This window comes from Kibdelosporangium aridum (genome assembly GCF_900176515.1).
Taxonomy (GTDB): Bacteria; Actinomycetota; Actinomycetes; order Mycobacteriales; family Pseudonocardiaceae; genus Kibdelosporangium; species Kibdelosporangium aridum.
In genome coordinates this window covers 57672-112573 of sequence record NZ_FWXV01000006.1, presented here as the reverse complement: position 1 = coordinate 112573, position 54902 = coordinate 57672, and the positions used below count along the sequence as shown (strand labels likewise).

Annotated in this window: 65 protein-coding genes (2 of these 65 cut by a window edge); 36 read left to right on the top strand and 29 right to left on the bottom strand. The window is 66.1% G+C overall.

Annotated elements, in window-relative coordinates; all coding sequences use genetic code 11:
* From B9C43_RS31165 to B9C43_RS31135, 7 genes are all read left to right on the top strand, one after another.
* A protein-coding gene (locus B9C43_RS31165; RefSeq protein WP_033380778.1) for an ATP-binding cassette domain-containing protein crosses the window boundary here: on the top strand, positions 1 to 543 show its 3' portion. 219 nt of this gene lie to the left of the window's left edge; only the last 543 of its 762 coding nucleotides appear in the window; its start codon lies beyond the left edge, outside the window; the stop codon is at positions 541 to 543.
* Entirely contained in the window at positions 540 to 1568 is a 1029-nt protein-coding gene (locus B9C43_RS31160) for an ABC transporter permease (RefSeq protein ID WP_084430478.1), read from the top strand. Before B9C43_RS31165 ends, B9C43_RS31160 begins: the two co-directional genes overlap by 4 nt.
* Positions 1569 to 1581: 13 nt before the next feature.
* Positions 1582 to 2577, top strand: a complete 996-nt coding sequence (locus B9C43_RS31155; RefSeq protein WP_084430477.1) for an ABC transporter substrate-binding protein — start codon at positions 1582 to 1584, stop codon at positions 2575 to 2577.
* A gap of 124 nt (positions 2578 to 2701) precedes the next feature.
* Complete coding sequence (locus B9C43_RS31150; protein ID WP_084430476.1) at positions 2702 to 3034, top strand: hypothetical protein; 333 nt, start codon at positions 2702 to 2704, stop codon at positions 3032 to 3034.
* Positions 3031 to 4272: a putative T7SS-secreted protein gene (locus B9C43_RS31145; RefSeq protein WP_084430475.1), complete on the top strand. Its 1242-nt coding sequence runs from the start codon at positions 3031 to 3033 to the stop codon at positions 4270 to 4272. The genes B9C43_RS31150 and B9C43_RS31145 overlap by 4 nt, the downstream gene beginning before the upstream one ends.
* A complete protein-coding gene (locus B9C43_RS31140) occupies positions 4266 to 4895 on the top strand; it encodes a hypothetical protein (RefSeq protein WP_084430474.1) in 630 nt (209 codons plus the stop codon). Before B9C43_RS31145 ends, B9C43_RS31140 begins: the two co-directional genes overlap by 7 nt.
* Positions 4888 to 5460 carry a hypothetical protein gene (locus B9C43_RS31135; protein WP_033380783.1) on the top strand — a complete coding sequence of 191 codons (573 nt, stop codon included), beginning with the start codon at positions 4888 to 4890 and terminating at the stop codon, positions 5458 to 5460. The genes B9C43_RS31140 and B9C43_RS31135 overlap by 8 nt, the downstream gene beginning before the upstream one ends.
* 7 nt (positions 5461 to 5467) lie before the next feature.
* Here B9C43_RS31135 and B9C43_RS31130 read toward each other — a convergent pair whose 3' ends face one another.
* The 6 genes from B9C43_RS31130 to B9C43_RS31105 all read right to left on the bottom strand — a co-directional run bounded on the left by B9C43_RS31130 (position 5468) and on the right by B9C43_RS31105 (position 11233).
* Positions 5468 to 6115 carry a response regulator transcription factor gene (locus B9C43_RS31130; RefSeq protein WP_084430473.1) on the bottom strand — a complete coding sequence of 216 codons (648 nt, stop codon included), beginning with the start codon at positions 6113 to 6115 and terminating at the stop codon, positions 5468 to 5470.
* The gene (locus B9C43_RS31125) at positions 6103 to 7317 is read right to left on the bottom strand and encodes a sensor histidine kinase (protein ID WP_160096792.1); all 1215 of its coding nucleotides are present in this window, start codon (positions 7315 to 7317) and stop codon (positions 6103 to 6105) included. Before B9C43_RS31125 ends, B9C43_RS31130 begins: the two co-directional genes overlap by 13 nt.
* Positions 7318 to 7372: 55 nt before the next feature.
* The gene (locus B9C43_RS31120; protein ID WP_235038949.1) at positions 7373 to 8131 is read right to left on the bottom strand and encodes an ABC transporter ATP-binding protein; all 759 of its coding nucleotides are present in this window, start codon (positions 8129 to 8131) and stop codon (positions 7373 to 7375) included.
* 71 nt (positions 8132 to 8202) lie between these two features.
* Complete coding sequence (locus B9C43_RS31115; RefSeq protein WP_084430471.1) at positions 8203 to 9036, bottom strand: LLM class F420-dependent oxidoreductase; 834 nt, start codon at positions 9034 to 9036, stop codon at positions 8203 to 8205.
* A gap of 38 nt (positions 9037 to 9074) precedes the next feature.
* Complete coding sequence (gene meaB, locus B9C43_RS31110) at positions 9075 to 10034, bottom strand: methylmalonyl Co-A mutase-associated GTPase MeaB (RefSeq protein ID WP_407657133.1); 960 nt, start codon at positions 10032 to 10034, stop codon at positions 9075 to 9077.
* Positions 10035 to 10048: 14 nt separating this feature from the next.
* Complete coding sequence (locus B9C43_RS31105; protein ID WP_033380819.1) at positions 10049 to 11233, bottom strand: acetyl-CoA C-acetyltransferase; 1185 nt, start codon at positions 11231 to 11233, stop codon at positions 10049 to 10051.
* A gap of 146 nt (positions 11234 to 11379) precedes the next feature.
* Between B9C43_RS31105 and mce the strand changes: the two genes are divergently transcribed.
* Both mce and ccrA read left to right on the top strand, forming a co-directional pair.
* Positions 11380 to 11823, top strand: a complete 444-nt coding sequence (gene mce, locus B9C43_RS31100) for a methylmalonyl-CoA epimerase (RefSeq protein WP_033380792.1) — start codon at positions 11380 to 11382, stop codon at positions 11821 to 11823.
* An 89-nt stretch (positions 11824 to 11912) separates the two neighbouring features.
* The gene (gene ccrA, locus B9C43_RS31095; protein ID WP_084430469.1) at positions 11913 to 13244 is read left to right on the top strand and encodes a crotonyl-CoA carboxylase/reductase; all 1332 of its coding nucleotides are present in this window, start codon (positions 11913 to 11915) and stop codon (positions 13242 to 13244) included.
* Positions 13245 to 13247: 3 nt separating this feature from the next.
* On the opposite strand, the gene B9C43_RS31090 is transcribed toward ccrA, so the two are convergent.
* From B9C43_RS31090 to B9C43_RS31080, 3 genes are all read right to left on the bottom strand, one after another.
* A complete protein-coding gene (locus B9C43_RS31090; protein ID WP_084430468.1) occupies positions 13248 to 14693 on the bottom strand; it encodes a carboxylesterase/lipase family protein in 1446 nt (481 codons plus the stop codon).
* A 158-nt stretch (positions 14694 to 14851) separates the two neighbouring features.
* Positions 14852 to 15853 (bottom strand): ankyrin repeat domain-containing protein, encoded by a 1002-nt coding sequence (locus B9C43_RS31085; RefSeq protein ID WP_084430467.1) that lies wholly within the window; start codon positions 15851 to 15853, stop codon positions 14852 to 14854.
* A gap of 152 nt (positions 15854 to 16005) precedes the next feature.
* A complete protein-coding gene (locus B9C43_RS31080) occupies positions 16006 to 17103 on the bottom strand; it encodes a chromosome segregation protein (RefSeq protein ID WP_235038948.1) in 1098 nt (365 codons plus the stop codon).
* Positions 17104 to 17232: 129 nt separating this feature from the next.
* Here B9C43_RS31080 and B9C43_RS31075 point away from each other — a divergent pair, with 129 nt between their 5' ends.
* Together B9C43_RS31075 and B9C43_RS31070 are read left to right on the top strand one after the other, a co-directional pair.
* Positions 17233 to 17610: an SPW repeat protein gene (locus tag B9C43_RS31075; protein WP_033380822.1), complete on the top strand. Its 378-nt coding sequence runs from the start codon at positions 17233 to 17235 to the stop codon at positions 17608 to 17610.
* An 82-nt stretch (positions 17611 to 17692) separates the two neighbouring features.
* Complete coding sequence (locus B9C43_RS31070) at positions 17693 to 18280, top strand: TetR/AcrR family transcriptional regulator (RefSeq protein ID WP_033380823.1); 588 nt, start codon at positions 17693 to 17695, stop codon at positions 18278 to 18280.
* A 59-nt stretch (positions 18281 to 18339) separates the two neighbouring features.
* Here B9C43_RS31070 and B9C43_RS31065 read toward each other — a convergent pair whose 3' ends face one another.
* Positions 18340 to 18567, bottom strand: coding sequence for an FmdB family zinc ribbon protein (locus B9C43_RS31065; RefSeq protein ID WP_033380795.1), 228 nt, complete (start codon positions 18565 to 18567; stop codon positions 18340 to 18342).
* 23 nt (positions 18568 to 18590) lie between these two features.
* Here B9C43_RS31065 and B9C43_RS31060 point away from each other — a divergent pair, with 23 nt between their 5' ends.
* Positions 18591 to 18878 carry a hypothetical protein gene (locus tag B9C43_RS31060; protein ID WP_084430466.1) on the top strand — a complete coding sequence of 96 codons (288 nt, stop codon included), beginning with the start codon at positions 18591 to 18593 and terminating at the stop codon, positions 18876 to 18878.
* Here B9C43_RS31060 and B9C43_RS31055 read toward each other — a convergent pair.
* Complete coding sequence (locus tag B9C43_RS31055; protein WP_033380796.1) at positions 18865 to 19827, bottom strand: adenylate/guanylate cyclase domain-containing protein; 963 nt, start codon at positions 19825 to 19827, stop codon at positions 18865 to 18867. The two genes, B9C43_RS31060 and B9C43_RS31055, sit on opposite strands and share 14 nt — an antisense overlap.
* On the bottom strand, positions 19824 to 20276 hold the full coding sequence (locus B9C43_RS31050; RefSeq protein ID WP_033380797.1) for a universal stress protein: 453 nt from the start codon (positions 20274 to 20276) through the stop codon (positions 19824 to 19826). The genes B9C43_RS31055 and B9C43_RS31050 overlap by 4 nt, the downstream gene beginning before the upstream one ends.
* A gap of 295 nt (positions 20277 to 20571) precedes the next feature.
* Here B9C43_RS31050 and B9C43_RS31045 point away from each other — a divergent pair, with 295 nt between their 5' ends.
* Positions 20572 to 22350 carry a 3-hydroxyacyl-CoA dehydrogenase family protein gene (locus B9C43_RS31045; RefSeq protein WP_033380798.1) on the top strand — a complete coding sequence of 593 codons (1779 nt, stop codon included), beginning with the start codon at positions 20572 to 20574 and terminating at the stop codon, positions 22348 to 22350.
* Here the strand turns inward: B9C43_RS31045 and B9C43_RS31040 are convergent.
* Together B9C43_RS31040 and B9C43_RS31035 are read right to left on the bottom strand one after the other, a co-directional pair.
* Complete coding sequence (locus tag B9C43_RS31040) at positions 22347 to 22904, bottom strand: cadmium resistance transporter (protein WP_200825773.1); 558 nt, start codon at positions 22902 to 22904, stop codon at positions 22347 to 22349. The genes B9C43_RS31045 and B9C43_RS31040 overlap by 4 nt on opposite strands.
* Before the next feature lie 10 nt (positions 22905 to 22914).
* Positions 22915 to 24081 (bottom strand): cytochrome P450, encoded by a 1167-nt coding sequence (locus B9C43_RS31035; RefSeq protein ID WP_084430465.1) that lies wholly within the window; start codon positions 24079 to 24081, stop codon positions 22915 to 22917.
* 128 nt (positions 24082 to 24209) lie between these two features.
* On the opposite strand from B9C43_RS31035, the gene B9C43_RS60195 reads away from it, so the two are divergent.
* From B9C43_RS60195 to B9C43_RS30990, 9 genes are all read left to right on the top strand, one after another.
* On the top strand, positions 24210 to 24881 hold the full coding sequence (locus tag B9C43_RS60195; RefSeq protein ID WP_084430774.1) for a GbsR/MarR family transcriptional regulator: 672 nt from the start codon (positions 24210 to 24212) through the stop codon (positions 24879 to 24881).
* A 65-nt stretch (positions 24882 to 24946) separates the two neighbouring features.
* Positions 24947 to 26647 carry a sodium:solute symporter family protein gene (locus B9C43_RS31025; RefSeq protein ID WP_084430464.1) on the top strand — a complete coding sequence of 567 codons (1701 nt, stop codon included), beginning with the start codon at positions 24947 to 24949 and terminating at the stop codon, positions 26645 to 26647.
* A gap of 12 nt (positions 26648 to 26659) precedes the next feature.
* A complete protein-coding gene (locus B9C43_RS31020) occupies positions 26660 to 26887 on the top strand; it encodes a hypothetical protein (RefSeq protein WP_033380801.1) in 228 nt (75 codons plus the stop codon).
* Positions 26888 to 26946: 59 nt separating this feature from the next.
* Complete coding sequence (locus B9C43_RS31015) at positions 26947 to 27900, top strand: DUF3558 domain-containing protein (RefSeq protein ID WP_160096790.1); 954 nt, start codon at positions 26947 to 26949, stop codon at positions 27898 to 27900.
* Between the two features lie 261 nt (positions 27901 to 28161).
* The gene (gene dhaK, locus B9C43_RS31010) at positions 28162 to 29163 is read left to right on the top strand and encodes a dihydroxyacetone kinase subunit DhaK (RefSeq protein WP_033380803.1); all 1002 of its coding nucleotides are present in this window, start codon (positions 28162 to 28164) and stop codon (positions 29161 to 29163) included.
* Entirely contained in the window at positions 29164 to 29781 is a 618-nt protein-coding gene (gene dhaL, locus B9C43_RS31005) for a dihydroxyacetone kinase subunit DhaL (RefSeq protein ID WP_084430462.1), read from the top strand.
* Positions 29778 to 30431, top strand: a complete 654-nt coding sequence (gene dhaM, locus B9C43_RS31000) for a dihydroxyacetone kinase phosphoryl donor subunit DhaM (RefSeq protein WP_235038947.1) — start codon at positions 29778 to 29780, stop codon at positions 30429 to 30431. Before dhaL ends, dhaM begins: the two co-directional genes overlap by 4 nt.
* A 10-nt stretch (positions 30432 to 30441) precedes the next feature.
* Positions 30442 to 31380 (top strand): DUF3558 family protein, encoded by a 939-nt coding sequence (locus tag B9C43_RS30995; RefSeq protein ID WP_084430461.1) that lies wholly within the window; start codon positions 30442 to 30444, stop codon positions 31378 to 31380.
* A gap of 142 nt (positions 31381 to 31522) precedes the next feature.
* On the top strand, positions 31523 to 32269 hold the full coding sequence (locus B9C43_RS30990; RefSeq protein WP_084430460.1) for a hypothetical protein: 747 nt from the start codon (positions 31523 to 31525) through the stop codon (positions 32267 to 32269).
* A 132-nt stretch (positions 32270 to 32401) separates the two neighbouring features.
* Here the strand turns inward: B9C43_RS30990 and B9C43_RS30985 are convergent, their stop codons facing one another.
* Positions 32402 to 32932 carry an NUDIX domain-containing protein gene (locus B9C43_RS30985; RefSeq protein ID WP_084430459.1) on the bottom strand — a complete coding sequence of 177 codons (531 nt, stop codon included), beginning with the start codon at positions 32930 to 32932 and terminating at the stop codon, positions 32402 to 32404.
* Between the two features lie 49 nt (positions 32933 to 32981).
* On the opposite strand from B9C43_RS30985, the gene nucS reads away from it, so the two are divergent.
* From nucS to B9C43_RS30970, 3 genes are read left to right on the top strand one after another with little or no spacing between them, the layout of a single operon-like run.
* Complete coding sequence (gene nucS / locus B9C43_RS30980; RefSeq protein ID WP_033380809.1) at positions 32982 to 33641, top strand: endonuclease NucS; 660 nt, start codon at positions 32982 to 32984, stop codon at positions 33639 to 33641.
* A 4-nt stretch (positions 33642 to 33645) separates the two neighbouring features.
* A complete protein-coding gene (locus B9C43_RS30975; RefSeq protein ID WP_084430458.1) occupies positions 33646 to 33960 on the top strand; it encodes an alpha/beta fold hydrolase in 315 nt (104 codons plus the stop codon).
* Entirely contained in the window at positions 33903 to 34379 is a 477-nt protein-coding gene (locus tag B9C43_RS30970; protein WP_084430457.1) for a hypothetical protein, read from the top strand. The genes B9C43_RS30975 and B9C43_RS30970 overlap by 58 nt, the downstream gene beginning before the upstream one ends.
* Before the next feature lie 3 nt (positions 34380 to 34382).
* Here B9C43_RS30970 and B9C43_RS30965 read toward each other — a convergent pair whose 3' ends face one another.
* Positions 34383 to 35111, bottom strand: a complete 729-nt coding sequence (locus B9C43_RS30965; protein ID WP_084430456.1) for an AraC family transcriptional regulator — start codon at positions 35109 to 35111, stop codon at positions 34383 to 34385.
* Between the two features lie 56 nt (positions 35112 to 35167).
* Between B9C43_RS30965 and B9C43_RS30960 the strand changes: the two genes are divergently transcribed.
* Positions 35168 to 35731 carry a class I SAM-dependent methyltransferase gene (locus B9C43_RS30960; RefSeq protein WP_084430773.1) on the top strand — a complete coding sequence of 188 codons (564 nt, stop codon included), beginning with the start codon at positions 35168 to 35170 and terminating at the stop codon, positions 35729 to 35731.
* Positions 35732 to 35832: 101 nt separating this feature from the next.
* Here the strand turns inward: B9C43_RS30960 and B9C43_RS30955 are convergent, their stop codons facing one another.
* The 10 genes from B9C43_RS30955 to B9C43_RS30910 form a co-directional block, all read right to left on the bottom strand.
* Complete coding sequence (locus B9C43_RS30955; protein ID WP_084430455.1) at positions 35833 to 36606, bottom strand: enoyl-CoA hydratase-related protein; 774 nt, start codon at positions 36604 to 36606, stop codon at positions 35833 to 35835.
* Entirely contained in the window at positions 36603 to 37469 is an 867-nt protein-coding gene (locus B9C43_RS30950) for a 2-oxoglutarate and iron-dependent oxygenase domain-containing protein (RefSeq protein ID WP_084430454.1), read from the bottom strand. The genes B9C43_RS30955 and B9C43_RS30950 overlap by 4 nt, the downstream gene beginning before the upstream one ends.
* Positions 37470 to 37555: 86 nt before the next feature.
* Complete coding sequence (gene ehuA / locus B9C43_RS30945; RefSeq protein WP_033380814.1) at positions 37556 to 38326, bottom strand: ectoine/hydroxyectoine ABC transporter ATP-binding protein EhuA; 771 nt, start codon at positions 38324 to 38326, stop codon at positions 37556 to 37558.
* Entirely contained in the window at positions 38323 to 38982 is a 660-nt protein-coding gene (gene ehuD / locus B9C43_RS30940) for an ectoine/hydroxyectoine ABC transporter permease subunit EhuD (RefSeq protein ID WP_084430772.1), read from the bottom strand. The genes ehuA and ehuD overlap by 4 nt, the downstream gene beginning before the upstream one ends.
* A complete protein-coding gene (gene ehuC / locus B9C43_RS30935; RefSeq protein ID WP_235038946.1) occupies positions 38979 to 39614 on the bottom strand; it encodes an ectoine/hydroxyectoine ABC transporter permease subunit EhuC in 636 nt (211 codons plus the stop codon). The genes ehuD and ehuC overlap by 4 nt, the downstream gene beginning before the upstream one ends.
* Positions 39614 to 40501: an ectoine/hydroxyectoine ABC transporter substrate-binding protein EhuB gene (gene ehuB / locus B9C43_RS30930; protein WP_200825772.1), complete on the bottom strand. Its 888-nt coding sequence runs from the start codon at positions 40499 to 40501 to the stop codon at positions 39614 to 39616. The genes ehuC and ehuB overlap by 1 nt, the downstream gene beginning before the upstream one ends.
* Positions 40502 to 40563: 62 nt before the next feature.
* Positions 40564 to 42558, bottom strand: a complete 1995-nt coding sequence (locus tag B9C43_RS30925) for a protein meaA (protein ID WP_084430452.1) — start codon at positions 42556 to 42558, stop codon at positions 40564 to 40566.
* 101 nt (positions 42559 to 42659) lie between these two features.
* Complete coding sequence (locus B9C43_RS30920; protein WP_084430771.1) at positions 42660 to 43538, bottom strand: dioxygenase family protein; 879 nt, start codon at positions 43536 to 43538, stop codon at positions 42660 to 42662.
* A 252-nt stretch (positions 43539 to 43790) separates the two neighbouring features.
* Positions 43791 to 45062: a UDP-N-acetylglucosamine 1-carboxyvinyltransferase gene (gene murA / locus B9C43_RS30915; protein WP_033380817.1), complete on the bottom strand. Its 1272-nt coding sequence runs from the start codon at positions 45060 to 45062 to the stop codon at positions 43791 to 43793.
* A 57-nt stretch (positions 45063 to 45119) separates the two neighbouring features.
* The gene (locus tag B9C43_RS30910) at positions 45120 to 45839 is read right to left on the bottom strand and encodes a FadR/GntR family transcriptional regulator (RefSeq protein ID WP_160096788.1); all 720 of its coding nucleotides are present in this window, start codon (positions 45837 to 45839) and stop codon (positions 45120 to 45122) included.
* A gap of 291 nt (positions 45840 to 46130) precedes the next feature.
* Here B9C43_RS30910 and B9C43_RS30905 point away from each other — a divergent pair, with 291 nt between their 5' ends.
* The 6 genes from B9C43_RS30905 to B9C43_RS30880 all read left to right on the top strand — a co-directional run bounded on the left by B9C43_RS30905 (position 46131) and on the right by B9C43_RS30880 (position 50588).
* On the top strand, positions 46131 to 46709 hold the full coding sequence (locus B9C43_RS30905; RefSeq protein ID WP_033380818.1) for a cob(I)yrinic acid a,c-diamide adenosyltransferase: 579 nt from the start codon (positions 46131 to 46133) through the stop codon (positions 46707 to 46709).
* Positions 46710 to 46787: 78 nt separating this feature from the next.
* Positions 46788 to 47654 carry a helix-turn-helix domain-containing protein gene (locus B9C43_RS30900; protein ID WP_033380832.1) on the top strand — a complete coding sequence of 289 codons (867 nt, stop codon included), beginning with the start codon at positions 46788 to 46790 and terminating at the stop codon, positions 47652 to 47654.
* Positions 47655 to 48445: 791 nt separating this feature from the next.
* Positions 48446 to 48682 (top strand): DUF397 domain-containing protein, encoded by a 237-nt coding sequence (locus tag B9C43_RS30895; protein WP_084430450.1) that lies wholly within the window; start codon positions 48446 to 48448, stop codon positions 48680 to 48682.
* 13 nt (positions 48683 to 48695) lie between these two features.
* Complete coding sequence (locus B9C43_RS30890; protein WP_084430449.1) at positions 48696 to 49052, top strand: hypothetical protein; 357 nt, start codon at positions 48696 to 48698, stop codon at positions 49050 to 49052.
* Between the two features lie 199 nt (positions 49053 to 49251).
* Positions 49252 to 49842 (top strand): ECF RNA polymerase sigma factor SigK, encoded by a 591-nt coding sequence (sigK, locus tag B9C43_RS30885; RefSeq protein ID WP_033381776.1) that lies wholly within the window; start codon positions 49252 to 49254, stop codon positions 49840 to 49842.
* Positions 49839 to 50588, top strand: a complete 750-nt coding sequence (locus B9C43_RS30880) for an anti-sigma factor (RefSeq protein ID WP_084430448.1) — start codon at positions 49839 to 49841, stop codon at positions 50586 to 50588. Before sigK ends, B9C43_RS30880 begins: the two co-directional genes overlap by 4 nt.
* On the opposite strand, the gene B9C43_RS30875 is transcribed toward B9C43_RS30880, so the two are convergent.
* The 3 genes from B9C43_RS30875 to B9C43_RS30865 form a co-directional block, all read right to left on the bottom strand.
* Positions 50585 to 51052, bottom strand: coding sequence for a DUF2550 domain-containing protein (locus B9C43_RS30875; protein ID WP_033381774.1), 468 nt, complete (start codon positions 51050 to 51052; stop codon positions 50585 to 50587). The genes B9C43_RS30880 and B9C43_RS30875 overlap by 4 nt on opposite strands.
* A 25-nt stretch (positions 51053 to 51077) precedes the next feature.
* Positions 51078 to 51446, bottom strand: a complete 369-nt coding sequence (locus tag B9C43_RS30870) for a F0F1 ATP synthase subunit epsilon (protein WP_033381773.1) — start codon at positions 51444 to 51446, stop codon at positions 51078 to 51080.
* 320 nt (positions 51447 to 51766) lie between these two features.
* A complete protein-coding gene (locus tag B9C43_RS30865; RefSeq protein ID WP_033381772.1) occupies positions 51767 to 52756 on the bottom strand; it encodes a PQQ-dependent sugar dehydrogenase in 990 nt (329 codons plus the stop codon).
* A 304-nt stretch (positions 52757 to 53060) separates the two neighbouring features.
* Here B9C43_RS30865 and pqqA point away from each other — a divergent pair, with 304 nt between their 5' ends.
* The 4 genes from pqqA to pqqE form a co-directional block, all read left to right on the top strand.
* Positions 53061 to 53162 carry a pyrroloquinoline quinone precursor peptide PqqA gene (pqqA, locus tag B9C43_RS30860; RefSeq protein WP_033381771.1) on the top strand — a complete coding sequence of 34 codons (102 nt, stop codon included), beginning with the start codon at positions 53061 to 53063 and terminating at the stop codon, positions 53160 to 53162.
* 79 nt (positions 53163 to 53241) lie between these two features.
* Entirely contained in the window at positions 53242 to 53955 is a 714-nt protein-coding gene (pqqC, locus tag B9C43_RS30855; protein ID WP_235038945.1) for a pyrroloquinoline-quinone synthase PqqC, read from the top strand.
* 9 nt (positions 53956 to 53964) lie between these two features.
* Complete coding sequence (pqqD, locus tag B9C43_RS30850; protein WP_084430770.1) at positions 53965 to 54231, top strand: pyrroloquinoline quinone biosynthesis peptide chaperone PqqD; 267 nt, start codon at positions 53965 to 53967, stop codon at positions 54229 to 54231.
* On the top strand, positions 54228 to 54902 hold the 5' portion of the coding sequence (gene pqqE / locus B9C43_RS30845; RefSeq protein WP_143446771.1) for a pyrroloquinoline quinone biosynthesis protein PqqE. Its footprint extends 420 nt past the window's final position; only the first 675 of its 1095 coding nucleotides appear in the window; the start codon lies at positions 54228 to 54230; its stop codon lies beyond the right edge, outside the window. Before pqqD ends, pqqE begins: the two co-directional genes overlap by 4 nt.

Here is a 54902-nt window from a genome sequence, read left to right as displayed (position 1 = left end):
GTCACCGCACGACGTCTCGGCATCGAGACGGTGTACCAGGACCTGGCCGTCGCGCCGGATCTCGACCCGGCCGCGAACCTGTTCCTCGGCCGGGAAGTACGCCGCAAGGGCCTGCTCGGCAAGCTCGGCGTATTGGACAAGGCGGCGATGCGCAAGCAGGCCGCCGAGGAGTTCACTCGCCTCGGCGTAACGCTGCAAAGCATCGACGTGCCCATCGGAGCGTTGTCCGGCGGGCAGCGGCAGAGCGTCGCCGTGGCGCGTTCTGTCGTGTGGGCCAGCAAGGTCGTGTTCATGGACGAGCCGACCGCGGCACTCGGTGTGGTGCAACGGGAAAAGGTGCTAGACGTGATCAAGCGTGTCCGTGACGAGGGCATGGCTGTCGTGCTGATCAGCCACAACATGCCCGAGGTGCTGTCGGTGTCCGACCGGGTCGAGGTGCTGCGGCTCGGCCGCCGCGTGGCCCGGTTCACCGCCGCGGACGCGTCGCTGGAAGATCTGGTCGGCGCGATGACCGGTGCGTTGACACAGGAGGACGCGGCGTGACCACTGTAGACACTGAGCCCACGGTGGAGCGGCAGGCGCTGAGCGCAAGGCTTTTGTCGGCCAACACCTTCTGGATCGCGTTGGTGTTGCTCGCGTTGATCGTGGTGTTCAGCGCGATGGCACCGGACTCGTTCCTGACGTTCTTCAACTTCCAGCAGCTGTTCATCGAGACCTCGGTGCTGCTGGTGATCGCGGTCGGGATGACGTTCGTGATCATCACCGGCGGCATCGACCTTTCGGTCGGCTCGGTGCTGATCTTCGCGGGCATGATCTCGGCGAAGACGATGGAATGGATGAGCCCCAACCAGGACGCCAGCAACGCGGGCTGGGGCGTGATCATCGTCGGCCTGGTCGTGGCGATCGCCGGTGGCTCGGTGTGGGGCCTGATCAACGGCTTGCTGGTGGCCAGGGCCAACATCCCGCCGCTGATCGTCACGTTGGGCACCCTCGGTGCGGCACTGGGTGTGGCCTCATTGCTGAACGACGGCACGAACGTGCGCACGGTTCCGTTGGAACTGCGCGACAGCCTGGGGTTCGGCACGCTCGAAGGCAACATCCCGAACCTCGTCGTGGTCGCCGTGGTGATCACGGTGATCTTCGGCCTGGTGTTGCACACCACCCGGTTCGGCCGGTACACGTTCGCCATCGGTTCGAACGCGGAAGCCGCACGGCGCTCGGGTATCGGCGTGACGCGGCACCTGACGAACGTCTACCTGCTGACCGGTTTCCTTGCCGGGATCGCGGGTTTCATGTCGCTGGCGTACTTCCAGTCGACGACGATCTCCGGGCACACCACGGACAACCTGAACGCCATCGCCGGTGTGGTGATGGGCGGTACGAGCCTCTTCGGCGGGATCGGCACCATCCTCGGCACGGTGATCGGTGTGTTCATCCCCGCGGTACTGCAGAAGGGCTTCAACATCATCGGCGTGCAGCCGTACTGGCAGCAGATCGCGGTCGGCGCGGTCCTGGTCGCGGCCGTGTGGTTCGACCAGCAGCGGCGCCGTTCTCAGAACAAGCGATAGTTTGGAGGTTCGAGTGTCAACGAAGACACTGGTCGTGGTGCTCGCCGCCGGAGCACTGGTGGCGGCCTGCGGTGGCCAGATCGGCCAGAACAACAGCTCGGGCGGCGGCCAGAGCAGCGCAGCCGCGCCTGCCAACAAGAACCTCGAACTTGTTGTGGGCGTGAAGAACGAGCCGTTCTACATCTCCATGCAGTGCGGCGCCGAGGCGGCGGCGAAGGAAGCCGGGTACACGATCACCACCCAGGCGCCGGACAAGTTCGACCCGACGCTGCAGGCCCCGATCGTGACCGCCTTGGGCGCGAAGAAGCCCGCGGCCCTGCTCATCGCGCCGACCGACGACAAGACGATGGCGCCCCAGATGAAGCAGATCAAGGACATGGGCGTCAAAGTGATCGAAGTGGACACCGCGCTGCAGGACACGAGCGTCGCGGCGTCTTCGATCTCGTCGGACAACACCCAGGGCGGCCAGCTCGCCGCGCAGACGATGGCGAAGCTGACCAGCGGGAAGTCCGGCTCGGTCCTGGTACTGGACACCAAGGCGGGCACGTCGACCACGGCGGCAAGGGCCAAGGGCTTCGAGGAGGAGCTGAAGAAGTCCGCGCCGAACCTGAAGTCCATCGGCGTCCAGTTCACCGAGAACGAGCCGTCGGTGGCGGCGCAGAAGGTCACCGCGGCCATCTCCAGTACGCCGGACCTGATCGGCGTGTTCGCGACCAACCTGAACACCGGCGAGGGTGCCGCGACCGGCCTGCGCAGCGCGGGCAAGGTCGGCCAGGTCCAGCTGGTCGGCTTCGACGCAAGCCCGTCCGAAGTGGAAGGCCTGCGCGCCGGGGCGTTCCAGGCCCTGATCGCACAGGACCCGGCCACCATCGGCAAGGCGGGCGTGCAGCAGGCCATCGCCGCGATCGAGGGCAAGCCGGTCCAGCGCAACATCTCCGCTCCGCTGGTCGCACTGACCAAGGACGACATGGACCAGAAGGCCGAGTTCTTCTACAAGACGAAGTGCTGACCTGATCTCCGCGTCACAACCGGGGCACGTCCGCTGACGTGCCCCGGTTTTTTTCGTCCCGAGTGGATCCAACCGCGACGCCGCTGCGTCCCAGTCGGCACGCGAGGAGGAAACGGGGAGTTCGATGCCAGACGGATACCGCCTTGAGCTGGGCGGCATGGGCAGGCTGATCAACCAGCTCGCCACCGCCGAAGAGCGGATGACCAGGGCCAACAACAACCTGCGCGACTCATCCGCCAAGGACATGGGCAGCTTTCTGATCGACCAGGCGGGCAACGCCTTCCAGGACCGCTGGGAGTACGGCATCGGCAAGCTGGCCGAGTGCGCGGGCAAGATGGTCGAGGGCCTCGACGCCACGCGCAAGCAGTACCAGCAGGCCGATCAGGCCACTTCGGAATACTTTCCGGCCGGTGAGGGCGACACGCGCATCTCCCGCAGGATGGACGGTGGGACGTGAGCTATCCCGCGATCGGCTTCGACCCCGCACCCGGCACCGTGGGCTCCGTCACCTCGGTCGCCGACAACATGACCATTGTGGCCAATGAGCTCAACGAGGCCTATACGTCCCTGACGAGCATCGGCCGGTCCAACAGTGTCTGGGAAGGCCAAGCCGCCACCAACTTCCAGGGCAAGGTCGGTGAACTTCCGGCCTATCTGGACAAGGCTCGCCGTTCGCTCGGCGACGCGTCCACAGTGCTCCAGGACTGGGCCGCCGACCTCGAGTCCATGCAGCGCACCGCACGGGACTACGAGGCGCAGGCCAAGAAGGCCTTGCAGGCCGTGCAAAGTGCCGAGAACAACCCGGATCTCGGGCTCGCCGGGCAGGTGTTCAACAGCGACGAGGCCCTGCAGAACGCCCAGCAGCGGTTTGATCAGGCCAAGGCGCAGCTGACCAGTGCCCAGAACGACCTGACCGCGATCCGGGAGCAGGCCAAGCGCTTGCTCGAACAGCACCAGGACCTGGCCGACCGGGTTGCCGACGCCCTGCGCAAAGCCAAGGACGAAGCGCCGGAGGAGCCCGGCTTCTTCGACCGGATCGGCGAGGCGCTCAGCGACATCGTCGAGGGCGTCAAGGAACTCGCCACCGACGTCTGGAACTTCGTCAAGGAACACGCCGACGTCATCGCGAAGATCGGCACTGTGCTCAGCGCGGTCGGCAATGTCCTTGGTGTCGTGGCGATCGCGACGTGCTGGATCCCGGGCGTGAACGCGGTCACCGCCACCGCGGCGGCCGTGGTGAGTGGTGCCGCAGCCGGTACGAAACTCCTGGCCAAGGCCGCGGGTGCGGACGTGTCCTGGACCAGCATCGGAATGGACGCCATCGGCGCGATCCCCGGCGGACGTGCGGTCGCGGGCATGAAGAACGCGGCTGTCCAGGCGGCGCGGACCGGCCGCGGGGTAGCCAGGGTTCCGTTGGCAGGCGCGAAGGTGGTCAAGGTCGGCGAAGACACGTTCACGCCGATCACCCAAGCCGCGTTGCGAGCGGATCCGGCGGGCGCGATGTACGACGCGGCCCGCTACACGCACGCCAACGGCGTCAAGATGGCGAACTGGATTCCTGGCGTGAACATCACCGATGCGTTCTCCACCGGCGGCCTGATCGCGGGCGCGACCGTGAACTCGGGCATCAAGACCGGTGTCGGGCTGGGCATGGCGTACGGCAAGGAACAGGTCAAGGAGCACTCCCCGTGGTGACGTCGGTGCCGCAACTGCGCGAGTTCAACCTGGTCCTGCCCGAGCAGTTCGTCCAGATTCCGCCTGGTGAGCTGACCGAGGAAGGCCTGCGTGCCTTGGCGGGCGAGATCGCGGGGGTCTTCCAGGTCCCCGAGCTGGACACGGGCGCAGTGGCGGCGGCCATCACACTCGCCTCGGTCGGCGCGGGTGTCGCGGCAGGCGGGGCGTCGCACGTGTCGGCAGGCGTCTTCAAGTCGACCGACGGTCAACGGCCGATCCTCGTGCTGCTCAGTGCCTACGTCATGCCGTCCGATCACGCGTCGGCGCAGGCGGCGATCAGCGGCCTGCTGGAGATCCACGAGAGTCAGCAGTCCGGTCTGGTCCGCACCGTCCACCTGGACTCGGGCCCCGCGGTGACAGTCGAGTCCCACGAGGACAGCGAGATCAAGATCGGTGAGCCCGAGGAGACCTACGAGATCTCCCAGCACGCACTCACCGCGTGGCTGCCCGACGAAGATGGCACTACGTTGGTGGCGTTGTCCGTGATGAGCACCAACACCGAGGACTGGGCTGACATCAAGGACCTGGCCGAAGGCATCTTCGACGGGTTCTTCTGGCAGCCGCGAGGAAGCGCCGATGACTGAGTGGTCGAAGATCACAAAGGTTTCCGAGTCGCACGCGTACCTGCGTGATCAGATCGCCCGCATGTGGAACGACGGTCCAGCGTTGTCCATGCACGTCGAGGAATTCCGTCCGGCGTACGACGTCGAAGGGCGTCGCCGCAACGGATCGTTCAAGGGCCAGCAGGGGCTCCGATGGTTCTTCGGGCGCATCTTCCTGCCGGTCCGCAACATCGTGCTCACGCTGTTCGCCATGGTGTCGGGCGGCACGCCGTCGCACGGCTTTCGAAACAGCAAGGTGACCGGCCCTGCCACCAGCATGGCCGTGCAGTTCGCCGACGCGACACGGCATGAACACCAGCAATACCAAGTGGACTGGTGCTGGTTCGTCTGGACGCGCAACCGATCCGCACTGATCCGGGTCGCCAAGGAAGAGTTCCGGGTGGAAACCCTGTGGCAGGGCGACGGACCGATGCGCCCGCATGTCGACCCGGCCAACCGCACACTGCGATGGCGTGACGGTTCCACTGTCGTGCTGCACCTCGACGCCTGGGAAACCCAGCAGGCCGCGCAGCTGCCACCTGGCTGAAGCCGACTCACCTGTTCAGATACGCCAGCACCGCCAGCACCCGGCGGTGCCCGCCGTCGCTCGGCGGCAGATCCAGCTTCGCGAAGATGTTGCCGATGTGCTTGTGCACGGCCCGTTCGGTGACCACGAGCTTTGTCGCTATGTCGCTGTTGGCGTGTCCTTCGGCCATCAGCCCGAGGACTTCCTTCTCCCGCGGGCTCAACGTGCTGACTGGGTCGTGCCCACGGCGGCGGCGCACCAGCAACTGGGCCACCACCTCGGGATCCATCACGGTCCCGCCACCAGCCACCCGGCGCAACGCGTCCACGAACTCGTCGACCCGGCTGACCCGGTCCTTCAGCAGGTAGCCGATTCCGCCGCGGCCGTCTGACAGCAACTCCGTGGCGTAGGTTTCCTCGACATACTGGGAAAGTACGAGCACTGGCAGCGACGGGAACTCCGCCCGGACCGCCAGCGCCGCCCGAAGTCCCTCGTCGCGGAACGACGGCGGCAGCCGAACGTCCACAATGGTCACATCCGGCCGGTGTTCCCTGACCGCTTCGACAAACGTGTCCCCATCACCGGCTGTGGCCACAACCTCGATGCCGCTGGTGCGCAGCAGGAGGTTGAGGCCCTCGGCCAGCAGGACATTGTCCTCAGCGATCACAACGCGCAAGGAAACTCCACCGATATCACCGTCGGCCCGCCCATCGGGCTGTCCACGGCCACCGTACCGTCCAGCGCCGCCACGCGCCGACGCATTCCGAGGATCCCAGTTCCCTTGGTCTCGTCGACGCCGCCGAATCCGTTGTCTGACACCGTGATCCGGAGGCAGTCGTCCCGGGTCACGCGTACCGACGCGGCGGTGGCGTGACTGTGCTTGGCGATGTTCGTCAACGCCTCCGCCACCACGAAATAAGCTGCCGCCTCGACCGGAGCCGGGACCCTCCCCAGGTCCTCGGTCTCCACCACGGTCGGCACCGGACAACGAGCACCGAGCGCGGCCAACGCCCCATCGAGGCCGCGGTCGGTCAGGATCGGCGGATACATCGTCCGGATGACGTCGCGCAGCTCCCCCATGGCCTGCTCGGCACCCTCACGCGCCTCCCGGACCAACGACGACACAGGATCCTTCTCGTCCAACGACTTCTCGGCGACCCCTAGCCGCATCGCGATGGACACCAGCCGCGCCTGTGTGCCGTCGTGCAGGTCACGCTCGATCCGACGCAGCTCCGCGTCGTGCGCGTTCACCGCGCCCGCCCTCGTCTCAGTCAGCTGTTCGACCCGCTCGGCCAGCTTCGACGGCGACAGCAGCATCTTCGAGATGTTCGCGTGCGCCTTGGCCAGGGCCGGCACGCCGAACCAGGCCAACGCGAGGCCGAGGACCGAGGTGGGCGCGCCGATCACGATCGCCCGGCCGACGTCCGTGATCGCGATGTCCATGATCCGGGCGGGCTCGTCCGCGGGCATCACCCACCAGAAAAACAGCAAGAACGTGCTGAACACCGCGAACGCCGAAAGGATCATGCCGAGCATGCCGAACGCGAACCCGAGGATCATGTTCACGAACAGCCAGGCCAGATCGCGCCACGTCGTCTGATCGGTCACCACCTGACGCACCCGGTCGAGCACCCCGCCGCTCAACGGCCGGTACTGCGGCGGCACGGGTGTGCGGAGCACCCAGCCGACCAGCTGGCGGTGCACGTCCGTCCACAGCCGGATCGTCATGATGACGATCGGGAAGAGTACGAACCCCAGCCCCGCCACGATCAGCGCGATCCCGCTCATCGGCAGCAGCATGAACAACGGCATCGCCACCGGCGCACTGATCCCGACCGCGGCCAGGTATCCGATGCTCCGCCCCCATTGCTTCACCATGTCCATGAGTCTGCCCTGGCCATCCGTCCGGCACAGTGGTACGAGCTACACCAATTCAGGCCGCGTGACGGTCACCCAGGTGCGTCATCCGCTCGGCGATCATCTCCGGCGTCGGCCTGCGCATCTCGCCCGCGAACTGGCCGTCAGCAAGGAAAACCACGGAGTCGGCGTACGAAGCCGCGACCGGGTCGTGCGTGACCATCAGGACCGTCTGGCCCATGCCCGTGACCACGTGACGCAACAGCTCAAGGACCTGGCGAGCGGTCCGGGTGTCCAGCGCGCCGGTCGGCTCGTCCGCGAACACGGCATCCGGCCTGGTCACCAACGCCCTCGCGATGGCCACACGCTGCTGCTGACCACCGGAGAGCTCGCTCGGCAACCGCTTGACCCGGTCGTCCAGCCCGACCGCCCTGATCACCTCGGCCAGTGCCGCTTTGTCGACACGCTTGCCCGCGAGCCGCAGCGGCAGCGTGATGTTCTGCTCCACGGTCAGCGTGCTGAGCAGGTTGTACGCCTGGAAGATGAACCCGATCCGCTCGCGGCGCAGCACGGTCAGCTGGGTCTCGGTCATCCCGGACAGCTCGGCGTCGGCCAGCCAGACCTGCCCGCTCGTCGGCCGGTCCAGGCCCGCCGCGCAGTGCAGGAACGTGCTCTTGCCCGAGCCGGACGGCCCCATCACCGCGGTGAAGGTGCCGCGACGCAGCTCGATGCTGACGTCGCGCAACGCGTGCACGGTCCCCGCGCCGGTCCCGTACGTCTTGGTGACCCCGCTCATCCTCAACGCCGGCGCCATCATCATCACCTGTGAGTTCATGACGGCAACGCTATTGAGGACGAGCGGACGTCAGAATGGCTCAAACACCCGAGTTCATCGTGGGGTTATCCCTACCCCTTGGCGAAGTCGGCTACCTTCGCCGCGTACTCGTCGAGCAGCCGCAACGTCTCGTCACGCGGCCGGGACGGCAGGAACAGGCCGAGCCGTTCGACACCGAGGCCATGGAAGGAGGACCACAGATCGAGGTCCTTCGGCGCACCGAACATGCTGACCGGCACATCTCGGCTCGCGGCGTCCCGCAGCTGCGCGATCCGCTTGGTCAATGGCCCGACCGGGAGTGGATTGGTAAGCCAGCCCGCGTCGTACTTGACCACGCGCCGCACCGTGGCGTCGGAGTCGCCGCCGATGTAGATCGGTGGGTGCGGTTGGCGGACCGGCTTCGGGCGGATGTGCACGGGGTCGAAGTCGACGAATTTGCCGTGGTACTCAGCCGGTTCGTCCGCCCACAGCGCCTTGATCGCCTCGATCCGCTCGTCCAGCAGCCTGCCGCGTGTCGACGGGTCGGTGCCGTGGTTGCGCATCTCCTCGAGGTTCCAGCCCGCGCCGACACCGAACACGAAGCGGCCGCCTGAGATCAGGTCGATCGTGGCGGCTTCCTTCGCCGTGACGATCGGGTCGCGCTGGATCAGCAGGGTGATCCCGGTGAACAGCAGGATCTTCTCGGTGACCGCGGCCGCGGCGCCGAGCGTGACGAACTGGTCGAGCGTCTTGTAGTAGACCGGCGGCAGGTCACCGCCGCCCGGATACGGGGTCTCACGGCTGGCCGGGATGTGCGTGTGCTCGGCGATGATCAGCGAGTCGAAGCCGCGTTCCTCGATCGCGCGGCCCAGATCGGCCGGGCCGATGGCATCGTCGGTGACGAACGTGGAAATCCCGAACCGCATCGAGTGACTCCGTCCTGTTGTCTCTCCCAGTCTGCAGGTCACGACGCCGGATCGGTGCGCGGTATTCCCGCGATCAACTGGTCAGCGGCAACGTACGGGTCCATGTCGCCCGCCGCCACCCGCTTTGCCAACGCGGCAAGGACATCGTGGCCGCGTCCTTCGAACCCGGCACGCACGGCTTCCAGCGCGATCGCCTCGACCTCGGCCTGCGCCCGCCGGTGCCGCCGTTGTTCGAGTTCGCCGTGACCGACGAGCCACTGGTGATGCGCGTCCAACGCCGTGACGACCTCGTCCACACCCTCCATTGTGGACGCGATGGTCCGGACGATCGGCTGGCGCCACGAGGCGCCGCCGACGCCTCGACGGGCCATCGCGACCATGTTCTTCAGATCCCGCACGGTCGCTTCGGCGCCGTCCCGGTCCGCCTTGTTCACCACGAACACGTCGGCGATCTCCAGGATCCCGGCTTTGGCCGCTTGAATGCCGTCACCCATTCCCGGCGCCAGCAACACAACCGTCGTGTCAGCGAGCGATACGACGTCCACTTCGGACTGTCCAACTCCGACCGTCTCGATCAGGACAACGTCGAAGCCCGCCGCGTCAAGGACTCTGAGCGCTTGCGGCGTCGCCCATGACAGGCCGCCGAGGTGCCCGCGCGTGGCCATCGAGCGGATGAAAACGCCGGGATCGGTGGCGTGTTCCTGCATCCGGATCCGGTCGCCGAGCAGCGCGCCGCCCGAGAAGGGCGACGACGGGTCGACCGCGAGCACACCGACGCGTTTTCCTTGCCGGCGCAGGGAAGTCACGAGTGCGGACGTGGATGTCGACTTGCCGACACCGGGCGGACCGGTCAGCCCGATGACCCGGGCATGTCCGGAGAAAGGCGCCAGCGCGGCAGCCACTTCACGCAGCTGCGGGCTGGCGTCCTCGACGAGCGAGATCAACCTGGCGATCGCGCGCGGCTGTCCGTCCCGCGCGCGACCGACCAGATCGTTCACATCACTGTTCACATTTATCGGGGGACACGGATGATCAGCGCGTCACCCTGGCCGCCGCCACCACACAGCGCCGCGGCACCGACGCCGCCACCCCGGCGCTTGAGCTCCAGCGCCAGGTGCAGCGCGAGCCGCGCACCGGACATGCCGATCGGGTGGCCGAGCGCGATCGCGCCGCCGTTGACGTTCACCTTGTCCGTGCTGATCCCGAGTTGGTCGGCGGAGACAAGGCCGACGGCGGCGAAAGCCTCGTTGATCTCGATGAGGTCGAGGTCCTCAGCAGCCAGGTTCTCCTTGGCCAGCGCGGCTTTGATCGCGTTGGACGGCTGCTCGTGCAGGCTCGCGTCCGGGCCCGCGACGACGCCGTGCGCACCGATCTCGGCCAGCCAGGTCAGGCCCAGCTCCTCCGCCTTGGCCTTGCTCATCACCACAACCGCCGCGGCACCGTCGGAAATCGGCGACGAGGAGCCCGCGGTGATCGTGCCGTCGCTGGCGAACGCGGGACGCAGCTTGGCGAGCGTCTCCACCGAGGTGTCGCCGCGGACGCCTTCGTCGGTGTCGACAACCAGCGGGTCACCTTTCCGCTGCGGCACCGGCACCGGGACGATCTCCTCGGCGAAGAAGCCGTTCTTCTGCGCGGCAGCAGCCCGCTGGTGCGAACGGACCGCGAACTCGTCCTGCTGCTCGCGCGTCACGTTGTAACGCGAGTTGTACTTCTCGGTCGACGCACCCATGGCCACCTGGTCGAACGCGCAGAACAGACCGTCGTGCGCCATGTGGTCCATCATGGTCACGTCGCCGTACTTGTACCCGCCGCGCGACTTGGACAGCAGGTGCGGCGCCTGAGTCATCGACTCCTGGCCACCGGCGACGATGATGTCGAACTCACCCGCCCGGATCAGCTGATCCGCCAGCGCGATCGCGTCAAGGCCGGACAAGCAGACCTTGTTGACGGTCAACGCGGGCACGCTCATCGGGATGCCGGCGGCGGCCGCGGCCTGGCGCGCCGGGATCTGACCGGCACCGGCGGTCAGCACCTGACCCATGATCACGTACTGCACCTGCTCAGGCGCCACCCCGGCCCGCTCGAGCGCTCCCTTGATCGCGAAGCCGCCGAGCTGTGCGCCGGAGAAATCCTTGAGCTGCCCGAGCAGCCGCCCCATGGGGGTGCGGGCTCCAGCGACGATGACGGAACCGGACACAACTGCCTCCAACACAAGATGCGAGCGCTCGTTAACCTGACGATACCTATGGGTATCCCTCTGCACCGATTCCGTGTGAAGGACTGTGTCGCGCACACCACACAACCGTCGCGCGCGGCTTACGGAACGTGCTTACTCTCTTTTCCATGTCAGATCATGCCGCAGCCAAGGTCACTGCGATCGACCACGTCGGCATCGCGGTACCCGACCTCGACGAAGCCATCGCGTTCTACCAGGAGACCTTCGGGCTCGTGGTGAGCGCGACCGAGGTCAACGAACAACAAGGCGTCCGCGAAGCGATGCTGCGCGCACCGGGCGACGACGGCTCCGGCACGGCGATCCAACTGCTCGCCCCGCTGACTCCCGACTCGACCATCGGCAAGTTCCTCGCCAAGCGCGGCCCGGGCTTGCAACAGCTCGCGTACCGCGTCGAGGACGTCGACCAGGCGTCCGACGCGATCCGCGGCAAGGGGCTCGACACGCTGTACGACGCGCCGGTCCACGGCACGGAAAACAGCCGGGTCCAGTTCATCCACCCCAAGTCGGCCGGTGGCGTGCTGGTCGAATTGGTGGAGCCGGATAAACACTGAATCGGTCCGGGTGGCGCAGGTCTCACATTTGTGGTGATCTCCGATTACCCGTGGGTAACCTCCGGAAATCACGACGTTGGAGGTCAGGCGTGGAAAAGATCCGTGACGCCATTCTTTCGGGTGACTTGTCCGCCGTTGGCGGTCTGGATGTGCCGGATCACTATCGTGCGGTAACCGTGCACGCGGACGAAGTGGAAATGTTCGCGGGACTGCCCACCCCGGACAAGGACCCCCGGAAGTCGCTGCACGTCGAGGACGTCGCGACGCCGGAGCTGGGCCCGGGCGAGGCGCTGGTCGCGGTGATGGCATCGGCGATCAACTACAACACGGTGTGGACGTCGATCTTCGAGCCGCTGGACACCTTCGGGTTCCTGCGCCGCTACGGCAAGACATCCGAGCTGGCCAAACGGCACGATCTGCCTTACCACGTCGTGGGTTCCGACCTGGCAGGCGTGGTCCTGCGCACCGGCCCCGGTGTCGGTGCGTGGAAGCCGGGCGACGAGGTCGTGGCGCACTGCCTGTCGGTGGAGCTGGAGCACCCGGACGGCCACAACGACACGATGCTGGACCCGGAGCAGCGGATCTGGGGCTTCGAGACGAACTTCGGCGGCCTCGCCGAGCTGGCGTTGGTGAAGTCCAACCAGCTGATGCCCAAGCCTGCCCACCTGACCTGGGAGGAAGCCGCTTCCCCCGGTCTGGTCAACTCGACGGCGTACCGCCAGCTCGTGTCCAGCAACGGCGCCGCGATGAAGCAGGGCGACACCGTGCTGATCTGGGGCGCCTCCGGCGGTCTTGGCTCGTACGCGACCCAGTTCGCCCTGAACGGCGGCGCGACCCCGGTGTGCGTCGTGTCGAGCCCGGCCAAAGCCGAGATCTGCCGCCGAATGGGCGCGGAATTGATCATCGACCGGTCGGCCGAGGACTACAAGTTCTGGTCGGACGAGAACACCCAAAATCCGCGGGAATGGAAGCGCCTGGGTGCCAAGATCCGCGAGCTGACCGGCGGTGAAGACCCGGACATCGTTTTCGAGCACCCCGGCAGGGAAACCTTCGGCGCAAGCGTTTACGTGACCAAGCGCGGTGGCACGATCGTGACGTGTGCGTCGACTTCGGGCTTCATGCACCAATACGACAACAGGTATCTGTGGATGCACCTCAAGCGCATCGTCGGCTCGCATTTCGCGAACTACCGCGAGGCGTCGGAGGCGAACCGGCTGATCGCCAAGGGCAAGATCCACCCGACCCTGTCGAAGGTCTACCCGATGGAGGAGACCGGGCAGGCGGCGTACGACGTGCACCGCAACGCCCACCAGGGCAAGGTCGGCGTGCTGTGCCTGGCACCATCCGAAGGCCTCGGCGTGCGAGACGAGGAGATGCGCGCCAAGCACATCAACGCCATCAACAACTTCCGCGGCGTCTGACGTTCACCGGCTGATCAATGGCAGGGCCGCGAATGTGTGGTCCTGCCAGATCAGCCGTGACGCCTCCTCCGGGTACGGGATGACCGTCGACTGCACGTCGAAGATCTGCGTCAGGCGCTTGTCAGCGTCGTACGCAGGCCATCCAGGGTCACCGTTCTTCGCGAACGCCGTCCACGCTGCACGCATGCGGGCGGACAACGTCTCCGCCTCAGGAGCACCGTTGATCAGCATCGCGGGCTGGCCCTTGTCGATGTTGCCGAAGACAAGAGGGACGTCCAGGCCGTGGCACGCACCGCCCATGGTCGGTGAGCTCCAGGTCAGTTCGTAGAGGTACGCCCGGCCACCCCCGCTGACCTGCGCCTCGGCGAGGTGGAACGACGGCATCCGGAAGAGCCAGTCTCCGTGGACGAGTTCGTACAACTCTTCGGGGCCCGCGTCGGGATACTGGCCCGGCGCGAAAATCTCCAGCGCGGCCGTCGCCTGCTCCTCGGTCACTTCGCCGACCATGCCTTGGATCGCGGTGAACAACCGCTGCTCGTCCCGGGTGTGGCCGACGATGAGGTCGATGTCTCGGGCGGTGCCTTTGCGTAGCGCCTGCCATGGGGCCGTGGGCAGGACATCGCCGTCGACGACAGGCGAGAACGGAATGGTCCGGTGCGCGGGCCGGCCCCAGCGATCCGTGAACTGACTGATCTTCGCCGTGACCGCGTCACCGGCGCCGGACAGCCCATTCGGGTCCACAGTAGACAAATCGGCCACGGTTGGCTTGCGCCCCAGTTCCGCGGCACAGGCGGTAGCGATGTCCTGGGCGAGCTCCGGCGTGAAGAACGTGCCCGCGACACTCTGCGCGATGGCCCTCTGGAAAAGCCCTTTCGCACGCGGTATCGCCAGCAGGGCCGCGACCGACCCGCCGCCCGCCGACTGACCGAAAACCGTGACACGACCGGGATCACCGCCGAAGGCATCGATGTTGTCGCGTACCCACTCCAACGCGGCGACCTGGTCGAGCAGACCACGGTTGGCCGGTGCGCCTTCGATCTGCGCGAAACCTTCGATGCCCACGCGGTAGTTGAACGTGACCACCACGACGCCTTCCCGGGCAAGGCGTGCGCCGTCGTATTCGGGAAGGCTCGACATGCCGAGGATGTAGGCGCCGCCCGGGATCCACACCATGACAGGCAGACCGGTACCCGGCGGCGACCAGACGTTGACCGTCAGCCAGTTGTCGTCGTCCTCTACGAGGGTGTCCATGCCGAAGAAACCGGCCTGCGGCGCGGGTGGGCCGAACCGCGTGGCATCCCGAACCCCGTCCCAGGCCTTTGCCCGTTGCGGCGCGGCGAACCGCAGGCCCCCAACCGGCGGCTCAGCGAAGGGGATGCCACGGAAGACCGCCACACCGTCCTCGGTCGTGCCACGCACTTTCCCCGCCGCCGCGCGGACTTCGGTCATCACAACGTCCTCTCTCCATGCTTACGGCTGGGGATCTTCCACGCGTGATCTCAGTGCGCGCCAACGATTTACGTGCGGCCTCCAACCCGTGACCAGCGCAAAGTGCCTCTCGTTGCAATGAAGTGTGCCCTTTGGGCTGCACCTCTTGGCAACGATCCTCAGGACGCGGTCAACGGCTTGAGGATCGCCTCGACCTCACGGCGTCCCGAGCTGTCGCGACACCACTGCAGCGGAGTGCGTTGGCTCTGCGGATCGCGCACGTTCGGGTCCGCACCAAGAGCCAACAGCCGCCGAACACTCGCTGCCCTGCCGCTGCCCGCGGCGATATGCAGCGGCATCCGCTGCCATTCGGCGTCGGCCTCATTGACCGGAGTCCCGGCGGCGACGAGCTGGTCGATGACTTCCAGCCGTTCGTGATCGGCGGCGAACACCAAGGCCCGCAGGCGGTTCTGCAGCGGGAACCGCTGCGGCGGCCAGCCCGTGAGATCGCCCGCCGCGGCCGCCATTTCCAGGCTGTCGATCCGGGCTCCGGAGGCCACCAGCAAATCGACCACCTCGGTCATGCTGAAAACGGCCGCGTGATGCAGCGCCGTACCGCTGGGAACTCCGCCGGAGTCGGGGGCGGACACGGCTTCGAGGTTCGCGCCCGCGTCGATCAGCACGCGGGCGACCTCCGCGTCGCCGTAGCTTGCCGCGGTGATCAGCGGGGTCTCGCTGTCGCCGGGATGCCCGTCGACCGGCGCGCCTGCGCTGATCAGTGCTTTGGCGATGGTGCCGGTGCCCGGCAGGTCACGTGGCAAGCCCAGTCGTGCGCTGTCGAAGCGCAGCATCGCCATGTAGCCGAGGACGTCAGCGCCCTTCTGGTGGTCGCACCAGTGCTCCATCTTGGTCGTGGCCAAGGCGGGATGCTCGGCCAACAGTTTGGTCAGCCGGGACAGGTCCCTGCTGTTGAACACGTCGCGCCGTTCCACTTCCAGCTTGAGCCTCGCCCAGCTGGAGAAGCCGTATTCACGGGCGATCGCCAGCTGCGCCGAGGCCAGGATGACCGGTGGGGAGATCCGGCGGAGCGCGTCGTGGTCGCCGCGTTTGGCAGCACGCAGAAGGTCTTTGGCCTGATGCCGCAACTGGGTCATGTTCGGCCGGGCCGGAAGGTACTGCATGACGTCTCCTTCGTAGCCCCGTGGTCCGCGTCGGGGTCGAAAGAGGCCGTCATGGGCAGCTGTTCATGCACAGCGGAGGTGGACTCTGTCCTGCCCGCGGACCCGGCGGCGCCCTCCAGCGCACGCCGGGTCAGTGTAACTGCCTGCCGAAATCAGGGGCGCGGTTTGTGCACGGGCTTCGCGACCGGCTTGGTGGCGTCGGTGTTCGAGTTCTCGTCCGGCTCCGCGGGCTCCCAGTGCTCCTTGGGCGGCCCACCCGCCGCCTCGGTCTGGCTCAGCGGCTTGATCGCCTTGGTCGGCGACTCGTCCGGGCGACGCTCCTCCGGCAGCGGATCCAGCACCGGTGTCGCGTTCTCCAGCACGACGTCCGCGTCCTGGATCAGGCTGCGAGCCTGACGCAACTGGTTGGCCACCCGCGTGCGCAGCTGACGCAACGCGGCGACGCGCTGGGCGGCGTGACTGATCCGACGGTTGGCTTCCTCGGTTGCTTCGCGGACGCGGCGGTGGGCTTCCTCACTCGCTTCCTGCAGCCGGGCCTTGGACTCGGTGATCGCGTCGTGCCTGCGGCGGTTGGCTTCCTCGGTCGCCTCACGGACGCGGCGCTCGGCCTCGGACTTACTCGTGGCTTCCTGCTCGGCCAGCGCACGCATCGACTCCGTGCGGCGGGAGGCCATGGCGATCTCGAAGTCCTCTTCGACCTGGGCGCGCCGCTGCTCGGACTCGGCGTCCAGCCTGGCCCGCTCGTCCTGGCCGGCCTTGGTGATCTCGTCGGCCTGCTGGCGGGCTTTCGCCAGCACCTCGCGGTGCTCGGCCTCCATCTCGGCACGCCGCGTGTCCAGGCCGCGCAGCATCTCCTCGTAACGGGCGCGCAGCGCGTTGGCGTCCGTCTCGGCCTTCGCCCTGATGTGCCCGGCCTCTGCTTCGGCGCGGGCCTTGGTCTCGGTCGCCTCGTCCTGCGCGAGGCGCAGCATCCGCTGCAGACGTTCGCTCAGGCCTTCCAGCGTGGTCGGCGGCAGGGACAGCCGCTCGATCTGGCCGCGCATGTCGTCGATCTCGGAGCGGGCGATCTCCAGCTGGCGCGCCAGATCCGCCGCCTGGGAGACCGCCGCGTCGCGGTCGGCGGCGAGCAGGCGCATGTCCCGGTCCACCCGTTCCAGGTGCTCGTCGACTTGCGCACGGTTGTAGCCGCGCTTCGCATAGTCGAAGCCTGCGCCAAGGGGTACGAGCTCACGCTCCTCGCCAAGAGCCATGCACCCAACCTACCGCGAGTGGGATGCCGGCAAACCCACTGCCTGAACCACGGTCGAAGACTTGACCGGCCGGCCAACCAAGCGCACTATCAAGACGTAGGACCTTTCTCCTTCGTGGAGGTGATCGCAATGAGCGACATGACGAGCCCAGCGCGGGCCTGGACCCGTTGGCAGGACTGGGTGGAGGTGGTGCTCGGTGTGGTCGCGGTGCTCTCGCCGCTCTGGTTGGACACGACGAACACCGTGACCTGGACGTTGATCGTCCTCGGCGCGCTGATCGCACTGGACGGTCTGTTCTCGCTGGCAATGCCCGGCGTCGTCTACGGCGAGTACGTGCAGGTCGTGCTCGGCGTTCTGCTCTTCATCTCGCCGTGGGTCATGGGCTTCACCGACATGGCCGGCGCGATGTGGAGCTCGTTCATCATCGGCGCGCTGACCCTCATCATGGGGCTGGCAGCGCTGCCGGCAGCCAACACCGCACACCGCGGGATGGCAGGCCAGCACTGAGGATTACCCCAACCTTGTTGCGGAGTGCGTGCCGGACTTGATGTGATGCCGGTGCGCATTCCGCTTGAGGGGGTTGTTGCCAGTGGCCCGGTCGAAGTCCGGTGACGATCCCTCGGCGAAGGAACGGATCCTCACCGCAGCAGAGAAACTGTTCGCCGAAACGGGTTTCGACGCGACGCCGACCTCACGTATCGCCGAAGCCGCGCGAGTGCCGAAAGGCCTCGTGCACTACTACTTCCGCCGCAAGTCAGATCTGTTGACCGCGCTGGTCAAGCGGCTGCCCGACCAGTTCATCGAACCCGCGCAGGTAGTGGTCCCTGGAGACGTGGCCGCGAGCCTGCGGCGGTTGGTGGCCGAGCTGGACGCCCGGCTTTCCGATTCCCGGCTCCTGTCGCACCTGTTGTGGCGGGAAGCCGACACGCACAAGGATGTCCGCGAAGCACTGCAGGCACGGTTCCAGACGATCGTCCACCAGGTGAAAGCGGTGATCATCGCCGCGGGTGCCGGCTCGATCGCGATGGCCGACGTCGACAGCGCGGCCGGATTGTTCGCCCTTGCCGTGAGCTACCGGCATTCAGTCGCCCGGCATCCCGAAGACACGCCGATGATGGACCGTGAAGTGGAGTTCATCGCCGACGCCCTGACGCTGGGCGCCGGCGCGAAGACATAGAGGACACAGAGGACATAGCGGTCGCGCTGGCCCGGCGTGTGCTGGCAAGCAGCGCCGGGTCAGCCGCAGCAGCCTCCGCCGCAGCAACCGCCACCGCCGCCACCCGAGGGCGCCATCGCGGGAGCGGAACCGGCACCGGCGCGGCCACCGAGGCCTGCCATGGTCAACAACTTCACGGTGTCCGTGTGGCCCGCGGGGCAGGCGGCTGGCGCGCTCGACTCGCTCATCGGCCGGTTGACCTCGAACGTGTCAGCGCAGTCACGGCACTTGAACTCATAGGTCGGCACGTATCGAAATATAGTTCTTGCCTGTGCCCCGACGGAACCGGATCAAGCGCGACGAGCCACGTCTCAGCGGCGCGGCTTCCTTGCAGCGCAGCGAGCAAGGGCCGGACGGCGACTGGTACGTCCGCTCTGTTTCGGGCACGGCGACGACCAAGACCTACCGTTGCCCCGGCTGTGATCACGAGATCCGCCCGGGCACTCCGCATGTGGTGACGTGGCCCGCGAACGAGTACGGCAGCGTGGAAGAACGCAGGCACTGGCATCGCGCCTGCTGGGACGCCCGTCTGCGGCGCAGGCCGACTAGGCGCGCCTGAGCACCGACGGCTTGAGCCGGTGGAAGCCGCGCACCGATACCGGGCGCTTCTGCCGGACCACGTAAGCCCGATCGCCCTCCAGCGCGGCGGCCATCTCGGAGTCGATCAACACCGCCCCCGGGTGGCAGATGGACGTCAGGCGGCTCGCGATGTTGACGGTCGATCCGTAGATGTCACCGAACCTGCTCAGCACTCGCCCATACGCCAGACCCGCGCGCAGTGAAGGCAATTCAGGGTCGTCCTCGGCCAACGTCACCAGGGTCAGTGCGATGTCCGCGCCTGCCTGCGGCGTGTCCGCCACGAACAGGACCTCGTCGCCGAGCATCTTCACCACGCGGCCGTGATGTTCGGCGATCGCTTGCGTCACCGTGGTTTCGAACCGTTCCAGGACGGACGCGAGCTCGGTTTCGCTGGACCGGCGGGTGAGGCTCGTATAGCCGACCATGTCCGCGAACCCGACGGCCTGGCTGCCTTCTTCGAGGGGTTCTTCGGGCGCCGCGAGCGCACGGCCCGCGTACGCCGCGAGCTGACGGCGCCAGGTGAAGTTGTGCAGCCGCTCCAGGTCAGGGATCAGGCGGTCGATGAAACGCGTGAAACCGCGTTCGTCCTCCAGCAACGACGGCTGCGCGGCGACGAGTTCGCGCAGGACGTGGATCTCCATCTCGGCGATCCTCGACACGTGCTGGCCCAGCACGCGGGCGATCGAGTTCTGCACGGACAGGTCATAGAGCCCCAGGTCAGCCAGTTCCTGGACCATCCGCAGGGCTTCGACGTCGTTGTCGGTGAACACCACTTCGTCGTCGCCGACGCTGGCGAAACCCAGTGACCGCCACAGTTCCGTGGCGCGTTCCAGCGGCACGCCCGCTTTCTCGGCGACCTCGTGCCGCGTGTACTTCCGGCGGCCACCGAGCAGGACGCGTTCGATCCTGGCTTGCAGGGACTCGCTCACGTCGTGTGCACGATGAGCACGTCGACGCCGGATTTCCGGGCGACCTCGGACGGCACTGAGCCCAGGATCCGGCCGGTCAGCGTGTTCAGGCCGCGGTTGCCGACCACGAGCAGGTCGGCTGACCGCTCCTTGACCAGCTTGGTCAGCGTCGGCACCGGGTCACCGACCACGGCGACCGTGTCGATCTTGTCCGCGCCCGCCTTGACGGCTCGCTCCGACGCGGTCCGGACGGTGTCCTCCGCAGGAGCGGAGCCGACCACCTGGTAGGCGACGTCGCTGCCGAGCTCGTCCTGAGCGTGTTCGACGTCACGCTGACTCGCGGGTTGGTAGGCGCACGCGATGACCAGCGTCGCGCCAGTGGATGCGGCAACGGCGGCGGCTTTGTCGACCGCGCGATACGACGAGTCCGAACCGTCCGTGCCGACGACAATGGTCTGGTAGGCAGCCATGGGAGCCCTCCTCGGCGATCTACTGCGGGTAACTTACCCGGTCGTAGCCACGCCACACACCTCCCGACGCGCGTGTCCACCTTTCCAGCACCGCGTGTCCACCTTTCCGGCACATCGAAATCCCCCTGCCCGCCGTGTGCGCTGCGATTTCGGGTGCCGGAATGGTCGACACGGCGTGCCGCAATGGTGGACACGGCCATCTTTCTCGATACTGAGGCGTAGTTCACGTAATTCCAGGCAATTGCCGAGGCATCGTGGTTACCCAACGGTAAGGACCCGGCCTTGGAGGTTTCCGGTGAGTCGCGAGTTCAGGCAAGTTGGCGTGGTCGGTCTCGGTATTCAGGGTGCCGGGGTCGCGGAGGTGTTCGCGCGTGCCGGATTCGCGGTAGTCGGCGTGGAGGTCGACCAGGAAAGCCTTGAACACGGCCGTGGCCTGATCGAGCACTCGACCGATCGGGCTGTCGCTGGCGGCAAGCTGACCGCGGACGAGCGGACCGCGCTGCTCGGCCGGATCAGCTACACCACCAGCCTCGCGGACGTGTCTGAGTGCGACATCGTGATCGAGGCCGTCACCGAGCAGCTGGAGCTGAAGGCGTCGGTGTTCGCCGAGCTCGACCGGATCACCCGGCCGGAGACCATCCTGGCGACCAACACGTCCTCGCTGTCGGTCACCGAGATCAGTGTCCACACTGGACGGCCGGAGCGGGTCGTCGGTACGCACTTCTTCAACCCCGCGCCGGTGCTCAAGCTGGTCGAGGTGATCCGGACGGTGGTCACCGAGCCGGACGTGATCGCGGACGTGACCGGCCTGATCGAGCAGGTCGGCAAGACCGCGCTGGTGATCGGCGACCGGGCCGGTTTCCTGTCCAACTCGCTGCTGTTCAGCTACCTCAACCACGCGGTGCGGATGTACGAGCAGAAGTACGCCAGCCGCGAGGACCTCGACGCCGCGATGCGGTACGGCTGCGGCTACCCGATGGGCCCGCTGGCCCTGCTCGACCTGATCGGCTTGGACATCGCGTCGGAAGTCCTCGACACGATGTACAAGCAGTCCCGCGACCGGCTGCACGCACCCGCCCCGCTGCTCAAGCAGATGATCACCGCGGGCCTGCTTGGCCGTAAGAGCGGCCGTGGTTTCTACACCTACGAGGAGCCAGGCTCCCCGGTCGTGGTGCCGGACGCCAAGACGCCTCGCAAGTCCACTGAGGACGGTGTCACGCCTCGGGATGTCGCCCGCGTCGGCGTGGTCGGCACGGGCACGATGGCGACCGGTATCGCCGAGGTGTTCGCCAAGAAGGGCTTCGACGTCGTGCTGCGGGCGCGCAGCGAGGACAAGGCGAACGCGGCCGTGGCGAAGGTCCGCAAGTCGCTGGATCGCGCGGTGGCCAAGGGAAAGCTGTCGGAAGCCGACCGGGACGCCGTGCTTGCCAAGATCGTGCCCGCGGTCGAGTTCGAAGAGCTCGCCGACTGCGATCTGGTGATCGAGGCCGTGGCAGAGGACCTTTCGGTGAAGCGGGCGGTGTTCGGCGCGCTGGACGAGGTCTGCAAGCCCGGCACGGTCCTCGCGACAACGACCTCCTCGTTGCCGGTGATCGAATGCGCGGCCGCGACTTCGCGGCCCGCCGACGTGATCGGCCTGCACTTCTTCAACCCCGCTCAGGTGATGAAGCTCGTCGAGGTCGTCGACACGATCGCGACGAGCGCCGACGTGGTCGCCACGGCCCACGCGATCTGCGAGAAGGTCGGTAAGCACCCGGTGCACTGCGGCGACCGCGCCGGGTTCATCGTCAACGCCTTGCTGTTCCCGTACCTCAACGACGCGGTGAAACTCGTCGAGGCGCACTACGCGTCGGCCGAAGACGTCGACAACGCGATGAAGACCGCGTGCAGCCTGCCGATGGGCCCCTTCGAACTGCTCGACGTCGTCGGACTCGACGTGTCACTGGCGATCGAGCGAACCCTGTACAACGAGTTCCGCGAGCCCGGGTTCGCTCCGGCGCCGTTGCTGGAGCACCTCGTCACGGCGGGGCGGCTGGGTCGTAAGACCGGCAAGGGTTTCCGGGACTACACCTAGAAGACGTCGACAAGGATCACGGTCCCGATGCCGATGAACACCACGGGCACGATCCAGTGCCCGTAGCGTTCGACCACCGCGATCACCTTCTTGTGCGAGCCGAGCCATGAGCCCGCCAGGCACCACACGGCGACGAGGACGGCGAACACAGCGGCCGTGATCAGGCTCGGCCCGAGCCCGATCGTGCGGAACAGTGGCGTGTAGACGGAGATGTTGTCGGCGCCGTTGGCGATGGTCACGCCAGCGACCGACAACATTCCCGTCGCCACAGCAGGCGGTTCGTCGTCACGTGCTTTGAACAGCCCACGCACACCCAATGCGATCGGCACGAGCCCGAGCAGCCCGACCCACCGATCCGGAATCACGGTCAAGCCCAGCGCAGCCAAGGCCGAAACAGCCACCAAAGCGGCGATTCCGGTGTACTGACCGGCCCAGATCTGCCACGGCTTCGGCTTGCCGACTGCCCGAGCGGCGAGGAACAGCACTGTCAGCACGAGCAGATCGTCGACGTTCGTGCCGACGAAGACGCCGGCGGCGGTCAGCAGCGTGTCCACCAGGGCATGTCTACCAGGCGACCGGCAGCTCGGACGGGTTGAACGTGATGCCGTCGTTGAGGCCCGGCAACTGTTCGAACGGCACGGCAAGGTGCAGGCTTGGGAACCGGGTGGCCAGTGCCCGGTAGGCAACCGCCAGCTCGACACGGGCGAGTTGCTGGCCGAGGCACTGGTGGATGCCGTGTCCAAAAGCGACATGCCCGGCGGTACGCCTGCCCGGTGTGATCAGGTCCGGGTCGCTGAAGCACGCCGGGTCCCGGTTCGCGGCCTGCAGCGAGACCGTGACCACCTCGCCCTTCTTGATCAGCTGGCCGCTTACGGTGACGTCGTCGAGCGCCGCCCGTACCGCGAACGGCACGGTCGTGAGGTGACGCAGTAGTTCCTCAACGGTCTGCTCGACTGTCTCCGGTGTGCGCACGGCTTCGAAAAGCCTTGGTGAGCGCAGCATCGCGAGTGTGCCGAGCGAGATCATGTGCGCGGTGGTACCGATGCCCGCGCCGAGCAGGAACAGGCCGATGGTGGTCAGCTCCACGTCGTCCAGGTCGGTCTCGGTCAACCCACTGAGCAGGTCGTCGGACGGGCTGGCCCGCTTCGCGGCCACCAACTCCCCCATGTACTGCTTCAGGTCGGCCATCGCCGCGGCGAACTCGTCCGGTGTCGCGCCGACTCCGGTCACCAGGATCGCCTGCGCCTGGAACCGCGCTCTGTCCTCATAGGGCACGCCCAGCAGTTCGCAGATCGTCACCGCGGGGATCGGCTCGGCGTATGCACGCACCAGATCGACCGGAGGTCCCTGATTCTCCATGGCGTCAAGGTGTTCCGCGGTCGTCTGCTCGATGCGCTCGGTGAGCTGGCGCATCCGGTGCACGGTGAACTGACCCACGAGCATCCGCCGGTAGCGAGTGTGGTCGGGGGCGTCCATTCCCGAGAAATCACCAGGTTCCGCCGGTGGCAACGTCGCGTCCGCGCCTGGCATCGGATTGGCGAGCAGCTCGTACCGGGCGCTGAACCGTGGATCGGCGAGCACGGCACGAACGGCCGCACGACTGGTGGCCAGCCACCCCTGCGTCCCGTTGGGATAAACCATGCGGGTCAACGGTTCCTGACCGCGGAGCTCGGCGGGCGGGTCCAACGGCCGGTCGGCCGGTCGGTTCAGTGGCAGTCCTGGCAACAGCATCTGTCCTCCCTCAGTTGCGTTCACTCCACGGTAAAGTGATTTCGACCCTGGAATCGCCCGTAAAAGCAATCCTTGCAATGGTTCTGACGGTGAACGCAACGATCGTTGCGTTGACTCCCGGAGGGGACATGCCTCGGCTGACACTGGACGAACGCCGGTTCATCGCCGCCAAGATGGCCGAAGGCGTTGGTTACGCCGAGATAGCGCGCAGGCTCGGCAGGCCGACGTCCACCGTCAGCCGTGAGGTCGCCCGCAACATCGGCACCCGCGGCTATCAGCCAGACCAGGCCGAGCGCCGAACACGGGAACGCGGCCGCAGGCCGAAGTCGGTCAAACCCACCGGACCGGACGACGTCACGCGGACCGTGTCCGAGTACGAGGCCAAGATGATCGAGGTTCTGATCGAGAAAGGCATGCCACGCATGGCCGCCCGTGTGCTGGCTTGCCTGTACGTCACCGACAGCGAGAGCCTCACGGCGGCCGAACTCGTCCGGCGTCTCAAGGTCAGCCCGGCGTCCGTCTCCGCCGCAGTCAGGTTCCTCGACAACCTCGGCATGATCAAGCGAGTGCACGACGGGCGTCGTCATCGTTACCTGGCCGACGACGACGCCTGGTTCCGTTCGTCGGTGGCGAGCGGACTGACGATGGAGCGTTGGGCGCGCACAGCGCACGAAGGAGCTGAACTGTTCGGCGATTCACTCCCGGGCGAACGGCTGGCGAAGATGGCGCTCTTCCTCGACCACTTCACCCGGGACCTGATGGGTGTCGCCGAGAAGTGGCGGCACCTGCTGGCTCCCTGAGGCGATTTGCCCGATACGCCCTCGCTCGTCATGCGGACTACGCGTGTCGTGGTTATGTTGACGCAATGCTGTTGGCTGACGCGAATTTCCGCCTGGACGCGCAGGCCGTCGACTACGTCATTCTCGGCTTCTACTTCGTGATCGTGCTCGGGATCGGCCTGCTCGCGAAGCGGTCGATCTCCAGCAGCCTGGACTTCTTCCTGTCCGGGCGCTCGCTGCCCGCGTGGGTGACCGGGCTGGCGTTCGTGTCGGCCAACCTCGGCGCGGTCGAAGTGTTCGGGATGACCGCGAACGGCGCGCAGTTCGGCATCCCGACCGTCCACTACTACTGGATCGGCGCGATCCCGGCGATGGTGTTCCTCGGCATCGTGATGATGCCGTTCTACTACGGATCCAAGGTCCGCAGCGTGCCGGAATACCTCAACCGGCGGTTCGGCCCGGCTTCGCACCTGGTCAACGGCATCAGTTTCGCGACAGCACAGGTGCTGATCTCCGGGATCAACCTGTTCGCCCTCGGTTCGGTGGTGAACGTGTTGCTGGGCTGGCCGTTGTGGGTGTCGATCGTGATCTCCGCGGCGATCGTGCTGACGTACACGACGATCGGCGGGCTGTCCGCGGCCATCTACAACGAGGTGCTGCAGTTCTTCGTGATCATCGCGATGCTGATCCCGCTGACCGTGGTCGGCTTGCACCGGGTCGGCGGCTGGGACGGGCTCGTCGACCGGATCGCCGACAAGAGCAACGAGCTGAGCTCGTGGCCCGGCACCAACATCACCGGGATCGGTGACGCGACCCTGTCGGTGCTCGGCATCGTGTTCGGTCTCGGGTTCGTGCTGTCCTTCGGCTACTGGACGACGAACTTCGCCGAGGTCCAACGTGGACTTTCGGCGAAGAGCATGTCCGCGGCCAAGCGCACGCCGCTGATCGGCGCGTACCCGAAGGCGTTGCTGCCGTTGGTGATCGTGATCCCCGGCATGCTCGCCGCGGTGCTCTCGCCCGAACTCGCGGCGGCGAAGGCACAGCTGGCCGCGAATCCGAACGCGGCAACTGACGTGCAGTTCAACGACGCGATCAAGCTGCTGATCCGGGACGTGCTGCCGAACGGCATGCTGGGTGTGGCGATCACCGGTCTGGCAGCGTCCTTTATGGCCGGTATGGCCGCGAACGTGAGCGCCTTCAACACCGTGTTCACGTACGACATCTGGCAGACGTACGTCAAGAAGAACAAACCGGACGGGTACTACCTGAAAGTCGGCCGGGTGATCACCGTCATCGGTGTGCTCGCCGCGATCGGCACGGCGTTCATCGCGGCCGGTTACGAGAACATCATGACGTACCTGCAGACGTTGTTCTCGTTCTTCAACGCCCCGCTGTTCGCCACGTTCATCCTCGGTCTGTTCTGGAAACGGATGACCCCGGCGGCCGGGTGGTCCGGTCTGGTCGCCGGAACGCTGTCGGCCATCGCGGTGTTCGTCCTGGCCAATTCCGGCGCGGTGACGTGGTTCGGCGATCCGTCCAGCCAGGGCCCGAGCTTCGTCGGCGCCGGTGTCGCGTTCGTGGTCGACATCCTGGTCAGCGTGATCGTGTCGCTGCGGACCCGGCCGAAACCCGACGAGGAGCTGACCGGTCTGGTGTGGTCGCTCACGCCGCGGGAAAGCCGCAAACACGGTTCGGAGGGCGAGGACAGCGGCTGGTACCGCAAACCGGCCGTGCTCGCGGGCGGCGTGCTCGTGCTGACTCTGGTACTGAACATCATCTTCTGGTGAGGAGGCCGCGCCATGGCGCGTCTGTTCGACCTGCGGTGGATCATCGCACTGCTGTTCGGTGTGTACGGCGTGGTCCTGCTCGTGCTCGGGATCGGCTTCGAGAGCGACCAGGACCGGATCAAGACCGGCGGGTTCAACGTCAACCTGTGGGTCGGCATCGGGATGCTGGTGTTCACCGCGCTGATGGCGGCGTGGGCGCTCATCCGCCCGGTGCGGATTCCTGACGGTGCAGATACCTGACGGGCAGAAATGAGGTGTTCCGTGCACGCGACGCGGCACAGGTCGCTACCGTGCACGATGTGTTGCGAAGTGCTCGTGTCCTGCCGGCCGCTGCCGTTGTGCTGACCCTCGCCGCCTGCGCGGGTCCGGTTGACCTGGGCAAAACCGTCACGAACAAGACCACCGTGAAGGCCGCGGGCTCGTTCAACGACGACGCGTTGCGTGCCGTCGACCCGTGTGGGTTGCTGGCCGACGACCTGGTGAGCGGCATCGGCAAGAAGAAGCCGTCGGGCGTGCCCGACCGACGCGGCTACTCGGAGTGCTCGTACAGCGTGAGCGATCCGCAGTCCGGTAAGGACATCCGGCTGCTGGTCAAGGTCGGCTCGGACCTGATCTCCGCGCCCAAACAGGTCGCCAGGACCGTCGGCGGCCTCGGCGTGTACGAGACCCGGACGAGCACGGGCTGCTCCTACACGGCCATCACCAGCCGCGGCCCGGACCACGGCCTGGTCGCCACGGCCTACTGGGACGGCGGCGACCCGTGCGCCGCGGCCACCAAGCTGATCGAGAGCTCGGTCAAGGCGGTGTCCGAGGGCAAGGCGAAGTACGAGGACACGCCGGGCAGCCTGGTGAAGCTGGACCCGTGCGCGGCGATCGACGACAAGACCTCGGGCGACGTCACGGGCGGGCCAGTGAAGAAGGAGCCCGACGACATCCGTGGCTGCCGGTACACCACCCGCAACACCTACATCAGTGTCAAGTACACGATCGACTTCGACCCGGCGTCCACCACCAAGTCGTACAACCCGACCACGGTCCAGCTGACCGACAAGGTCAAGAACGCGGTGAAGTTCAAGTCGACCATCTCGCCGAACAAGTGCCAGATCGAGTGGATCCACCGGGGACTGACCGGCAACCGCAGCGAGAACATCAACGTGTCCTTTGAGCGCACACCGCCCGACGCGGCACAGGACCCGTGCGCCAAAGCGGAGACCGCCGCCAAGGTTGTGGCCACCAAACTGGCCAGCTCTTGATCTGAAGTACTCGGCAACGTCCGCGGGCCGGTTGTCGCACGGCCGCGTCACGCGTGAATTGTCGGTGGTGCTCACGCTCGCCCGTCCAGCCAGGCCGGTCCTTGCAGGTTCCTGTCCCCGTACACGTCGCGGACATGCTCGCAGGCAGGCCGGATTCCCCAGACTCGATCTTGGGGAGAAGGTCAACTTCCACCTTTCGCGCCGAGGGCCCATCAGGTAGGAAGGCGGAAGCCCTGCCAACCAGCGTCGGGAGGCTCGGAAGTGAAGAAGATCATCAATGATCCGTCGACGGTCGTCGAGGAGTCACTGCGGGGCGTGGCCGCGGCCCATGGCGACATCCTGAGAGTACGGACCGACCCAGCCGTGGTGTACCGCGCCGACGCGCCGGTCAGCGGCAAGGTCGCGATCATCTCCGGCGGCGGGTCGGGGCACGAGCCGATGCACGGCGGCTTCGTCGGCATGGGCATGCTGGACGCCGCCTGTCCTGGTGCGGTGTTCACCTCGCCGACGCCCGACCAGGTCCAGGCCGCGGTCGAGCACGTGAACGGCGGCGCGGGCGTGCTGCTGATCGTCAAGAACTACACCGGTGACGTGCTGAACTTCGAGACCGCGGCCGAATTCGCCGCTGCCGAAGGCCTTGACGTGCGGACCGTCGTGATCGACGACGACGTGGCGGTCAAGGACTCGCTGTACACCGCCGGGCGGCGAGGTGTCGGCGGGACGGCGTTGCTGGAGAAGATCGTCGGCGGGGCGGCTGAGGGCGGATACAGCCTCGACGAGATCGAAACGTTGGCACGCCGGGTGATCGGGTCGGTTCGGTCGATGGGTGTCGCGCTGACCGCGTGCACGGTGCCGCACGTGGGTGAGCCCAGTTTCGTGCTCGAGGACGACGAGATCGAGATCGGCATCGGGATCCACGGCGAGCCGGGCAGGCGCCGTGTCCCGCACCAGCCGGCGGATCAGCTCGTGCGGACGTTGCTCGACCCGATTCTGGAAGACCTGCCCTTCTCCTCCGGTGACCGGGTGTTGCTGTTCACCAACAGCATGGGCGGCACGCCGCTGGTCGAGTTGTATCTCGCGCATGGCATTGCCGAGCGCTTGCTCGCCGAGCGCGGGATCACCGTCGAGCGCAGACTGGTCGGACCGTATGTGACCAGCCTGGAAATGCAGGGAATGAGTCTTTCGGTGTTGAAAGTGGACGACGAGATGCTGCGCTGGTGGGACGCGCCGGTGCGGACCGCGGCGCTGCGGTGGGGTGCGTGAATGACCTGTAACGCGGAGGGTGTGATCGCGGCCATGCGTTCGGTCGCACAGGTGGTCGAGGCACACCGGGACGAACTGGTCACTTTGGACCGTGAAATCGGTGACGGTGATCACGGCGAGAACCTCAAGCGCGGCTTCACGGCCGTATTGTCCAAACTGGATAATGCGGGCGACACCCCCGGCGCGGTGCTCAAGATCGTCGCGAGCACGCTGATATCCACTGTGGGTGGTGCTGCGGGCCCGTTGTACGGCACGGGCTTCCTCAGGGCGGCGGCGAAACTCGGGACTGCGGAGACGTTGACGCCCGAGTCCGTTGCGGATGCCCTGCAAGCGGCCCTCGACGGCGTTGTGGCGCGGGGAAAGGCCGAGGTCGGCGACAAGACCATGGTGGACGCCTTGACACCGGCTGTCGCAGCCGCACGGGAGACGTCCGGGTCGATCGCGGACGTGCTCAAGGCCGCCGCGGACGCTGCCGACAAGGGCGCGCAGGACACCGTGCCTTTGGTCGCCCGTAAGGGACGTGCTTCCTACCTTGGCGAACGCAGCGCCGGGCACATGGATCCCGGAGCGCGGTCGACAGCGTTGCTGCTGCGGGCTTTCGCGGACGCGGCGTCGTGATCGGCCTCGTCCTGGTCTCCCACAGCGCCCGACTGGCTGAGGGATTGGCCGAACTTGCCGCCCAAATGGCGCCGGACGTTCGCATCCTGCCGGCAGGCGGGCTGTCGGACGGCACGCTGGGCACGGATTTCGACGCGGTGTCCACGGCTGTGGACCGTGCCGAATCCGGCGACGGCGTGCTGCTGCTCTACGACCTCGGCAGCGCCAAGATGACCGCTGACCTGGCCGTGGAGATGCTCGGAGATCCTTCTCGCGCAGCCGTTGCCGACGCGCCGTTTGTGGAAGGTGCTGTGGCGGCAGCGGTTGCCGCGCAGGGCGGCGGCGATCTGGACACTGTGATGACCGCCGCAGTGTCCGCAGGCGCCCCTGAGGAGGCTGTGGATAACGGAACCGGTACCGAACTCCTGTTGACCAACGAGGTCGGGCTGCACGCCCGGCCTGCGGCACTTCTTGCCCGAACTGTTGCCGGACTTGACGCCGAAGTGACCGTACGATTTGGCGACAAGCAAGCGAACGCGGCGAGTGTGCTCGCTCTGATGAGTCTGGGTGTGCGGGGCGGCGACACGGTGGTGGTGTCGGCGACCGGCCCGGACGCCGCGGAGGCCTTGCGCCGGGTCGACGAACTGGTGACCCGCGGCTTCGACGAGTGAGGGACGGCGGATGCGGTGGTCACGGTGGGCTGTGCTCATCGCGGGGTTCTTGGTGGCCGGGTGCACGAGTCAAGTGGGTGGTACGGCGTTGCCCGCCCCCGGGTACACACCACCGAAACGCACCATGTCGAGCGCGGCCGAACTGATCGGCAACGCGGGCGCCCTTGACCCGTGCAGCCTGCTCGATCCCGCCGCGCTGACCCAGTTCGGCGCGGCGCAGAAACCGGATCAGGAAGCGTACGACTACTGCTGGCTGAAGTTACCGGTCGGCAGCGCCACAGTGGCCGTCCGTTTTGGACTGCTGGAGCGGATGCGCGGCGAGTTGCAGGCCAAGGAGATCGAACCCGTCGGCACTTTGCGGGTGTTCGAAGAGAACCCTGTCAAGGACCGTTGCGCGCGATACATCATGTTCAGCGACAACGTGACCATGGCGGTCTCGGCCGATACCTACGACACTCCAGGGGCGACAGTGCCCCAACTGTGTTCGATCGCCGAGAAGGCAACGACGACGATCGCGGAGAACGTGTCCGCGCGGCGAATGAAGCATGTGGACTACCCGCCGGCGTCATTGGCGAGGATGGACGCGTGCAAGGCGGTGACGGTGTCGCTGGCCCAGGTTCCCGGCCTGCCGGCGGGCGAGGTGATCAGTTACCCGGGCGGCCACCAATGCCGATGGGGGCAGGCGATGGTGCCGTCGTTGACTTTGCGGTTCGTCCTCGACGAGCCGTCCACCGCACCGGACGTGAAGGTGGAATCCATCGCAGGCAGGCAAACGGGTGTGTACAGCACCGAAATCGGTGGCAGGACACTGTGTGTCGCCGAAGCGAAGCACGGAACCGGCCGCGAACTCGCCCAGGTGATCGTCCGTCTGCCACCGAACAACGCCGAACCCGCCTGCGCGGCAGCACGCAGCGTCGCGGCCGAGGCGTGGAGCAAGCTGCCGTCCTGACCGACCGTCAGTACGTCGAAGAGTGACGATGTCTCGGCGCGGCAACGGCTTTGTGTAGATGAGGCCTCCGTAGCGCGTGGCCGTAATGGGTTGTGGCACGGCTCGATGTAGCGGACGGACCGCCGAGCCGAGATGAGCAGCCATGAGCATTGCCTGGCCGACCGAAGATCCAGACGCACCTCGACAACGTTCCCACAAGCCGTGGAAATGGCCCGCCGTCGCGGGCGGGGCGGTGATCGTCGTGATCGCGGCCGTCGCGATCTGGACCCCATCCCGGCCCGAAGCAGGCAGCCCGGCCGCGGTCATCACTTCAGTCAGCCCGACAACCACCGCAACAACAACCACCACCACCACTACCCCTCCGCCGCCGCCTCCCCCGCCAGAGGTCTTCCAGGGCAAGGGAGACGACGTCGTCGAGCTCAAGCGTGGTGCGACGCCGGGCATCGTGGCATTCGAGTGTCCAAAGTGCACCGGAAACGTGGTTGTCGAGTCCGACGGCAGGGAAAGCCTGCTGGTGAACACAATCGGTGCCTACACGGGAAAGCACCTGATCAACCTCGCCGACGGCAGCATGACCACCAGCATCAGTGTGAAAGCGAAGGGATCGTGGAAGCTGTCGGTGACCGGCCTGGACGCCATCGAGGTCGTGACCGGCAAACCTGCCAGCGGCCGCGGCGATTCGGTCATCATGTTCGCGGACACCTTCACATCCGCCACGGTGAAAAACCAGGGCAAAGGCAACTTCGTTGTCACGTATGCCGATCTGTCGACGAAGCGCCTCGGCCTCGCCGTGAACGAAATCGGCAGCTACCAGGGAACGGTCAAGCTCCCCGGGCCCTCGGTCGTCCAGATCGAGTCCAGCGGCACATGGACAATCACCGCGAAGTGACAATGCCCGCGGCGGTGGAGTAAAAGCCGGCCGGATTGTCCGCCATCGCGAAGTGACCGCTGGCTATTCGACACCGTCCGCGTTCGTCTCCGCCTTCCGCCCGCACCACCGGCACATCCCCAGCCAGGTATTTCACTGCCGTTCGCGCATGAGCAGCATGGCGTACGCGGCGATGGACTGGGCGTCGGTGACTTCCTCACGCTGGATCATCGCCTCGAACTCCTTCCGCTCGATCCATGCCGTGCGCATGTCCTGCTCTTCGTGCTCACGCTCGTGCGGCCCTTCGGTCAACTCGGTCGCCAGGAAGACCCGCCCGCGTTGGCTGGACATACCCGCCGCGACGTCCAGCAGGCCGAGTTCGACCATCCGGCCCGCGCGCAGCCCTGTTTCCTCGCGCAACTCGCGCCTGGCCAGCTCGAGGGGATCGGTGTCGGCCATTCCGGGGGCTGTGCCCTGGGGAAACTCCCAACGGCGCAGGCCGATCGGGTAGCGGAACTGCTCGACCATGTGCAGGCGGTCGCCGTCGAGCGGGATGATCAGGGCGTACGTCGGCTTGTCCACGACCGCGTAGATGCCTTCCGACCCGTCAGCGCGCCGGATCTTGTCCTCGCGGAGCCGCATCCAGGGGTTTTCGTACACCTGTCGGGTGCTGAGCGTCTGCATGATCTCATCGTGTCACTGGGCGCGATCACATATCCGTTACCCTGCCCCGGTGCGTCTAGTGATAGCTCGCTGCCAGGTTGATTACGTCGGACGGCTGACCGCTCATCTGCCGATGGCCATGCGGTTGCTGATGGTCAAGGCGGACGGCTCGGTGCTCGTGCACTCGGACGGTGGCTCGTACAAGCCGCTGAACTGGATGAGCCCGCCGTGCTGGCTGACCGAGGAGGAAGGCCTCTGGACCGTCCAGAACAAGGGCGGCGAAAAGCTGATCATCACGATCGAGGAAATCCAGCACGACTCCAAGCACGACCTCGGCATCGACCCCGGACTGATCAAGGACGGCGTCGAAGCCCACCTGCAGGAGCTGCTCGCCGAGCACGTGACCACGCTGGGTGAAGGCTGGACCTTGGTCCGCCGCGAGTTCCCCACCGCCATCGGACCCGTCGACCTGATGTGCCGGGACGCCGAGAACGTGTCCGTCGCCGTGGAGATCAAGCGACGCGGCGAGATCGACGGAGTCGAGCAGCTGACCCGGTACCTCGAACTGCTCAACCGCGACCCGCTGCTGGCACCGGTGAAGGGTGTCTTCGCCGCGCAGCAGATCAAGCCCCAGGCCAGGACGCTTGCTGAGGACCGCGGCATCCGCTGCGTCGTGCTCGACTATGACGCGTTGCGCGGTATGGAGTCTGACGAGTTCCGGCTGTTCTGAGCCAATGAACCTCGCGGCCGCGCAGAGGAGATCGGGTGACCACCTGATTGTCTTCATGCACGGCATCGGCTGCGCGAAAGAGTCCTACGCCGAGGCGTTCGACGCCGCCGAGCTGAAGGACTTCTCCCTGTGTGCGTTCGACTTTCCAGGACACGGTGAATCGCCGAGTCTGCGGGCGAACTCCGTTGAGGCGTATGCCGATGCCTCGGTCGAGCTGATCGAGTCGATGGGGCCAGGCGGGTCTCCGTGGTGGCGCACAGCATGGGTGGGGCGGTTGGGCTGCTGGTCGCGCAGAAAGTCGACCTGGCGTGGTTTGTGAATGTGGAAGGCAACCTGGTCGCCGAGGACTGTGCGTTGGTCAGCGGCAAGACCGCGCGCATGTCCTCCGACATGTTCACCACCACGGGGTTCTACCGCTTCGCCGAGCGCCTCAAACAGTCGCCGCGCAAGGACGTCCAGGCGTGGGCACAGTGGTATCCGAAGTGCGATCCCGCCGCGATCCACCAGATCTCCCAGTCGCTCGTCGAGTGGTCGGACAGCGGTCGGTTGCTTGAGATGTTCTTGGCCATGGACAACAAGGCGTACGTCTACGGCGGTGAAGAAGAACGAGTCGAGTACCTGCTTCCGATGCTCGAAGGCGTACCGGCGTACTCGGTCCCCGATTCCGGTCACTTCGCGATGGTGGACAACCCAGCGGGCTTCTACGACGCCATCGCTGCGATCGTCTCGTCCGAATAGCCTTCATTCCGCGGTGAAGTACCTGGCTGGGGATGTGCCGGTGGTGCGGCGGAAGGCGGAGACGAACGCGGACGGCGTCGAATAGCCGACGAGGTGGGCGGTGGCGGCCACGGACGTGCCGCCAGCCAGGAGGCCCAGGGCGTGGGTGAGCCGCAGACGGGTGCGCCATTCAGCGAAGCCGAGGCCCGTCTCGGCCCCGAAAAGGCGTGCCAACGTGCGTGAACTCGCCCCGACGACCCGGCCCCATTCGGCGAGGGTCCGGCCGTCCGCGGGGTCGATCCGCAGAGCCGCGGCGATCCGCAGCGTCCGGTCGGACTGGGGCATCGGCAACTCGATCGGGGCGGTGGGCACCGGGTCGAGGAGATCCTGGAGCAACGCCTCGGCGCGGGAGCGCGGCCCGGCCGCCAAGGACGAACACAGATACGACAGCAGCGGCCCGAGCAGAGGGCCGACCCGGATGACGGTCGGCACGGTCCACGGGACGAGGTCGGAGTGGATGAGCAGGCTGCGCATCTTCGTCGACCGGCTGGAGCCTGTGGTGTGCCGGACGCCCGCGGGGATCCAGAGAGCCCGGGTGGGCGGCAGGACCCAGGTGCCGGTGGCCGTGCCGATCGTCAGCGCGCCGTCCTCGGCCCAGTTGAGCTGGTGGGCGTCGTGTTCGTGCCAGTCGAAGCGGGTCCCCGGCAGCAGGGAGTGGCTGCCCACCCAGATCCCGTGTCCGGTTCGCGACATATCTTGGCAGTCTAGTTCGTAGCGGACGCGCCAGACAGCGAAATAGCGTGCAGGTCATGCCGATGAACCTGATCCACCGCAAACTCTGCCGGTCGGACACCTGGGTCACGAATGTCCGCGAAACCCTGATGCCGTGGACACTCGAGGGCATCGACCTCGGCGACGACGTCCTGGAGATCGGGCCGGGTTTCGGGGCGACCACCCGAGTCCTGATCGACAAGGTGCCGAACCTGACCGCCGTCGAAGTGGATCCCGCGTCAGTGCGACTGCTGACCGAACAGTTCCCGAGCGTCAACGTCATCGAGGGCGACGGCGCGAAACTTCCCTTGCCGGACAACAGTTTCAGCGCGGTCACGTGCTTCACGATGCTGCATCACGTGCCGTCACCCGCCGAGCAGGACCGTCTGTTCGCCGAGACGTTCCGGGTTCTGAAGCCCCAGGGCCTGTTCGTCGGCCTGGACAGCAGGCCGAACCTGCGGTTCCGCTTCATCCACCTGTTCGACACGATGATCGTCGTGGACCCGGACACGCTGCCGCAGCGCTTGGCGGCCGTGGGCTTCCGGGACATCGACATCACCAAGACCGAGACCAGGTTCCGGTTCCGGGCCCGTAAGCCTTAGCCGCCTACGCTCCGATGACCATGTAGGTGCAGCTACGGCGACCGGTTCTATGTCGGTGGCCTGAATGCTCCTCTCCCGGTTATCCACACAGGAGCACCAACCTAGTCAGGCCAGACTGGCTTGCGCTTCTCCAGGAACGCGGCCATTCCTTCGCGGGCGCCGGGAAGCTGCGAAGCCGATGCCATGACCTCCAAGGCAATGGCGTACGCGTCCGCCTCCGGGCGGTCCAACTGGGCGTAGATTGTCTGCTTTCCCAACGCTTTGCTGGCCCGGCTTCCCCGGGTCGCCCTGGCCAGCAAGGCATCCACCGCAGCGTCCAATTCGGAGCCCGGGACGACCTGGTTGACCAAGCCCCACTCCAAAGCCACCGATGCGGGGATCGTGTCGCCGGTGAGGACGAGTTCCATCAGGCGTTTACGGCCGATCGAGCGCGCAACCGGAACAGCTGGGGTGTGGCAGAACCAGCCGCCTTTTCCGCCGGGCAAAGCGAAGCCCGCTGACGAAGCCGCCACGGCAAGGTCGCACGACGCCACAAGCTGGCATCCCGCTGCCGTTGCCAAGCCGTGCACGCGGGCGATCACCACTTGTGGCACCGCTTGGATCGTCTGCATCAACTCCGTGCACAACTTCAACAGTGACCGGACGCCTACGAGGTCGCGGGAGGCGACGTCGGCGAAGTCGTGACCCGCTGAGAACACCGGTCCGTCTCCGGCGAGGACGATTCCTGTCGCGTCCGAGGCTCCAGCCCAGCGAAAGGCTGACAGCAGCTCTGCCAGGTGTTCCTCGGAGAGCGAGTTCCGCCTGGCCGCCCGGTTCATGGTGATACGGACCGTCTCGTCGTCCGTCTTGACCAGGATGTGCTCGTAGTCGGTCATGCTCCGACGCTAGCTCGCCTCGAGAGGCTCGCCAACACGGACAGCCGGTCTTCCGCCTTGATCCTCTGCGTGGTCGACCGTTCCGGGTGGCGCCGCATGAACAGGTCGGTGAAGTACGTCCCGTAGTGCATGTAGCCGTTCATCGGGCCGAGCACCGGTCGCAGGCCCGCGTCGAAGACCGGCTCGTGGAAATACGTCATGACCACCTCGTCGCAGGTGTGCACGAGTGCTTCGAGTGGGGTCATCCGGATGTGTCCGTTGGTCAGGAACTCCATCAGTTCGCCTGGGGTGGCCGTCAGCGTTCCATCTTCGACCGTGATCATCAGCAGGCCGTGCGAGCTGAGCTCGTAGGTCCCCGCGGGGAAGCGTTGGACGAGCATGTGGTGCCAGCCGTCTTCGGACAGCGCGTTCAGCGTTTCGAAATCGGACAGGTTCAGGCCGATCGCGATCAGGTGCATCAGCCTCTCGCCGAGCCGGCTGAGCTCGTCGCAGAACATCCGCATCGCGCGCCGGTACTCCATGCTCGGCCACGGCATCGGGCCGTGACACGGCCAGTTCGCGCCAACGCGCACGTCCTCGCGCGGTATGTCCTGGCAGATCGTGAACGTCTCCACCGCGCCGGCCGCTGAGTACCCCGCGTAGGTCAGGTCGCTGACGCAGCGGGATTTCAGGTGCACCGGCTGTGCGAAGTACCGTCTGCTGGCTTCGACGGCGTCCTCGATCTTCCGGGTCTGCCACCGGTCGCAGGCGAGCTGGAACATCCCGTCGGTGAGCCATGCTTTGACCAACTCGTCGGCCAGCCGGACGTCGGACTCGGTCCCCTCGACGCAATCCGGTAGTCCGAACGTACGAACGTCGCCCATCGTCCCCTGCCTTCCATTCCCTTACGGCGCAACGGACATACGGATCGGCCAGGCGAAACGGTTCGGACTACCGGACAGTAACGTTTTCACACTTCCTCGAGCACCGACCGCAGGAACGCCTTGGTGCGCTCCTGCTGGGGCTCGTTGAACATCTGCTCGGGAGCCGCGTCCTCGATGATCTTGCCTTCGTTGAACATGAGCACGCGGTTGGAGACGTCCCGTGCGAACCGCATCGCGTGGGTCACCAGCAACATGGTCACGTCGCTGGTCTTGGCCACGTCCCGCAGCACGTCAAGCACCTCGGCGGCGATCTCCGGGTCCAGTGCGGACGTGACCTCGTCGAGCAGCAGGATCTCCGGTTCCACGGCCAAGGCCCGCGCGATCGCCACGCGTTGCTGCTGACCACCGGACAGCTGCGACGGGTAGAAGTCCGCTTTGTCCGCGAGGTTCACCATTTCCAGCAACTCGCGGGCGCGTTCCTCCGCCTCGTCCTTCTGCTTGCCCAGCACATGGATCGGCGCCTCGGTGATATTACGAAGAACCTTCATGTTTGGGAACAGGTTGAACTGCTGGAAGACCATCGTCACCTTGCTGCGGACCTTGCGGGTGTGCGCCTCGCTGGCGGGAACAAGGTCGTCACCCCGCTTCTCGTGCCACAGGAACTCGTCGTCGATCGAGATCGTCCCGGAGTCCGGTTTGGTCAGCGTCATCAGCATCCGCAGGATCGTCGTCTTGCCCGATCCGCTCGGGCCGATCAGCGTCACACGCTCGCCGTCGGCGATGTTGAACGACATGTCGTCGAGCACGACGTTGTCCCCGAAGCGTTTGCTGACGTCGTTGAAGTCGATGAAACTCATGCTGTCACCCCGTTGAACCGGCGCTCCACAATCCTGCCCAGATAGGACAGGACGAGCGCGACTGCCAGGTAGAGCAAGCCGGCCATGGTGATCGGCTCGAACGGCCGGAACGTGTCCGCGATGATCTCGCGGCCGACCGTGAACGGCTCCGCGACGGTGATCGCCACCAACTGCGGAACATCCTTGAACAGTGCGATGGAATAGTTCGTCAGCGCGGGAATCGAGCGCGGCACCGCCTGCGGCAGGATCACGCTTGTCCACACGCGACGGCGTGGCAGGTGCAGTGCGACGGCCGCATCCCACTGTCCAGGTGGGACACCTTCGATCCCGGCCCGGTACACCTCGGACGTGTACGTCGCGTAGTGCAGACCCAGCCCGATGATGCCCGCGGCGAGCGGCGACAACGCCAAACCAAGCTGCGGCAACACAAAGAAGAGGAAGAACAGCTGGATCAGCAGCGGCGTGCCGCGGATGAATTCCACCAGGAACCCGACGGGCATGCTGATCCAGCGCTGATGACTCCGCCGTGCCAACGCGAAGACCAGCCCGAGAACCAACGCGACGACGTAGCCGACCACGGTCGCGATCAGCGCCGTGAGCAGCCCGTCCAGCAGCCGCGGCAGGATTTCGAGTGCGTAGTTCCAGTCGAAGTTCATGCCCACGCGACCTTTCGCTCAAGCAGCCGCACCGCGGTCATGAAGATCAACGCCATCAGGCCGTAGCCGATCAGCAAACCGCCGAAAACCGCTGCGGCACGGCCATTTCCGCTCCAGATCAGCTGGCCGTTGAACGTCAGCTCCGGAATGGACACGACCGCGACCACGGCCGTGGCCTTGAGTTGCTCGATGACGTTGTTGCCGAACGACGGGATCATCGCCCGGATCGCCTGCGGCAGCACGACCCGGCGCATCCCTTGCGACGGCGTGAAGTTCAGCGCGGTCGCGGCTTCGACCTGTGCCGGCGGAACGGCTTGGATCGCGCCACGGACGACTTCGCCGGAGTACGCACCCATGTTCAACCCCAGTGCGAGGATTCCGGCGAAGGTGGGATCCAGTTGCCAGCCAAGGGAAGGCAACGCGTACACGAACCAGAACGCGAGCACCAGCACGGCCGCACCGCGAAACAGCTCGACGTACGTGAACCCGATGACACGCAGGAACTTGTTGTGGCTGACTCGAGCCAGCCCAACCGGGAAAGCGATGATCAGCGCGAGAGCCATCCCGCCGAGGGTGAGCAGGATGGTCTTCCACGCGCCGTACAGCAGCAGGCCTACTTGTGCGCTGGACATCAGGCCTCCGGTACCGCGCAGAGCTGCTGCGCGGTCATGTCCGTCATCTCGGCCTCGGTGAAGCCGAACGGCCGCAGGATGCGCAGCAGCTCACCGGACTGCTTCAGATCGGCGAGCTCCTTGTTGAACGCGGCCACGGCATTGGTCTGATCCGGCAGGAACGCGAACCCGCCGGACGTGAACTGCGGCTTGCCGTCCACTTCGGGCACGAACGGTGTCGTCACTTCAAGTGGCGCACCTGGATTCTTGCCCAGCACATCCCGCAGCGAGATCGCGGTCAGCGAGAACGCGTCCACCCGGCCGGTGCTCACCGCCTCGAGACCGCTCGGCTGGTTCTGGTACGCGGTGATCATGTTCTCCGGCACGCCGTTGGCGATCGCGTAGTCCTTCTCCGTCGCGCCGATCAACACGCCCATCCGCAGGTTCTGCTGCGCGACCTCGGCGAAGGTCTTGATGCCCTTCGGGTTGCCCTTGGGCACGAGGAAAGCCGCGGGAGCGATGAAGTCAGGGTTGGTGAACAGCACCTGCTTGCACCGCTTGGGCAGGATGGACATGCCCGCGGCGATCACGTCGAACAGCCCGACCTTCAGCCCGGCGATCAGCGAGCCGAACTCCGAGGGAATCGGGATGAGGTTCGGCACGCCAAGTCTTCTGAACACGACCTTGGCGACTTCGGCGGCCTCGCCGGTCAACTCCGCTTCGGAGTTGATGAAACTGTACGGCGCTTCGTTGGCGAAGCCGACCCGTACCTCCCCTTTTTGTCTGAGCCGATCGAGTAACGAACCCCCGTTCGCCTCTGCGGACAGATCCACCCTGGTGCAGCCAGGCAAGGCGAGCGAAAGCGCGCCTGCCGCGGCAGCCTGCAGCAGCAGTCGTCGAGAAGCCACGCGACGACCGTAGGTGGTTCATCCGCGCAGGTCAACACGATCCGAAGTAGACAGACGAGATTTCAGCTGGTCAGGCCGCGAGTTTCCCTTACCAGATCGACGATTCCGGCCATGATCTGCGTGAGCTCGTAGTCCTTCGGAGTGAAGACGCGAGCGATTCCCTTGTCCAGCAAGGCTTTGGCGTCATCGGGCGGCACGATACCGCCGACGACAACGGGGATGTCGTCGGCTCCCGCCGCCCGCAGGCCATCCACCACCGCGGGTACGACTTCCAGATGTGATCCGGACAACACGGACAGCCCGACCACGTGGACGCCCTCCTGCACAGCGGCGGCCACGATCTGGTCCGGCGTCAACCGGATACCCTGATACACGACTTCGAAACCAACATCTCGGGCCCGGACCGCGACTTGTTCCGCGCCGTTGGAATGACCGTCCAGACCAGGCTTTCCGACCAGCATGCGCAGCCGTTCGCCGAGCTCGGCACTGGTTTCCTGCACTCGCGTGCGCACTCGTGCGAGCTCCGCACCCGCCTCACCGGTGGACACCCCGGAAACCCCTGTTGGCGCACGGTATTCGCCGAACACCTCGCGCAGCGCCCCGGACCACTCACCTGTGGTCACACCCGCTCTCGCGCACGCCAGAGTCGCGTCGACCAGGTTCACCTCGGTCTTCGCGGCTGCCCGCAAGGCATCCAGTGCCTCATCCACAACGGCTTGGTCACGATCGGCCCGCCAGGCCCGGATCGCCGCGATCGCCTGCTTCTCCACCGCCGGATCGAGCTGCTCGATCGCCTTGGCACCTTCGGCCTGCAGCGGCGAGGGCTCAGTGGTGTCGAACTTGTTGACACCGACGATGACCTCTTCGCCGGACTCGATGCGCATCCGCCGCGCGGCAAGCGATCCGACGAGCTGGGTCTTCATGTACCCGCTCTCGACCGCGGCCACCGCGCCACCCATCGCCTGCACGCGGTCGATTTCCGCACGCGCACCGCGCAGGATTTCGTCCACTTTGGCCTCGATGACCGGGGAGCCGTCGAAGATGTCCTCGTACTCCAGCAAATCCGTCTCGTACGCCAGCACTTGCTGCATCCGCAGGGCCCACTGCTGGTCCCACGGCCGCGGCAAGCCGAGCGCCTCGTTCCACGCGGGCAACTGGATCGCGCGGGCACGAGCGTTGCGGGACAAGGAAACCGCGAGCATCTCCAGCACGATCCGCTGGACGTTGTTCTCCGGCTGTGCCTCGGTCAGCCCCAGCGAGTTGACCTGCACGCCGTAGCGGAACCTGCGGTGCTTGGGGTTCTGCACGCCGTACCGCTCAAGGGTGATCTCGTCCCAGAGCGCGGCGAACGCCCTCATCTTGCACATTTCCTCGACGAACCGCACGCCCGCGTTGACGAAGAACGACATCCGGGCGACGACCGAGCCGAACTCCTCCTGCGGCACCTGGCCGGAGTCACGGACCGCGTCGAGCACCGCGATCGCGGTGCACATCGAGTACGCCACCTCCTGCACCGGGTTGGCCCCGACTTCCTGCAGGTGGTAGCTGCAGATGTTGATCGGGTTCCACTTCGGCACGTTGGTGACCGTCCACGCGACCATGTCCGTGATCAGGCGCAATGACGGTCCTGGCGGGAAGACATACGTCCCGCGGGACAGGTACTCCTTGATGATGTCGTTCTGCGTGGTCCCGGTGAGCTTGGAGATGTCCGCGCCCTGTTCCTCGGCGACCGTGACGTACAGCGCGAGCAGCCACATGGCCGTCGCGTTGATGGTCATCGAGGTGTTGGCCTCGGCCAACGGGATGCCGTCGAAGAGCTGCCGCATGTCACCGATGTGACTGACCGGCACGCCGACCTTGCCGACCTCACCACGGGACAGCTCTTGGTCGGGGTCGTATCCCGTCTGTGTGGGCAGGTCGAACGCCACTGAGAGGCCGGTCTGCCCTTTGGCCAGGTTGCGACGGTAGAGAGCGTTGGACGCCGTCGCCGACGAGTGGCCGGCGTAGGTCCGCATGACCCACGGCCGGTCACGCTCACGGTCGCTCGGGTACGGCATGGGAACCTCCGTAACGGGTGATTCCCCGACGGTACTGGCTGGTAACCGTCCAATAACGTGCACTGACTCACAAAATCGAGAAAGCCACCCGGCTGGGTTTGTCAGCGCACGCCCACGTTCAGCGTGACCGTGTACCCGCTGGCGATGTCGCCAGCGACGGTCCCGAGCTGCAATGCGCCGGAGTCGTCCCGGAAGACCACGTCCGTGCTCAGACTCAGCCGGCGCATGTTCGACACGGACTGCTCGTAGCCCGGCTGGGCGTACACGGTGTCGCACACGTTCTGCGGCAACGCGACCTGAGAGGTGGCGATCGCCTTGTCGGCGTCGGTGATGGATGCCTGGTCGGGGTAGACCTCGAAGTGGATGTGCGGCCAGCGCCCGGGGTAACAGGCGGGGAAGATGCTGGTGAAGCGGACCCGGCCGGACGCATCGGCGATCTGCACGCCCCGCAGGTAGTTCTCGTTCTGCGCGCCCTGCGAGTACATGGAGTACCGGCCTTCGCGGTCGCATTGCCAGACGTAGACGGCCACGCCCGCGTAAGGCGAGCCGCCTTGGGCCAGGTTGGCGATCACGAGCTCCAGCGTCATCGGCACGCCTTGGGCCGTACCGCTCGACGCCCCAAAGCTGGAACGGATGTCGCTGCGCACGACACCGCTCTGTTCCAGCACATCCGGCCCGTTCGAGCCATCACCGGGATACGGCCCTGCCGTCTCCTCCGGGATTTCACTCAACGCGGCCGGAGCGGCTGAGCCCGACGTCGCGCCTGTGGTGGGAGCGGTGGACGTCGGCGTGCTGGTACTGGGTGGTGTGCTGGGACTGCACGCGGCCACGGCCGCGCCTGCGGCGCCAAGCCCGAGCAGACGAAGCGCACGTCGGCGGTCGAACAGCGTGGCGATGTCGAAGCCGAGGCCTTGGTCCACCACTTCGTCGTGGGGGCGGGGCAGGCGGCGGCCCTCGTAAGTCAGTTCGGGTTCGGTCATGGACACCATGCTCACGCCACGAGTTATGTGCCGCCTGTGGAAGACCTGTCCATTGGCTGTTGGCGCTGATCCATTGGCTGTTGGCGCTGAGGAGCCGGTCCAGCTTCGGCGCGTCGGCTGGCACTGAGTTGGCACTCAGTGCCAGCCGTGTCCGCGTTGGAACTGAATGGCCACCCTGCTCGTTGCCGAGATCGGAAGGCGTGCGGGCGGCGGCGTCTACCGCTTGGGCGCTCCGCGTCTACCGCTCAAGGTCTACCGCTCGGGCGCTTGCGTGACACGCTCCACGTTCGCGCCGAGCCGCACGAGGTTCTCCACGAAACCAGGGTAGCCGCGGTCGATGTGGAACACGTCCCACACCTCCGTCACGCCATCCGCGCACAGTCCCGCGAGCACGAGACCAGCGCCCGCGCGGATGTCCGACGCCCAAACCGGCGCGCTCGACAGCTTCTCCACGCCACGGATGACCGCGTGGTGCCCGTCCGTCCGTGCGTCCGCGCCGAGCCGCATCATCTCCTCGACGAACCGGAACCGGGCCTCGAAGAGGTTCTCGGTGATCATCGCGGTGCCTTCGGAGACCGCGCAGAGCGCGATCGCGAACGGCTGCAGGTCCGTGGCGAACCCCGGGTAGGGCAGCGTCACGAAGTCCACGGACTTCGGCCGCTCGGCCATCACGACGCGGAAGGCCTTGTCGTCGTACACCGTGACCTCGGCACCGGCCGTGCGCAGCTTGTCGAGGACCAGGTCGAGGTGGTGCGGGTCGACACCACGGACGGTCAGGTCGCCGCGGGTGACGGCGGCGGCGAATGCCCAGGTCGCACCGACAATCCGGTCGCCGATCACGCGGTGCTCGGTCGGCTGCAGCGTCTCGACGCCGTGCACGGTGAGCGTGGACGTGCCCGCGCCTTCGATCTTGGCGCCCATCTGCTGGAGCATCGTGCAGAGGTCGACGATCTCCGGTTCGCGTGCGGCGTTGTCGATCACCGTGGTGCCGTCCGCGAGGACCGCGGCCATCAGGATGTTCTCGGTCGCGCCCATGCTCGGGAAATCCAGCCAGATCTGGGCGCCGTGCAGGCCTTCCGCCTCGGCGACGACCGAACCGTGCTCGATCTCACTAGTGGCGCCGAGCTGACGCAGGCCGTTCTGGTGCATGTCCAGCGGACGTGACCCGATTGCGTCACCGCCCGGCAACGCGACCACAGCACGGCGGCAACGGCCCACAAGCGGCCCGAGCACGCACACCGAAGCACGCAGTTTGCCCATGGAAGCCGCGTCCGGCTTGTGGTTCAGCTCCGACGGCGTCGTGATGACGACCGTGTCGCCGTCGACGCTCACCTCGCAGCCGATGCTGCGCAGGACGTCCGCCATGTACGGCACGTCAAGGATCTGCGGGCAGTTGGTCAGCGTGGTCGTGCCCTCGGCGAGCAACGCCGCCGCCATCAGCTTGAGCACACTGTTCTTGGCACCGACGACGTCGACCTCGCCGACGAGTCTCGCGCCGCCGTGAACCCGGAAGTGCTCAGACACGCACCCTCCCGATGAATGACCCTTGGATGAGCGCCAATCGTACGGCTGTCCGTTTGGTCACTCGGATTCGGAGGCTCCCGCTGCCTCAACCCGTTGCCGCAGGCGCAACATCGGCTTCTCGGCGAGCTCAACGAAGTGGTGCATGGTCAAGTCGGCGGCCCGTGCGCTGTCGCCTGCCTCGATGGCTTCGGCGATCGCGCGGTGGTCGTCGAGCGCGCGTTGCCTGATCTCGGTGTCATAGGGCAGGGAATCAGTGCCGAACGTGAGCTGGATACGCAGCTGCGAGTCGATGCTCACGTAATAAGGGTTGCCGGTTGCCTCGGCGACCGCGGAATGCAACGTGTGGTCCGCGGTCCGCATGACATCACGGTCTTCGGCTTTTTCGTACGCCTCGACTGCCGCCCAGATCTTGCGGATGTGTTCGTCAGTACGCCGTTCGGCCGCCAATCCGGCGATCATCGGCAGCAATGACCGGGTCAGGTCGAACAACCATGTGAGGTGTTGCCATCGAGGCAACAGCATGCTCCGAATATGCGACCCGGATTCCGGTCCCCATGTGCTATGCACGCGCACTCCGCCGCTGCGGCCGCGCGTGATCCCGACATAGCCAAGCGATTCGAGTTGGTGCAGAGCGTCCCGCAGAGTGGTACGGCTGACGTTGAGCCGGGCGGCGAATTCCCGTTCCGGCGGCAGCTTTTGCCCCGGCAGCAACGCGCCGAGCGCGATCGCCGTGATCAGCCGGTCAACCAGCTGTTCGGCAGCCGACTTGACTTTCATCGGCCCAGCTGGCGCCAGGTCGAGGCTCAGTCTCAGGGACGGCCCATCGCTAGCACTTGTTCTCAAAGTCCAACGCTCCCTGCGCAGCCGAGCATCGAACATAGCCCATTGGACAGTTGACCCAGATCACTTTAGGGGCTGGGAAAGTTAAGGACCAGTATTTAGTCCGATCGTCATCCAAGCCGCGTGACGCAGAAAGAAAGTGGTATATGACAGCGCCCGGTATTCCACGCATAAGCGACATCGCGCGCCCGCTGACCTGCTATGCCTCCGTCACATAAGGTTCAGGGCATGGCCGTGCACCTCACCCGCATCTACACCCGAGTCGGCGACGACGGCACGACGGGACTCGGCGACTTCTCCCGCGTGTCCAAAACCGACCCGCGGCTTGCCGCGTACGCCGACGTCGACGAAGCCAACGCGGCCATCGGTGTCGTCGTCGCGACCGGCAACCTGCCCGACGAGATCGTCACCGTGCTGCGGGCCGTGCAGAACGACATGTTCGACGTGGGCGCGGACCTGTGCAACCCGATCGTCGAGGACCCGAAGTACCCGCCGCTGCGGATCACCTCGGACTACATCACCCGGCTCGAGAACTGGTGCGACGAGTTCAACGAGCGCCTGCCCAAGCTGACGTCCTTCATCCTGCCCGGCGGTACGCCCGGCGCGGCCTACCTGCATGTCGCCCGGACCGTAACGCGACGGGCCGAACGCGCGACGTGGGCATTGATCGAAGCAGACGCCGACCGAACGAACGTACTCGCCGCCAAGTACCTCAACCGCCTCTCCGACCTGCTGTTCATCCTCTGTCGCCTGGCCAACCCGGACGGTGACGTCCTGTGGCAACCGGGTGGTGCGGGAACCAATTAGCGAGGACATCCGCGCTTTGTGTTCCTTTTGGTCTTAGAGTGTGTGGCTGCGAGCAGCAGGGGCGAGTAGGAGGTGACCATGCCCACGGGTGAGCCCGCAGGTAGTGGTCCCACCGCGCGCCGAATGGTCCTGGGCAGCCAGTTGCGTCGGCTGCGTGAGGCGAAGGGCATCAGCCGCGAAGACGCCGGCTACGCGATCCGTGGTTCCGGCTCGAAGATCAGCCGGGTCGAACTGGGCCGCGTGAGCTTCAAGGAACGCGATGTCGCGGACCTGCTGACGCTCTACGGCGTGACCGACCAGAGCGACCGGGACATCTTCCTCGCCCTGGTCCGCGAGTCGAACCAGCCGGGCTGGTGGCAGCGCTACAACGATCTGATGCCGCACTGGTTCCAGGACTTCGTCGGCCTCGAGGAGTCGGCGTCCCGGATCCAGACGTACGAGGTGCAGTTCATCCCTGGCCTGCTGCAGACCGAGGACTACGCCCGCGCGGTGATGCTGCGAGGCAGACCGGACGCGCCGCCAGAGGAGATCGACCGGCGCGTCAACCTGCGGATGCAGCGGCAGCGGTTGCTGGCTTCGCCGCAGGCGCCTCGACTGTGGGCGGTCGTCGAGGAAGCGTGCATCCACCGGCAAATGGGCGGCCGCAAGGTACTGCGCGACCAGTTGGAGCACCTGCTCGACCTGACCAAGATGTCCAACATCTCGCTGCAGATCCTGCCGTTCGAGCTGGGCGGGTCGGCCGCGGAGACGCCGTTCACCCTGCTGCGGTTCGCCGAACCGGAACTTCCGGACATCGTCTACCTCGAGCACCTGTGCGGCGCGCTCTACCTGGACAAGACCGACGAGGTCGAGGTCTACAACAAAGCCGCACATCGGCTGGTTGTCGAAGCGGAGACACCCGAGCAGACGCGCCGGACCATCTCGAAGGTCCTCAAGTCGCTGTAACAACGCTTCGGGTCCCAACCGCGACCAGACCCATCACCACCAGGCAGCCCGCCCCAACCCAGGACATCCCCCACCACTCCCAGCAGGACTCCGTCAAAGCCCGGCTTGTCCTTGCCTTGCGGGCGTGGCGAGCGGACTCGACTCAGGGTTGTTGTCGAAAACCAACCTCCCGGCACCCCGTGGTCAGCAAAGCCCCAACGAAGCCGACCACTGTGCAGCCGCACCAGAACCCTCCACGCCAGGAAAGACCTCATCGCGCTGCAGCAACCGACATCAACGACCCCCACCCCCAACCAAAGGGCATCCCCCACCACTCCCGGGGGGACGACCCCAGGCCAGTCTATCGGGGATATGGGCTGGTCAAAGGGTTTCTGAGGGGCTGTGGACAACCAGATTCGCGAACGGACCGTTCGTTCGATTCGTTATCTGGTCTTAACCCGTCAGGGGTTGCGGGCACCCGTTTGCCCAATCGGGCAAACACCCGATGATCACGGCCCGCTGTCCACTCGCGACACGCCCGACAGTCATCACATTTTCCCCCTCGCGAGGGTTATGTGTGGCACGAATCGGGCCCTACGCGGGCGTAGGAGTGCAATCGATCTCACCCTGAGCGACCAGGAACTACTCCCTGTCGACAAAACTCGTCAAGATCACTGCCCACGCCACCAACTGTGAAATTCGTGCAGATGCACGTGCATGCGCACGGGCAACCGGCCGTGCTACCTTGCTTATGCACGAAGATCCAGACGTGCCGCCGCCAAGGCAAGTCGGGGAAAAGGTGGGAGCACTCCATGACGGCAGTACACAACGGGGTTTCCGCGGACCGCCTCGGCGGCGTCGATTGGCGACGCAGCCGGATGAGCGGCGCGGTCGGTAACTGTGTCGAAGTCGCGACGCTCGAGTCTGGCGAGATCGCGGTCCGCAACTCGCGGTTCCCTGACGGACCCGCACTGATCTACACCCGGGCTGAGATGGCTGCCTTCCTCGCTGGGGCGAAGGACGGCGAATTCGACGACGTCCTGTTGTGACAAAGGTGGCGACATGGATGACTTCGAAGCCCAGCTCAAGGAGCTGATCGCGCGCGGGTTCAGCTTCGCGCACCCGCGCGACGCCACGGGGGAGGTGGCCGCTGTCGTCGGTGTGCGCGTGCACCACGGCGTGGTCGACGTGGTGCAGATCTACGGCGAACACGACGCCGACGCCACCCGCATCCCGGGTGACGAGATGGACATCTTCTTTCCCTACAAGGTTTTCTGGCGCTCCAGCGGCACGTCGGCCGCGGTCGTCGCAGAATTGCTCGCCCTGCCGGATCCCGAGCCCGGTGACGTCCCGAAGGTCAACGGGTGCTGGGTTCCGGCCCGTCCTGGCAGGTCGAAATGGCTGTCCGCGTCCGCGTGAGTCCAGCCGTGCTGCCGCGCGAAGGCAGCTCGGGCCCTCGAGCCTTCATCCGTGAACTGGGAGTACGACTTGCCGCAGGGGTGACTCGACTGAGTCGCTCCCGCGGCGCCAAAACAAACCACTAACCTCTTCTACCAATCCGCTTGTACGCCGGGAGCGAATACCTGGCGGGCAGGCTGAGGTACGAGGAGGGGTGAGCATGCGGGAACGGGCGCAGCGGTCACGGGAGCCCGGGGGACCGAGGCCGGCCACCCTCGACGAACTGCTGCCCCGCGTGGCGCGTGGCGACGAAACCGCGTTCGAACAGCTCTACCGCCACCTCTCGGCCCCGATTTTCGGGCTCGTGCAGCGGATCCTGCGGGATCCAGCGCAGTCGGAAGAGGTCGCGCAGGAAGTCTTCCTCGAGCTCTGGCGCTCAGCCACTCGCTACAGCCCGGAACGTGGTTCCGTGTTGTCGTGGGCGATGACGATCGCGCACCGCAAATCCGTCGACCGCGTGCGCTCCGCGCAGGCGAGCACCGACCGCGATTCACGCGTGGCTCGTGCCGAAACCGCGCGTCCGTTCGATGAAGTCACCGAAGTCGTGGCAGGCCGGATGGAACGCGAACAAGTGCGCCGATGTCTCGGCACACTCACCGAACTGCAACGCGAGTCGGTCATGCTCGCGTACTACCAGGGCTACACCTACCGGGAAGTCGCGCATTTGCTTGACTCACCCCTTGGCACAGTCAAAACACGATTGCGGGACGGGCTGATCAGGCTGCGTGACTGCATGGGGGTGACGGCGTGAACAACGATGTACACACACTGACAGGTGCGTACGTGCTGGACGCGCTGTCCGAAATGGAGCGCAGGGCGTTCGAGGACCACATGTCCGGCTGCCCCGCGTGCCACCAGGAAGTCGCCGAGCTGCGGGAAACGACCGCACGCCTTGGCACAGCAACCGCGGCAGCTCCCCCGCCGCAGCTGTGGCACAAGGTGCACGCGGCGATCGGGAACGTCAGGCAGCTCCCGCCGATGTCGTTCGACGAGCCGCAGAGACTTCGCCCGAGACGCGGGAGTTCTCGTTTCGCGGTGTTCGCCGCGGCCGCGAGCCTCCTTGTGGCGGCAGGACTTGGCGTGGGCTGGGTCGTGACGAACAACGACGTGAAGGACGAGCTCGCGCAGACGCAGACCGAGTTGTCCCGGCTGCAGACGCTGTTGAGCGCGCCGGACGCGAAGATCGTCACAGGCCCTGTCAAAGGTGGCGGGACGGCGACAGCAGTGGTTTCGCCGAGCCAGAACGGCATGGTGATGACGCTCAAGGGCGCGCCAGCGCTGCCGGGGACCTCCGTGTATCAGCTCTGGTACGTCCGCCACCTGAATGCTGGTGGCCAGACGTCGGCTGGAACTCTGCCGGTCCCCAACGGCGCCATTTCATCGAATGACTTGAGGCCCGCGCAAGGTGCGGTGGCTCTCGCGATCACGGTTGAGCCCGCTGGCGGCTCAACAACGCCGAACCTGGACGCGCTGGTCGTCAAGCTGGATCTGGCCTAGGAGGCGTAAGGAAGACGACGACCTGGGGGCGCTGATTCGAGCCAGGAGAGGAAGCCGGTCAGCGCGTCCGGGGTCATCGCGATCTCGACGACGGTGTCCGGGCCGCCGAAAGCCCGCTTGGAACGCGGCGGGTCCAGCTCGGCGCGGCACCGCAGGATGATGGCGCCGTTCGGCACGCCGTAGAGCTCCTGGGCTTCTGGCTCGCGCCGGTCGTCGATCTCGAAGCCGTCGCGCTGGATGATCCGGTTCGGGCCGTTGCGCAAACTCAACGCGCGGTACCAGGTGAACTCGTCACCGTGATACCGCGCGACTCCGAGGTGCCAGCCTCGTGGATTGTCCAGGTGCGTCCGCAGGGCGACGTTGATGCCGCCCATCCGGATCAGTCTGACCCGGCGGATGCCGAGCAAGAGCAATGTGGCGGCCGCGACCGCCAGGAGCGTCCCGATGAACCAGAGGATCTCCACGGCCGCCCCCGCCCAGTCCCGCGGATCAGACCGTCTGTCCGGCGGCGCGAACCCGGGCTTCTGCTCTTGCCCGCTCGTCCGCGTCCTGTGCCGCGGCTACGTCAGCCCGCGCCTGGTCGATGTCGATCTCCTCGGCGAGCTCGGCGTTCTCCGCGAGGATGCTCACGCCGTCGCCGGTGATGGACAGGAAGCCGCCGTACACGGCCGCGATGACGGTCTCGCCGTCCGTGGTGCGGACCTTGACGACACCACCCTCGACGAGCTGGCCGAGCAGCGGTTCGTGGCCGGGCATCACACCGAGTTCGCCCTCGGTGGTCTGTGCGATGACCATCGTCGCTTTGCCCGACCAGAGCCGGCGCTCGACGGCGACAAGTTCAACGGAAATCTCGGCCACGCGCTTCTCCTTCGTGTCCCCTTGTCGGCAAGTCTAAACGGCGCGGGTTCGCAACCTCGACGCCCCTCCCGGTGTGATGCGGGCCGAAGGTGGGATCAGGGGTCGCGGATGGGCGGACAAGGGGTGATTTCGGGCAGTTCGTGGCCTGCCGATCAGGAGTACGTGCTTTGCGCTGGCGAACGCGTCGGCCAACCGTTGGCGCCGACGATCAAGACGCGTAACTGAGACACCGCTCACAAATATGTCTGTGAACCCCCACAGTGGACCCTCGGGTAAGGGGTGGCTTCGCCCGTGCAGGGAAGGCGAAGCCACCCCGGTTCTCACGAGCCGTCAGCGTTGTAGATGCCGCCAGGCGTCACGACCCACAGCACGTTGTTCGGCCCTGCGACCTCGTCCCGTGTGCGGCCCAGGTTGGTGTAGAGCTTGCCGCCCGCACCGCTGGTGTTCAGCTTGAACGTGCCGCCCTTGAGCGAGGCCATGAACAGGCTGCCCTTGTAGTACGTCAGGCCGCTTGGCGTTGCCTGGGAGGTCGGCCATGTCTTGACCGGGTTGGTGTACGCCGGGTTGCTGCACGGGCCTTCACAGCTCGGCCAGCCGTAGTTCCCGCCGGGCGTGATCTTGTTCAGCTCGTCCACCTTGCTGGCACCGATGTCCGAGATGTACAGCTGGGTTCCGACCCAGGCAAGGCCCTGCACGTTGCGGTGTCCCAGTGAGTAGACCCGGCTGTTGAACGGGTTTCCTGGGGCGGCCGCGCCGTTCTTGTCGACGCGAAGCACCTTTCCGCCCAGCGAATTGCGGTTCTGGGCGTTGGCGCCGTTCTGCCCGTCACCGGTTCCGGCGTACAGGTAGCCGTCCGGGCCGAACTTGATCCGGCCGCCGTGGTGGTACTGCGAGCCACGGGGAATTCCGGTCACGATCGGGGTCGGTGCCTGGCCCAGCTTGAGTTTCGCGATCCGGTTGTCCGAACTCGTTGTGTAGTAGATGAAGACGAGCTGGTCGGTCGCGTACGTCGGGGACACCGCGATGCCGAGCAGACCCGCTTCCTTGGTGACGCTGACCCCCGAGATCGTCTGAACGTCCGACACCTGGCCGTTCGGCGCGATCTTCCGGATCTTGCGCGAGTCCTTCTCGGTGAACAAAGCCGTGCCGTCAGGCAGGAAATCCACTGCCCAGGCCTGGTTGAGTCCACTCGCGACTTGCTTGATCGCCAACGGTTGCACGTCCGCGGGCGCGGCTGTCGCGGTGCCCGCGGCCAGCATCACGGTCGTCGCCGACGCGGCAGCGACAGCGAGTTTGCGACGAAATGTCATGGGTTTGCCTCCTGGAGCATCCCTTGGGCTTCACACGGCGGCGAGTGCATACAAACACACAGGGTGTCGATCGTCCTACCACCGACTGAGCTAACAAGGGCCCAGACCTCCGACCATTGTCGTCACAATCGGTAACAAGGTAGACAGATGATGTCCCGTTGACAGGGATCGGAGTGTCCGCGCGCCACAGAAAACATAGGGGGCTAGCTTTCTAAACCATTCAGCTCCTACAGTCGTGATGCTCGACACAGGTCCTTTGCCAGGACGATCCACCAGGACCGTCACTGATCCGAGGAGTGCAGAGATGATCGAAAACACGGAGCGCGAGGTCTGGACCACTCCGGACTTCGTCGAATACGAAACGCCGATGGAGGTCACGGCCTACGCGGCCCGGATGGACGACTGAGGCACATCCGTTGCGCGAGGGCCGAAGCCCTACCACGGCCCTCGCCACCTCTCCGTTTCCCTGCATGGAGGAGTCGACTGTGTCGATCTCACCGTCCACTTCGAACACTCTGCTGCCTGCCGACGAGTTCGTCGGCCAGTTGCGTGGCCTTTCCCACCGTTACTGGGGAACACATCCGTTCCACCGCAGACTGCACGACGGCAGCCTCTCGGAATTCGAGCTGCGCACGTGGGCTGCGAACCGGTGGTACTACCAATGCATGTTGCCGCAGAAGGACGCGGCGATCATCAGCAACTGCCCCGTTCCGCGGATCCGCCGCGACTGGCTGGCCAGGATCGTGTACCACGACGGCACAGCGGAAGGCGAAGGCGGCCGCGAGCGGTGGTTGCGACTGTGCGAGGCAGTCGGCCTTACCAGGGAAGAAGTTCTTGATGAGCGACACGTCGCACCCGGTGTCCGGTTCGCCGTCGACGCGTACGTGACGTTCGCACGCACCAAGCCATGGGTCGAGGCGGTCGCGTCCGGTCTGACCGAGATGTTCTCCGGTCACCTGATGCGCCAGCGCGTCACCGACATGCTGTCGAACTACGCATGGATCCGCCGGGAGGACCTCGCGTACTTCACCAACCGGATCGACGTGGTCTCCGGCGAAGGACAGGCCACTGTGGACATCGTGGTCGAGTACTGCAAAACCCGTGCTGAGCAAGAGAAAGCCATCGCGGCGTTGTCCTTCAAGTGCAACGTCCTATGGTCCATGTTGGACGCCATCGAGCAGGCCGCGAAGAAGGAGTAGCCGATGACGATGATCGGGCTGGACTCCGCGCCGCGGCTCCGCCGTGGCGTTCGGCTCACGTACGACAAGACCCGTGAAACGCACGTTCTGCTGTTCCCTGAAGGTGTTCTGGTGCCCAACCAGACCGCGGCCGCGGTGCTCAAGCTCTGCGACGGGACCGCCACGGTCGCGCAGATCACCGCTGAGCTGGGCAAGAATTACGACGGTGTCCGGGCCGACGACGTACAGAACGTGCTGAAACGGTTGGAAGAACGGCGGGTTGTCGAGTGGAAGTGATCGCGCAGCCGCCCTTGGGCATGCTCGCCGAGCTGACCCATCGATGCCCGCTGCACTGCCCGTACTGCTCCAACCCGATCGAGCTGGTGACCAGGGAAAACGAGCTGTCGACGGACGAATGGCTGTCGGTGATCGACCAGGCGCGCGAGCTCGGTGTGCTGCAGGTGCATATGTCCGGCGGGGAACCGTTGGCACGCCCCGATTTGCCGGTTCTGGTCGAGCGAGCATCAGACCTCGGATGTTATGTGAACCTGGTGACCAGCGGGCTCGGCCTGACCGAGGAACGGCTGACCGACTTGGTCGACCGCGGTTTGGCCCACGTCCAGCTGTCCGTGCAAGGCGCCGACGCCGAGATGGCCAACCGAATCGCCGGCGTCAAAGCCCATGCCCACAAACTCGCCGCGGCGCGCGCGGTGAAGAAACTCGACATGCCGCTGACCGTGAACGTGGTCCTGCATCGCGCAAACCACCACCAGGTCGCGGACCTGATCGCGCTGGCCGAAGAAATGGGCGCGGACCGCCTGGAACTGGCGAACACGCAGTACTACGGCTGGGGCCTGCGCAACCGGTCCGCCCTGATGCCAACGGCCGAACAGCTCGCCGAGGCGGAGCCGATCGTGCGCGCGGCAATCGAACGACTGCGCGACACCATGCAGATCGTCTACGTGGTC

Excerpts from the sequence above, each read along its gene's own strand:
- ehuA (WP_033380814.1), bottom strand. The coding sequence starts at position 38,326 with ATGAGTTTCATCGACTTCAACGACGTCAGCAAACGCTTCGGGGACAAC.
- B9C43_RS30955 (WP_084430455.1), bottom strand. The coding sequence starts at position 36,606 with ATGACCGACTACGAGCACATCCTGGTCAAGACGGACGACGAGACGGTC.
- B9C43_RS30995 (WP_084430461.1), top strand. The coding sequence starts at position 30,442 with ATGCGGTGGTCACGGTGGGCTGTGCTCATCGCGGGGTTCTTGGTGGCC.
- pqqD (WP_084430770.1), top strand. The coding sequence starts at position 53,965 with ATGATCGGGCTGGACTCCGCGCCGCGGCTCCGCCGTGGCGTTCGGCTC.
- B9C43_RS31085 (WP_084430467.1), bottom strand. The coding sequence starts at position 15,853 with ATGCAGTACCTTCCGGCCCGGCCGAACATGACCCAGTTGCGGCATCAG.
- dhaL (WP_084430462.1), top strand. The coding sequence starts at position 29,164 with ATGACCTGTAACGCGGAGGGTGTGATCGCGGCCATGCGTTCGGTCGCA.
- ehuC (WP_235038946.1), bottom strand. The coding sequence starts at position 39,614 with ATGTCCAGCGCACAAGTAGGCCTGCTGCTGTACGGCGCGTGGAAGACC.
- B9C43_RS30990 (WP_084430460.1), top strand. The coding sequence starts at position 31,523 with ATGAGCATTGCCTGGCCGACCGAAGATCCAGACGCACCTCGACAACGT.
- B9C43_RS31080 (WP_235038948.1), bottom strand. The coding sequence starts at position 17,103 with ATGGCTCTTGGCGAGGAGCGTGAGCTCGTACCCCTTGGCGCAGGCTTC.
- B9C43_RS31115 (WP_084430471.1), bottom strand. The coding sequence starts at position 9,036 with ATGCGGTTCGGGATTTCCACGTTCGTCACCGACGATGCCATCGGCCCG.
- B9C43_RS30970 (WP_084430457.1), top strand. The coding sequence starts at position 33,903 with ATGGGTGGGGCGGTTGGGCTGCTGGTCGCGCAGAAAGTCGACCTGGCG.
- B9C43_RS31025 (WP_084430464.1), top strand. The coding sequence starts at position 24,947 with ATGCTGTTGGCTGACGCGAATTTCCGCCTGGACGCGCAGGCCGTCGAC.
- B9C43_RS30900 (WP_033380832.1), top strand. The coding sequence starts at position 46,788 with ATGCCCACGGGTGAGCCCGCAGGTAGTGGTCCCACCGCGCGCCGAATG.
- B9C43_RS31150 (WP_084430476.1), top strand. The coding sequence starts at position 2,702 with ATGCCAGACGGATACCGCCTTGAGCTGGGCGGCATGGGCAGGCTGATC.
- B9C43_RS31075 (WP_033380822.1), top strand. The coding sequence starts at position 17,233 with ATGAGCGACATGACGAGCCCAGCGCGGGCCTGGACCCGTTGGCAGGAC.
- B9C43_RS31120 (WP_235038949.1), bottom strand. The coding sequence starts at position 8,131 with ATGAACTCACAGGTGATGATGATGGCGCCGGCGTTGAGGATGAGCGGG.
- B9C43_RS31050 (WP_033380797.1), bottom strand. The coding sequence starts at position 20,276 with ATGGCTGCCTACCAGACCATTGTCGTCGGCACGGACGGTTCGGACTCG.
- B9C43_RS31135 (WP_033380783.1), top strand. The coding sequence starts at position 4,888 with ATGACTGAGTGGTCGAAGATCACAAAGGTTTCCGAGTCGCACGCGTAC.
- B9C43_RS30890 (WP_084430449.1), top strand. The coding sequence starts at position 48,696 with ATGGATGACTTCGAAGCCCAGCTCAAGGAGCTGATCGCGCGCGGGTTC.
- B9C43_RS30905 (WP_033380818.1), top strand. The coding sequence starts at position 46,131 with ATGGCCGTGCACCTCACCCGCATCTACACCCGAGTCGGCGACGACGGC.
- B9C43_RS31125 (WP_160096792.1), bottom strand. The coding sequence starts at position 7,317 with ATGGTGAAGCAATGGGGGCGGAGCATCGGATACCTGGCCGCGGTCGGG.
- pqqA (WP_033381771.1), top strand. The coding sequence starts at position 53,061 with ATGATCGAAAACACGGAGCGCGAGGTCTGGACCACTCCGGACTTCGTC.
- B9C43_RS30965 (WP_084430456.1), bottom strand. The coding sequence starts at position 35,111 with ATGTCGCGAACCGGACACGGGATCTGGGTGGGCAGCCACTCCCTGCTG.
- B9C43_RS30985 (WP_084430459.1), bottom strand. The coding sequence starts at position 32,932 with ATGCAGACGCTCAGCACCCGACAGGTGTACGAAAACCCCTGGATGCGG.
- B9C43_RS31020 (WP_033380801.1), top strand. The coding sequence starts at position 26,660 with ATGGCGCGTCTGTTCGACCTGCGGTGGATCATCGCACTGCTGTTCGGT.
- B9C43_RS30975 (WP_084430458.1), top strand. The coding sequence starts at position 33,646 with ATGAACCTCGCGGCCGCGCAGAGGAGATCGGGTGACCACCTGATTGTC.
- mce (WP_033380792.1), top strand. The coding sequence starts at position 11,380 with ATGTCAGATCATGCCGCAGCCAAGGTCACTGCGATCGACCACGTCGGC.
- B9C43_RS60195 (WP_084430774.1), top strand. The coding sequence starts at position 24,210 with ATGCCTCGGCTGACACTGGACGAACGCCGGTTCATCGCCGCCAAGATG.
- B9C43_RS30910 (WP_160096788.1), bottom strand. The coding sequence starts at position 45,839 with ATGAAAGTCAAGTCGGCTGCCGAACAGCTGGTTGACCGGCTGATCACG.
- B9C43_RS30920 (WP_084430771.1), bottom strand. The coding sequence starts at position 43,538 with ATGACCGAACCCGAACTGACTTACGAGGGCCGCCGCCTGCCCCGCCCC.
- B9C43_RS30960 (WP_084430773.1), top strand. The coding sequence starts at position 35,168 with ATGCCGATGAACCTGATCCACCGCAAACTCTGCCGGTCGGACACCTGG.
- B9C43_RS30925 (WP_084430452.1), bottom strand. The coding sequence starts at position 42,558 with ATGCCGTACCCGAGCGACCGTGAGCGTGACCGGCCGTGGGTCATGCGG.
- B9C43_RS31035 (WP_084430465.1), bottom strand. The coding sequence starts at position 24,081 with ATGCTGTTGCCAGGACTGCCACTGAACCGACCGGCCGACCGGCCGTTG.
- B9C43_RS30895 (WP_084430450.1), top strand. The coding sequence starts at position 48,446 with ATGACGGCAGTACACAACGGGGTTTCCGCGGACCGCCTCGGCGGCGTC.
- sigK (WP_033381776.1), top strand. The coding sequence starts at position 49,252 with ATGCGGGAACGGGCGCAGCGGTCACGGGAGCCCGGGGGACCGAGGCCG.
- B9C43_RS30950 (WP_084430454.1), bottom strand. The coding sequence starts at position 37,469 with ATGGGCGACGTTCGTACGTTCGGACTACCGGATTGCGTCGAGGGGACC.
- B9C43_RS30865 (WP_033381772.1), bottom strand. The coding sequence starts at position 52,756 with ATGACATTTCGTCGCAAACTCGCTGTCGCTGCCGCGTCGGCGACGACC.
- ehuD (WP_084430772.1), bottom strand. The coding sequence starts at position 38,982 with ATGAACTTCGACTGGAACTACGCACTCGAAATCCTGCCGCGGCTGCTG.
- B9C43_RS31090 (WP_084430468.1), bottom strand. The coding sequence starts at position 14,693 with ATGACCGAAGTCCGCGCGGCGGCGGGGAAAGTGCGTGGCACGACCGAG.